We start from the raw sequence: 57,014 nt of genomic DNA, 5'->3' as shown, positions 1-57,014 counted from the left end.
CGGTCCGACCGTCGGACGCCGCCCTCCGCGGTGTCCACGTAGGGCCCGATCGGCCCGACACGCACGAGGGAGTTGCACCAGGTGACGGAACAGACTTACGACGTCGTGGTCCTCGGTGGCGGGAGCGGTGGCTACGCCGCTGCGCTCCGGGCCGCCGAACTCGGCATGAGCGTCGCGCTCATCGAGGGCGACAAGCTCGGAGGGACGTGCCTGCACCGTGGCTGCATCCCCACCAAGGCGCTGCTGCACGCGGCCGAGGTCGCCGACGCGACGCGCGACGCCGAGAAGTACGGCGTGATCGCGGAGTTCGCCGGCGTCGAGGTCCCGAAGGTCATCGAGTACCAGCAGGGCATCATCACCTCGAAGTACAAGGGCCTGCAGGGGCTCATCAAGGCCCGCGGCATCACCGTCGTCGAGGGCTGGGGCCGTCTCACCTCGCAGAACACCGTGCAGGTCGGCGACCAGAACATCGTCGGCAAGAACGTCGTGCTCGCGACCGGTTCCTACTCGAAGTCCCTGCCGGGTCTCGAGATCGGCGGCCGTGTGATCACCTCCGAGACCGCACTGCGCATGGACTACGTCCCCAACAAGGTCGTCATCCTGGGCGGCGGCGTCATCGGCGTCGAGTTCGCCAGCGTCTGGAAGTCGTTCGGTGCCGAGGTCACGATCGTCGAGGGACTCCCCCACCTCGTCCCCGCCGAGGACGAATCGATGTCGAAGCAGCTCGAGCGCGCCTTCCGCAAGCGCGGCATCGAGTTCTCGCTGGGTGTCCGGTTCCAGGGCGTCGAGCAGCACGAGAACGGCGTCGTCGTCACGCTCGAGGACGGCAAGACCTTCGACGGCGACATCCTGCTCGTCGCCGTCGGCCGTGGCCCGGTCACGCAGAACGTCGGCTTCGACGAGGTCGGCGTCGCGATGGACCGCGGTTTCGTCACCACGAACGAGCGCCTCGCCACGAACCTGCCGAACGTCTACGCCGTCGGCGACATCGTCCCCGGCCTGCAGCTCGCGCACCGCGGGTTCCAGCAGGGCATCTTCGTCGCCGAGGAGATCGCCGGCCTGAACCCGGTGATCATCGAGGACAAGAACATCCCGAAGATCACGTACTCGGACCCCGAGGTCGCCTCCGTCGGCCTCTCGCAGGCCAAGGCCGAGGCCGAGTACGGCGCCGACAAGGTGGACTCGTACGAGTACAACCTGGCCGGCAACGGCAAGAGCCACATCATCGGCACCTCCGGGTCGGTCAAGGTCGTCCGCGTCATCGACGGACCCGTCGTCGGCGTGAGCATGATCGGCGCCCGCGTCGGCGAGCTCATCGGTGAAGCCCAGCTCGCCGTGAACTGGGAGGCGTACCCGGAGGACATCGCTCCGCTCGTGCACGCGCACCCGACGCAGAACGAAGCCCTCGGCGAGGCGTTCCTGCACCTCGCGGGCAAGCCGCTGCACGCGCTGTGACCCGGACGCGTCCGCGCACTGTGACAATGACATCAACAACAACTGCAACCCCCTGCGAAGAGGAGTCCACCCGATGAGCGAATCCGTCAGCCTCCCGGCGCTCGGCGAGAGCGTCACCGAGGGCACGGTGACCCGATGGCTGAAGAACGTCGGTGACCGGGTCGAGGTCGACGAGCCGCTGCTCGAGGTCTCGACCGACAAGGTCGACACCGAGATCCCGTCGCCCGTCGCCGGCGTCATCGAGGAGATCCTCGTGCAGGAGGACGAGACCGTCGAGGTCGGCACCGCGCTGGTGAAGATCGGCGACGGTTCGTCCGACGCTGGTTCGTCCGACGAGTCCTCGAACGAAGCCGCAGCCGAGGCAGAGGCCCCCGAGGCCGAGCCGAGCACCGAGCAGGAGTCCGAGACCCCCGCACCGGAGCCGACCGAGCCCGAGCCGGCCCCCGCCGGACAGACGCAGCCGGCCGCCCCGCAGGCACCGGCAGCACCGCCCGCGGCCGCTCCGGTCCCCCAGGCCGCTCCGGTCCCGCCGCCCGCCGCCGCACCGGCTCCCCCGGCAGCGGTCCCCGCCCCGGCAGCACCGGCCGCAGCGCCCAGCGCGACGACCGCCGCAGCGGTGCCGAACCCGACGCAGGACGGCGCGGCCTCCGGCTACGTCACGCCGCTCGTCCGCAAGCTCGCCAACGAGCAGGGCGTCGACCTGTCCACCGTCACCGGTTCCGGTGTCGGCGGTCGCATCCGCAAGGAAGACGTGCTCGCGGCCGTCGCGAAGGCCCCGGCCGCCGCTGGTGCCGCAGCACCCGTCGCCGCGTCTGGCCCGTTCGTCGCCGAGGTCTCGCCGCTGCGTGGCACCCGCGAGAAGATGACGCGCCTGCGCAAGGTCGTCGCCGAGCGTGCCGTGCAGTCGATGACCTCGACCGCGCAGCTCACGAGCGTCGTCGAGGTCGACGTCACGAAGGTGGCGCAGTTCCGCGACGCCCACAAGGCGGAGTTCCTCGAGAAGACCGGGTCGAAGCTCTCCTTCATGCCGTTCTTCGCCCTGGCGGCGTCCGAGGCGCTCAAGGCCCACCCGAAGATCAACTCGACGGTGGAGGGCGACGAGATCGTCTACCCCGAGTCCGAGAACGTCTCCATCGCGGTGGACACCGAGCGCGGCCTGCTGACCCCGGTCATCAAGGACGCGGCGTCGCTCGACCTGGCGCAGTTCTCGAAGTCCATCGCCGACCTGGCGGAGCGCACCCGGAACAACCAGCTCAAGCCCGACGAGCTGGCCGGCGGGACGTTCACGCTGACGAACACCGGTTCGCGTGGTGCGCTGTTCGACACCCCCGTGGTGTTCCTGCCGCAGTCCGCGATCCTCGGCACGGGCATCGTCACGAAGCGTCCGGCGGTCGTGAAGGTCGACGGGCAGGAAGCCATCGCGATCCGTTCGTTCGTCTACCTCGCCCTGTCGTACGACCACCGGATCATCGACGGTGCGGATGCCTCGCGGTACCTCGTCGCGGTGAAGAACCGTCTGGAAGCGGGCAACTTCGCCCCCAACCTCGGGTACTGATCCCAGCAGCACGGCCGACGGCCCCGGTTCCCCCGCGTGGGGGGACCGGGGCCGTCCCCGTTCCGGCGAGGGCTCGCATCAGCTGCCACCGTTCCCAGCGCCGAGGGTCGACACGGCAGCGATCGCCGTGCCGGTCGCGACGACGATCCCGACGACGACTCGGCGCAGCGGCAGCCGTCGGCCGGCGCCGAGCGGGACACCGTGCTCGACGGCGTCCCGCACGACGGCGAGCAGGCGGTCGGCCACGGTGCCGGTGCTGCGCGGGGGTTCCGGTTCGGCGAAGAGCAGGTCGGCCCTGGGTGGCGTCCACCGGAACGGCCGCGGCGGGGCGGCGGCCAGCACGACGTCGAGAGCCGCTCGCGCTGCGGTGCGGTCGCCGTCCAGAGCGAGGACGAGCGCGGTGTCCACGTCGTCACGGACGGGATCACGCGGGTCGACCCGCTCCCAGACGACCCGAGCAGCGAGCACGACGACCCGAGCGGCGTCGACATCGGTCGCGGTCGCCGCTGCCGCCGGTGCCTCGTCATCACGGGACGCCCCCACTGGTCGGTCACACAGCACGACGGCGCCGGCATCGTCCACCAGGACGTCGTCGATCCCCGCAGCGCCGAGCCGCACGGCACCGTCGACAGCGGCGACGAACAGTTCGAGCAGCGGCACGCTGAGCGTCACCGCGACCCCGGTCGTGGGTGCGCCGAGGCGGTCGAGCGCAGCGCTCAGCGGCGTTCCACGGGGGCGGTCGAGCACGGTCACGAGTCCGCCGCCGTCGTTCCGGCCGACCGCGGCGACGGGGACGAGGTGCCGGTGAGTGGTGGCGGTCCGGTCCGCTACCCAGGCCAGCGCAGCGGTGTCGGTGGACGACGCGACCCACCGGTCGCGGCGGGCGTCGTGGATGCCCTGGTCGGTCGTCGTGTCCATGGTGACGAGCGTGGCGGAGGCGAGCCGGGCCTCCCGTCCGTCCCGTCCGACCTGTGGACAACGCGTGTTCGCGCACAGCCGGACCACGTGCGGTCTCCCCCGGCGCACGGAGGCCGTATCCTGTTGGCATGGCACGCAGCTCTTCCACAGACACGAAGGCGAAGGAGCCGGGGCGTCTCAAGCAGATGTTCCAGGTCTTCCAGATGACGCGGCGGGCAGACCCGTCGTCGGTGTGGTGGTTCGCCCTCGCCTTCGTCGGCCCGGTTGTCCTCGGCGTCCTGCTGGCGCTCCTGCTGCCGGGGCGGAACTGGCTCGCGATGATCCTGTGGATCGTCGCCGGCGTCCTGATGGGCGTGCTGCTCTTCTTGATCGTCCTCGGTCGGTTGGCCGAACGCGCCGCCTACTCGCAGATCGAGGGCCAGCCCGGAGCCGTCGGTGCCGTGCTGTCCAACTCGCTGCGTCGGCAGTGGCGCTCCAGCGAGATGCCCGTCGCCGTGCACGGTCGCTCGCAGTCCGCGGTCTACCGTGCGGTGGGTCGGCCCGGTGTCGTCCTGATCACCGAGGGCCAGCGCGGCAACCTCAACCGTCAGGTCGAGGAAGAGCGTCGCAAGGTCCAGCGCATCGTCCCGAACGTCGCGGTGCACATCGTCCACGTCGGTGAGGGTGACGAAGCGGTGACGCTGCACAAGCTCCCGCGTGTGATGAACAAGTACAAGAAGTCGCTCAACCGCAACGAGGTCCTGGCCGTCGCGAACCGCCTCGACTCCCTGACACAGAGCCCCGCGGCCGCGATCCCGAAGGGCATGGACCCGATGCGTGCCCGTGCCGGGCGTCCGCGCTGATCCGTTCGCGCTGAATCGCCCCGGCCCCGCCCGCGCCGCAGAACGCCCCCGACCGTGCCAGGTCGGGGGCGTTCGGCGTGCGGTGGGGGCGGTCGGTGTGGTCGGCCGGTCGCGCCAGCCGGCTGCACCGTGCGGCTTCGGCCACCGGGTGCGAGGTTGCCCGCTCGGCGCGAGCCTGTCGCGCTGCACCGAGCCGGCGACCTCGCACCGGCCTACGAACCTCGCACCGTGCGCAGCCACACCCAGGCGCACCCCTGCCGACGAACCTCGCACCGTGCGCAGCCACACCCCGGCGCACCGAGGCGCGCCGGGCGACCAACCTCGCGCCGTGCGCAGGCGCACCCTGGCACGAAACCTCGCACCGGCCTACGAACCTCGCACCGTGCGCAGCCGCACGCCGGCGCGCCCCGGCGCACCCGGCGACGAACCTCGCACGGTGCGGCGCGGCCGCGGGCGCCAGGACGCGCGTCAGCGCCGGACCAGCACCGTCCCGGCGATCCGGTCGTGCGCGCCGCGGCTGTCGCGGTCGATGATGAGCGCCGGCACCACCAGGCAGAGCAGCACGGTGCGGAGTACCGGACGCCACACCCCGACGTAGCCGCCACGCATCGGCACGACGCGCAGCCCGACGCAGATGTGCCCGAACGACCCGGACAGCAGGCAGATGAAGAGCACCTGCAGGCCGGCGAAGATCGCGAGCTGGACCCAGCTGTGCGCGATGTCCCCGGAACCGTTCACGGGCGACCAGACCCCGGTGACGTAGGCCACGAGGTCGGCGAGGGCGCCGTCGATCAGCAGGGCGACGATCCGCCGTCCGATGCGCCCGACGCTGCGGGGACCGGTCTCCGGCAGGCCGAGGTCCTTGCCCGGCCAGCCGTCGGGATGCTCGGAGGGCACGGACGGACTGGAGGAGCTGCGGGCCATGCTCCCAGCGTAGGCGACTGGCCGCGCGTAACACGCCCGAAACAATTCAGTCACGTCCGGGAAACCCCGTGTCAATAGCCTCGTCGGAGGTGCCTTGATCGGTGCCTCCGACATCACCCAACCCATTGGAGATCGGCCCCATGTTCAGCGATTCCTCCGAGGTCCTGGCCTTCATCAAGGACACCGACGTCAAGTTCCTCGACATCCGATTCACGGACCTGCCGGGTGTGCAGCAGCACTTCAACATCCCCGCATCGACCGTCGACGAGGACTTCTTCTCGGTCGGCCAGCTCTTCGACGGCTCCTCGATCCGTGGGTTCGCGTCGATCCACGAGTCCGACATGCAGCTGATCCCCGATGTGACCACGGCGTACGTCGACCAGTTCCGCGCCGAGCGCACGCTCATCATGATCTTCGACATCTACAACCCGCGGAACGGCGAGATCTACGGCCGCGACCCGCGCCAGGTGGCGAAGAAGGCCGAGAAGTACCTCGCGTCGACGGGCATCGCGGACACCGCGTTCTTCGCCCCCGAGGCCGAGTTCTACATCTTCGACGACGTCCGTTACTCCGTCACCCAGAACGAGTCGTTCTACGCGGTCGACTCCGAAGAGGGCGCTTGGAACACCGGTCGTGACGAAGAAGGCGGCAACCTCGCCAACAAGACCCCGTACAAGGGCGGCTACTTCCCCGTGTCGCCGGTCGACAAGACCGCCGACCTGCGCGACGACATCACCCTCAAGCTGATCGACGCGGGCTTCGAGCTCGAGCGCTCGCACCACGAGGTGGGCACCGGCGGCCAGCAGGAGATCAACTACAAGTTCGACACGATGGTCCACGCCGCGGACGACATCCTGAAGTTCAAGTACATCGTCAAGAACACGGCCGACCAGTGGGGCAAGGTCGCCACGTTCATGCCGAAGCCGCTCTTCGGTGACAACGGTTCGGGCATGCACACCCACCAGTCGCTCTGGTCGGACGGCAAGCCGCTCTTCTACGACGAGAACGGCTACGGCGGCCTGTCCGACCTGGCCCGTTGGTACATCGGCGGCCTGCTCAAGCACGCCCCGGCGCTGCTCGCCTTCACCAACCCGTCGATCAACTCGTACCACCGCCTGGTCAAGGGCTTCGAGGCGCCGGTCAACCTGGTCTACTCGGCCGGCAACCGTTCCGCGGCGATCCGCATCCCGATCACGGGCACCAACCCGAAGGCCAAGCGCATCGAGTTCCGCGCGCCGGACGCCTCGGGCAACCCGTACCTCGCCTTCGCCGCGCAGCTGATGGCGGGCCTCGACGGCATCCAGAACCGCATCGAGCCGCACGAGCCCGTCGACAAGGACCTCTACGAGCTCCCCCCGGAAGAGGCCAAGGGCATCCCGCAGGTCCCCGGCTCCCTCGACGAGGCGCTCGACTTCCTCGAGGCGGACCACGAGTTCCTCACGAAGGGCAACGTCTTCACCGAGGACCTCATCCAGACCTGGATCGACTACAAGCGTGAGAACGAGATCCTCCCGCTGGCCCAGCGCCCGCACCCGTTCGAGTACGAGCTGTACTTCGGCGTCTGATCTTCGCTGACTCACGAAGGCCCCGCACCGTCAGGTGCGGGGCCTTCGTCTGTGCCGCGACAGCGACAGTGTGCCGCGAATCATCCGCAGCAATGTGTCGCTTCGGCGGGGTGGGCGGTCACCCTCAGCCCGCGCGCACGCGAACGGGGTCCGTGCCGCCCGGCACGGACCCCGCTTCGCAGACGGAGACTAACGGGCCGTGGCCAGCGTGTCGTTGGTCCCGGCTGCGACGCTCACGGGTGCACCCGCGACCGGCGTGGGCCGTCCCAGGGAACGGACGGTCCACCCCGCTTTGACCCAGTCCTGGACCGGGAGGCAGTTGCGCGCGTCGATCACGACGCGCCGGCCGACGAGCTCGGCGAGCCGGGCGGGATCGGCCGTGACGACCTCGTCCCACTCGGTCAGCACGAGGACGACGTCGGCGCCCTCGATGGACGCCTCCATCGAGTCGGCGTAGGTGAGGGTCGGGAACGACCGTCGAGCGGGCTCCATCGCCTCGGGGTCCCACAGCGTCACCTGGGCGCCGCGGAGGTGCAGGGCGGCGGCGACGTTGAGCGCCGGGGAGTCCCGGACGTCGTCGGTGAGCGGCTTGAACGCGGCGCCGATCACGGCCACACGGCGGTTCAGGACCGATCCGCCGGCCGAGTCGATCGCCATGTCGATGACCCGCTGCCGCTGGCCCATGTTGATCTCGTCGACCTGCTGCATGAGGCCGACGACCTGCCCGGCACCGATCTCGTTCGCGCGGTACATGAGCGCCCGGATGTCCTTCGGCAGGCAGCCGCCGCCGAAACCGAGGCCGGCGTTCAGGAACTTCCGGCCGATGCGGGAGTCGTGGCCCAGGGCATCGGCCAGCGTCGAGACGTCCGCGCCGGCGATGGTGCACATCTCCGAGATCGCGTTGATGAACGAGATCTTCGTGGCGAGGAACGCGTTGGCACTCACCTTGACGAGTTCGGCGGTGGCGAGATCCGTCGTGATGACCGGGGTGCCCTCGCTGATCGGGGCGGCGTAGACCTCGCGGATGACGGCGTCGGCGGCCTCCGACGCACCGCCCCAGACCAGGCGGTCCGGGTGCAGGGTGTCCTCGACGGCCTTGCCCTCGCGCAGGAACTCGGGATTCCAGATGAGCTCCGCGTCGATGCCGTCGGAGGTGAACTCGCGGACGATGCCGCGGAGCCGTGCGGCCGTGCCGACCGGCACAGTCGACTTGCCGACGATGAGGCCCGGGTGCGTGAGGTTCTCGGCGACGCCGCGGGTGGCGCTCTCGACGTAGGCGAGGTTCGCGGCGTGCGACCCGGCCTTCTGCGGTGTGCCGACGCAGACGAAGTGGACGTCCGCCGCCGCCACCGCCGAGGCGATGTCCGCGGTGAACCGGAGCTTGCCGCTGGCGACGTGCTTCGTGATGAGCTCCGGCAGACCGGGTTCGAAGAACGGGACCTCGCCGGCGGACAACGCGGCGAGCTTCGCCGGGTCGACGTCCACGCCGATCGTCTCGAAGCCCATCTCGGCCATGGCGGCCGCGTGGGTGGCACCGAGGTAGCCGGTGCCGATGACGCTGATGACGGGTGCGGGACGGGTGTCGGCCGCTGCGGGCGACTTCTTGGACGCGGTCATGGCGTGACCTCCTGCAGGTCGTAGTCGATGTCGTTGCGCTTGATGCCCGCGGCGAATGCCTGCAGGGAGTCGGCTCGCGAGTTGAGTCGCCAGTCGTTCGTGGTGCGTTTGCCGTCGATGATGGTCGTCGCGGTCTCGCTGAAGTACGCGAACCCGATGATGTCGTCGTTGGCCGGGTCGGCCAGGGCGTCGAAGAGCGAGTCGATCCACTGCGTCTTCTGGGGGTTCGAGACGCTGGTGCCGGTCTCGGTCGCGCCGATCTCGTTGAGCATGATGCCCTTGCCCGGTGCGATCTGGCGGATCTGCGACAGCGTCGCGCTGAACGTGTTCGCGAAGGTCGGCTGCTCGGTGGCGTCGCGGTAGTAGCCGCTCATGCCGACCCAGTCGACGTAGTCGGCACCCGGCCAGTACTGCTGCATGTACTCGACGGTCTGGTACTTCGGGTTGCCGAGCTTGTCGATGCGCGACGGCGACCAGTCCCACACCACGTAGTCGTTCGCGCCGTTCGCCTGGAAGACGTCGTGGACGTGCTGCCACATCTTCACGTACGAGCCGGCGGCGTTCTGCTGGGCGGACCCCTCGGACCAGTTGTACCAAGAGCCGTTCATCTCGTGGTCGAGACGGATGACCATCGGCTGCCCGTTGGCCTTGAGCGCCTTGGCGTACTTCGTCAGGTAGGCGTCGAAGTCGCCGTCGACGATGTCCTGGTTCGTGTAGCCGGCGACGTACTTCTGGTCGTTGCCGGTCTGCGCGGGGGCGGTCTCCCAGGTCATCAGCGGCACGCGGCCGTTGGCCCACGAACGCTGGATCGCACTCGCGTTGAACGCCTGGTCGAAGCCCTGGAAGAACCCGGTCATGTTCGACGCGGTGCCGACCTGGCGGGAGACCTCGTCGTACTCGGCCCAGTTGAACGGGGACTGCGCGGTGTACAGGCCGTACCAGCGGGACTGCTGCCCGAGGATCTCGGCCTTGGTCGGGACGGCGACGGGCGTGGTGCCCGGGTCGGTCGACGGGCCGGGGTTGGGCTTGGTGGCCCCACCACCGCTGCCACCCGAGCCGCCGGAGCCCGACCCCGCGCCACCGGCGGAACCGCTGCCCGAGCCGGAACCCGACCCGTTGTCGGACACGGCTGATCCCGATCCGGAACCGGAGCCCGAGGTGCCGGCCCCGTTCGCACCGGAACCCGACGCCGTGACGGAGGACGCGCCTCCCGAGTGCTTCGCGGCACCGAGCTGGGACTGGAGCGACGCGATCTGCGCCTTGAGCTCCGTGACCTGGTCGCCACGCGACCCGGCCTGGGCCGTGCTCGAGTCGAGCTTGCCCTCGAGCGCCCAGATGCGGTCCTGGGCAGCGTCGAGCTGCGTCTGCAGTTCGGCGGCCGAGACCTTCTTCGCCTTCGGGGCGGTGACACCGAGCGCCTGGTGGACGGCGGTGGAGACGGGGCCGGCCGGGGAGACCCAGACGGACCAGGTGATGAGGGCGAGTGCGAGGACGATGGCGGTCGTCCCGACGGCGGTCCAGCGGGCGTGCTTGCTCGACTGCGCCCACCAGGTACTGGAGGAACGGATGAGGTCAGACAATGAGGAAGGCCTCCAGGGCGAAGATCGCGAAGCCGATGCAGTACGGGATCGCGGCGTACGGGTTGTACCGGCGGGCCTTCACGGGGGCGGTCCGTGGGGCTGCGGGCTGCTGGCCGGCGAACGCGGCTGCTGCCTCCCGCCGGGTCGCGAGCACCGTCGCGGTGGAGTTGGCGGTGGCGTCCGCGCCGAAGAGCTCGTCGAACGCGCGGTCCACGGCGACCTGCTCGTGCGCGACGCCGGACGGTGTGCCCTGCAGCTGCACGAACCCGTCGAGGGCCTGGGCCCGGTCCGCCGCGTCGATCGGGCTGAACGGGATCTGCGTGCCGGGCGTGCTCGGCTGGACGCTGTCCGCCGGGTCCTCCTGCATCGGACCACCGGCGTAGGCACCGGCGCGGGTCCCCCAGCCGGACGCGTGCGCCAGACGGAAGAAGCCGATGAGCCGGATCGGCATGAGGAAGAACGTCGACACGATGATGAACATCGGCAGCCGGAAGAAGTCGCTCGGCTTCTCGGCCAGGTGACGCATCTGCCGGATCGCCATGCTCAGCACCGACGAGACGACCATGAGCGCGGCGACGTAGACGAAGCCGGTCGAGAAGCCGTACTGCGACAGGATGCCCTGGTACAGGTTCTCGCCCTGCCCGGTGAACGCACGGTAGATCCAGCCGGCGATCACGCCGAAGAGCATGAACGGCAGGATGATGTCGGTGATGAAGAACGCCGCCAGGACCGGGGCGTGGCCGAGCATCCACGGCAGCATGCGCAGCGTGTTGTACTGCGAGCCGCGGGCCCAGCGGAGCTGCTGCTTGAACAGCTTCTTCACCTGCAGCGGGGCGTCCGTGTAGACCAGCGACGTGTACTGGTAGACGGTCCGGTACCCCTCCTTGAGCGTGAGGTTCGTCAGCGTCCGGTCGTCGGAGACCTCGAGGAACACGCCCATGAACTTCTCGTGCATGAACTTGTCCATGACCCGCACGAGGATGTTCCGCCGGAACGCGATCGTGCGCCCGGGCAGGCAGCCGATCTGCCCGAGGACGCTCTGGGCGGGCATCGAGTACAGCGCACGGGAGTTCTCGAGCCAGTCGGCCCAGCGGGTGATCCAGCTGCGCTCGGGCTCGAGGATGCGCTGGCGGGTCGTGACGCCGCCCACGGACTCGTCGGCGAACGGCCGGAGGAGCTCCTCGAGTGCGCCGGGGGTCCAGACGGTGTCCGAGTCGACGAGCACCGTGATGTCGCCGTTGGACATCTCGGTGCCGACCTTGACGGCGTTGCGCTTGCCCGGGATGGGCGTGTGTGTCCAGCGGACGAGCGGGGCGAACTCGTCGCAGACGGCTTCGAGCGCCTCGTTGCGGGCGCCGTTGATGACGACGATGATCTCGCCGGGTCGCTGCTCGACCATGCGACCGATGACGTCGCGGAACAGGTCGAGCGGTTCGTCCACGACGGGGACGACGACGCTGGTGGTACCGACGAAGGTGCCGGTGAACGGGCGGTAGCGGGCGGAGATGACGACCTTGACCAACCAGAGCAACCAGATCACCGCGGAGTACACGGCGAACAGGTAGAACTCGGGGTGGCCTTCGACCATCTGCCTGATCTGCAGAATGAAGGTGAACACTGATCCCTGCTTCAACGTTCGAGGTGGAGATTCCGCGACGTTGGGGAATCAGGGTCGGTTCGGGTGATGTCAATTGAGACAGAACCTGGAGACCCGCGCAACGCGGCCCCCGTCCGGGGGCGTTTCCGGCGCGTTACGGGGTACACACTGGTCCCCCTCTCCGCGGGGACCAGTGGTCCCCCCTCGTGCTGACAGCACTCCTGCGGACCACTCGTCGGCCAGCGGCCGCCGGTACCGACCTCGAAGGCGGCCGGGAGGCGCGGGTCGGCTCCGAAGGAAAGCCCCGGTCAGCAGGCGGTCACCTGGCGTGTCGGGGGGCAACGGAAACAGGCCCCTGGAGGTCCGGTGGGAGTTCGGTCACGGTGCGGTAACAGTACCGAGGCGGTTCGAACAGGGGTACGGACTGCGTCGCAACGGGGGACGGTGCGCGACACGGAGAATTAACCTCCGACGACTGCGCGACGCCGGGCCCTGCGCGTGACCTCGGGCGTGTCGCGAGCCCTGCGGGACCGGTCAGGCGCCGTAGAACTCGCGCTCGAAGACCTGGCGCGCGCGCCGGGTGATGCCGAGGTAGTCCTCTTCCAGCTCGCTCGCCGACCCCGGCGGGTACTCCATCAGTCGCGCCACACCCTCGAGTTGGACGCGGTCGACGGGCAGGACGTCGGTGGTCTTCCCCGACCACAGCACGAGCGCGCTGCGCGTCCGCGAGGCGAACCGCCAGGCCGCTCCGAGCCGTTCGCCGTCGTCGGCACTGACGTACCCGGCGGCCACTGCCCCGTCGAGGGCCTCGAGCGTCGACGTCGTGCGGAGCGCAGGGACCTCGAGCGCGTGCTGGAGCTGCAGGAGCTGGACGAACCACTCGACGTCGCTGAGCGACCCGCGACCGAGCTTGAGGTGCCGGGCCGGGTCGGCCCCACGTGGCAGCCGCTCGGACTCGACACGCGCCTTGATGCGTCGGACCTCGCGCACCTCGTTGTCGTCGATGTGGGACGGGTACCGCGTACGGTCGGCCAGGTGCTCGAAGTCGCGGAGCAGCTGGTCGTCGCCCACGGCGCCGCGGGCCCGGAGCAGCGCCTGCGCCTCCCACGTCAGCGACCACCGGGCGTAGTAGGCGCCGTAGGACTCCAGGGTGCGCACCACCGGACCGTTCTTGCCCTCTGGGCGCAGGTCGATGTCGAGGTCGAGGGGGTGGACGGTGTCCTCGGTGAGCCGGTTCAGCTCACGCACGATGGTCTGCGCCGTCCGCGACGCGACCTCGGGTGCCAGGTCGGGGGCGCGGTACACGTAGAGGACGTCGGCGTCGGAACCGAACCCGAGTTCCCGCCCGCCGTAGCGGCCCATCGCGATGATGCCGAACTCGAGGTCGGCCGGGGCGTCGCGTCGGGCGAGCGCCAGGGCTCCGGCCAGGGTCGCCTCGGTCACGTCGCTCAGCGCCGGCCCCAGGGAGTCGACGTCGAGGTGCCCGAGCACGGCGGCCATGCCGAGACGCAGCGTCTCGCGGCGGCGCGCCGACCGGAGCAGTCCGGCGGCACCGTCGACGTCGTTGCCGTGCCGGGCCGTCGTCGCGGTCATCTCGGCGAGCAACGAGTCCATCGGGCGGGCGCGGAGCAGGGCCTCGGGTTCGTCGAGCCAGGCGACGGCCTCGGGGAAGCGTTCGAGGAGCCCGGACAGGAACGCCGACTCCGACAGCACCGTGGTGAGCGAGTGGGCCGCACCGGACGAGTCGCGGAGCATGCGGAGGAACCAGCTCGACTCCCCCAGGGTGTCGCTGAGCCGCCGGAACGCCAGGAGCGCCCGGTCCGGTGCCGGTCCCTCGGCCATCCACCGCAGGAGCACCGGCAGCAGGTTCCGCTGGATCGCCGCTCGACGGCTCGTGCCCTGGGTCAGCGCACGGATGTGCCGGAGGGCGCCGGGCGGGTCCACGAAGCCGATCGCACCGAGGCGGTCGACGACCTGGTCGTCGGTCAGCACGATCTCGCCCTCGGTCGTGGCGACGGCGGACAGCAGCGGGCGGTAGAACAGCCGCTCGTGCAGGCCGCGGACCTCGAGCTTGACAGCACGCCACCGGGTCTCGAGCGCCGATGCCGAGTTGGCCAGACCGCTCGACCGTGCGAGGACGCGCAGCTCTTCCTCGTCGGTCGGCATCAGGTGCGTGCGCTGGAGCCGACGGAGCTGGATGCGGTGCTCGAGGACCCGGAGCAGCGCGTAGTCCGGACCGAAGTGGGCGGCCTCGGCACGGCCGACGTACCCGGCGGCGGTGAGGGCGTCCATCGCCTCGAGCGTGGACCGGACGCGCACGGACTCGTCGTCACGGCCGTGCACGAGCTGCAGGAGCTGCACGGTGAACTCGACGTCGCGCAGGCCTCCGGGGCCGAGCTTCAGCTGCCGGTCGACCTCGCCGTCGGGGATGTGGTCGGTGACCCGTTCCCGCATCCGTTGGACCGACTCGACGAACCCCGGGCGTGCCGAGGAACTCCACACGAAGGGTGCCACCGCGTCGGCGTACCGCGCACCGAGGTCGGCTGAGCCCGCGATCGGCCGGGCCTTGAGGAGCGCCTGGAACTCCCACGACTTCGCCCAGCGCTCGTAGTACGCCACGTGCGAATCGAGCGTGCGGACGAGGGCGCCGTCCTTGCCCTCGGGCCGCAGGTTCGCGTCGACCTCCCAGAGCCCGGGTTCGGCGGCCAGGTCGGTGATCGCGTGCGTGGCCGCGATGGCGATCCGAGTCGAGATCAGGACGGCACGGTCGGTGCTGACCTCGTCGGTGGACTCGGTGACGAAGATGACGTCGACGTCGCTGACGTAGTTGAGCTCGCGGGCGCCCGCCTTGCCCATCGCGATCACCGCGAGTGGGGTCGCCGCGACGTCGGCAGCCGGGAACGGCACCTCGCGCCGGGCGACGTCGACCGCGGCGTCGAGCGCAGCGCCGGCGAGGTCGGCCAAGCCGGCGGCGACGGCGGGGAACGCCTCGGTCGGCGACGAGTGCAGGACGTCGTACAGGGCGATCTGCGCGAGGTGCCGGCGGTAGCGCACCCGCAACCGCATCCGGGCGTCCTCGCCGGTCGCGCCGTCGATCGCCTCGGCCAGCGACGCCGTGTACCGCTCCTGTGACCACGGGGCGACGACGGGTTCGAGCAGCAGCGCGAGCTCGGCCGGACGACGGTGCAGGAACTCGCCGAGGCCGACCGAGGCGCCGAGCAGTCGGATGAGCCGTTCGGTCGCGGCCTCGTCCGCCAGGACGGGCCGGAGCTCGTCCGGCGCACGCTCCAGCAGCCGTTCCAGCAGCCGCAGCGCGCCGTCGGGATCCGCGGTGATGCCCCAGAGCGCAGGGGTCCCGCTGACCGGCAGCGGCACGACGGAGCCGAACCGCGCCTCCAGGTCCGCGATCCGCTCGAGGCTCTCCGACAGCTCGGCGAAGCCCAGGCGGGCCAACTCGGAGCGCGACGACGTCGTCCGACCGGTCATGTGGTGCGCTCGCTCAGAGGGCGCCGAGGTTGGTGTCGAGCTCGAAGGGCGTGACCTGGTCGCGGTACCGCTTCCACTCCTGGCGCTTGTTGAGCAGCACGAAGTTGAACACGTGCTCCCCCAGCGTCTCGGCCACGAGTTCCGAGTCCTCCATCAGGCTCAGGGCGTGGTCGAGGCTCGACGGGAGCTGGCTGTACCCGAGGGCACGGCGCTCGGCGTCCGTCAGGCTCCAGACGTCGTGCTCGGCCTCGGCCGGCAGTTCGTACTCTTCCTCGATGCCCTTGAGACCGGCCGCGAGCAGCAGCGAGTACGCCAGGTACGGGTTCGCCGCCGAGTCGATGCCGCGGTACTCGATGCGCGAGGACTGGCCCTTGTTGGGCTTGTACAGCGGCACGCGCACGAGCGCTGAGCGGTTGTTGTGCCCCCACGTCACGAAGGACGGGGCCTCGTCGCCACCCCAGAGCCGCTTGTACGAGTTGACGAACTGGTTCGTCACCGCGGTGATCTCCGGTGCGTGCTTGAGCACACCGGCGATGAAGTGTTTGGCGGTCCGCGACAGCTGGTACTCGCCGCCGGCCTCGTAGAACGCGTTCTGGTCGCCCTCGAACAGCGAGACGTGCGTGTGCATGCCCGAGCCCGGCTGGCCGGAGATCGGCTTCGGCATGAACGTGGCGTACACGCCCTGCTCGATCGCGACCTCCTTGACCACCGTGCGGAAGGTCATGATGTTGTCCGCCATCGTCAGGGCGTCCGCGTAGCGGAGGTCGATCTCGTTCTGGCCCGGGCCGGCCTCGTGGTGGCTGAACTCCACCGAGATGCCGAGGTCCTCGAGCATCCGGACCGAGCGGCGACGGAAGTCGTGCGCGCTGCCACCGGGGACGTTGTCGAAGTAGCCGGCCTGGTCGACGGGCTGCGGGCCGCCGTCCTTCCACTCACGGCTCTTGAGCAGGTAGAACTCGATCTCGGGGTGCGTGTAGAACGTGAAGCCGCGCTCGCTCGCCCGCGCCAGCGTGCGCTTGAGCACGTTGCGCGGGTCGGCGACGGCGGGCTGGCCGTCCGGCGTCGTGATGTCGCAGAACATCCGCGCGGTCGGGTCGACCTCGCCCCGCCACGGCAGGATCTGGAACGTCGAGGGGTCCGGGTGCGCCAGCACGTCGGCCTCGTACGAACGGGACAGCCCCTCGATCGCGGAGCCGTCGAACCCGATGCCCTCGGCGAACGCGCCCTCGACCTCGGCCGGGGCGATCGCCACCGACTTCAGCGTCCCGATGACGTCCGTGAACCAGAGTCGGATGAACTTGATGCCGCGCTCCTCGATGGTGCGGAGCACGAAGTCCGTCTGCTTGTCCATGCACGACCTTTCCGTGTATCGGGTGGCCGTGGGCGGGCCTCGTCCCAGGCTAGTGGTCCGGTGCCGTGCGCGGGGGCGTGCGACGCGCCGCCGGGGCGCGTGTCCGCGTCACCGGTCCTCGGCGTCCCACTTCTCGTTGTTCGCCGCGATGCGGTCCAGCGCGTGCTGGGCGTCCTCGCGGGTGTCGAACGGGCCGATGCGGTCGCGCTGCGCGGACTGCGGACCCTGCTCGACCTGGCCGGTCTTGTCGTTGAACCACCACTGGGACTCGATGCGTTCGTCGCTCATGTCGCCCACCGTACCCAGGTGACGGCCTGGAGGCCCGGTGCCGGCCCGCCGGACCGGCACCGGGCCTCCAGGCGGTCACGCCCACCCCGTCGGGCCGCACCGTCGGGCGGTTGCGCTCGGCGCGTCGCGCCGCGGCTAGAGTGGTCGGCATGCCCCGGGACGAACACGGACACCTGACTGCCGGCCGCGTCTCCCCGCTCCGGACCGTCCCGAAGGACATCGAGCGTCCGGAGTACGTCGGCAAGGTCGAACCGCACGAGCACGGCCTCGGTGACACGTACACGCCCGAAGAGGTCGAGCGCATCCGTACCGCCGGCCGCATCGCCTCGCAGGCCATCGACGCCGTGGGTGCGGCGATCCGTCCGGGTGTGACCACCGACGAACTCGACCGCATCGGCCACGACTTCGTCGTCGCGCACGGCGCCTACCCGTCGACGCTCGGCTACCGCGGCTACCCGAAGTCGCTGTGCTCCAGCCTCAACGAGGTCATCTGCCACGGGATCCCCGACGACACCGTCCTGCAGGAGGGCGACCTCGTCAACATCGACATCACCGCCTACAAGGACGGGATGCACGGCGACACGAACCGCACCTTCGTCGTCGGTCAGGCGTCGCAAGAAGTGTCGGACCTGGTCACGCGCACGGAAGAGGCACTCCGACGCGGCATCAAGGCCGTCGCCCCCGGCCGCCAGGTGAACGTGATCGGCCGCGCGATCGAGGCGTACGCCAAGCGCTTCGGGTACGGCGTCGTCCGCGACTACACCGGCCACGGTGTCGGTCGTGCCTTCCACTCCGGCCTGATCATCCCGCACTACGACGCGCCGCAGTACGACGACGTCATCGAACAGGGCATGGTGTTCACCATCGAGCCCATGTTGACCCTCGGCGGGATCGAGGCCGACATCTGGTCCGACGACTGGACGGTCTCGACGCGCGACAAGTCGTGGACCGCGCAGTTCGAGCACACCCTCGTCGTCACCGAACGCGGCGCGGAGCTCCTCACCGTCTCCTGACCGGATCCGTCTTCCTGGCGGAACCCTCTTCCTGACCGGACACCTCCGGCAGGCAACCGAAAGGCACGACAACCTCATGACCTCCCTCGCAGTCGGCGTCGACATCGGTGGTACGGGCATCAAGGGCGCGATCGTCGACGTCGCGTCCGGTGAACTCACCACGGACCGCATCAAGAAGGCCACCCCGGAAGGCGGGAAGCCCCACGACATCACCGCCGTCGTCAAGGAGATCGTCGCCGAGCTCGCTCCGTCGGCGGACGTGCCCGTGGGCGTGTGCTTCCCGGCGATCGTGCGCGACGGCAAGACGATGTCGGCCGCGAACGTCTCGAAGAAGTGGATCGGCTTCGAAGCCGAGGCGCTGTTCGAGAAGGAGCTCGGCCGTTCCATCCACTTCGTGAACGACGCCGACGCCGCCGGGTTCGCCGAGCAGCAGTTCGGTGCGGCGAAGGGCAAGGACGGCCTGGTGATCGTCACGACGCTCGGCACCGGCATCGGCAGCGCGCTCATCAACGACGGTGTGCTCATCGTCAACTCGGAGCTGGGGCACCTCGAGATCGACGGCCACGACGCCGAGTCGCGGGCCTCGTTCGCTGCCAAGGAGCGCGACGACCTGTCGTGGAAGCACTGGGCGAAGCGTCTGCAGACCTACTACTCGACGCTCGAGGCGTTGCTCTCCCCCGAGCTGTTCGTCGTCGGCGGAGGCGTGTCCAAGCAGTACGAGGAGTTCCTGCCGCTGCTCGACCTGCAGGCGGAGATCATCCCCGCGACCCTGCGCAACAACGCCGGCATCATCGGCGCCGCGACCCTGGCTGCCCGCAGCGCCTGACGCACGGTCCGCTCGAGACCGAGCCGAGCCCGATCCGCGGCCCCGGCCCCGGCCCCGGCCCGCACGGTGCGGTGTTGGTCGCTTCGACGCGCCCGAGCGCGGGCGCCGAGGTTCCACGACTCGCCGTCGTTCGTACGCCGAGGTTCCACGGAAGGCCCCCGCACGCTCCGACATGCCGAGATTTCGGAACCTCGGGGTGGGCGGGGCGGGCGGGGGCCGGCAGCCGGTAGACTCCTCGCAGCGAATGGGTCGGTGAGACGGTCGCGTCACTCCCCCGGGAGTGCCGAGGAACGTCCGGGCTCCACAGAGCAGGGCGGTGGGTAACACCCACCCGGAGCAATCCGCGAGACAGTGCCACAGAAAGCAGACCGCCGGCGGCGACGTCGGTAAGGGTGAAACGGTGGTGTAAGAGACCACCAGGGGTCCGGGTGACCGGATCCGCTCGGTAAACCTCGCCCGGAGCAAGGTCAGACAGAGGACGCTGAGGCTGCTCGCCGAGTCCTCGGGTAGACCGCTGGAGGCCGACGGCAACGTCGGTCCGAGAGAGATGGCCGTCACCGCCGTGCAAGCGGCGGGACAGAACCCGGCGTACGGCCGGCCCATTCGCCCCACTGCTCGTCGTCCGCTCCCTCGCACCGTGCGAGGAGCGGACGATTCCGTGCGGGGTTCCGTACTCCTTGCGGCGTCGGGCGCCTCTCACCGAGTACGGAACCTCGCACCGGACGGGCTCCTCTCACCGTGCCGGGCTCGCACCGGACGGGCCCCTCGCACCGTGCGACCGCCGCGGCGCGCTACAGCCCTGACTCGGCCGTCCGCACCAGGATCGCGTCGCTGTCCGGGCAGAGCACGACGTCGTCCGGCGCAGCCCGCCGGATGTCCTGCAGGTCGGAGTTGTTCAGCGCGACACCCGAAGCCGTCGACACCCCGCCCTGCAGCAGCGACGCCCCGAAGCCGTAGCGGGCACGCTGCCGGTCGTAGAGCGCGAGCAGTTCGGCTGGGACCTTCGCAGCCACGTCGGCACGGGCCTGCTCGGCCGAGGCACGGTCGGACGACAGCCGTGCGATCTCGGCGTCGCGCTCGGCGACCAGGCCGGAGCGGGCGGCCTCGACGTCGGCGAGCTGCGCCTCGATGTCCCCGACCCGGGCACGGAGCCCGTCGAGGTTCTCCATGACCTCGAGCTCGGCGGTCTCGAGTCCCCCGATGCGGCGCTGCAACGACTCGAGCTCGTTCTGCAGCCCGGCTGCGTCCTTCGAGTTCGACACGTTCTGCAGCATCGTGGTGTCGCGCTCGACCCGGGCCTGTGCGGTGGCGGTGTCGGACTCGAGGCGGGCGAGCTCGCGTTCCGCGTCCTCGACCAGCCCCGTGGCGGTGACGAGCTCACTGCGGAGCCCGGCGGCCTTGGTGCCGAGGCCGGTGAGCTGGTCGCCCTTCTGCAGCGACGTGATGCGGTGCGCGATGCGGGTGACGTCGTTGTCGAGTCGTTGGACGTCGAGGAGGATGACCTGGTCTTCGGGTGCTGCCTTCATGGTCAGACTCCTTCAGTGGGGGTGGTGGGTTCGGCCGCCGGCAGGACCGCGAAGTCCCACGGGTCGGTGCGGAGGTCGCTCACGGTGACCCGGACGCCGGTGGCCTGACGCAGTTGCGCGGCGGCGACGTCGAGCCAGAGCCACTCGGTGGCCCAGTGCGAGGTGTCGATGAGGGCGGGTCCGCCGCCGAGCAGTGCCTGTTCGCGGAACTCGGACGCCGGGTGGTGCCGCAGGTCGCTCGTGATGTAGACGTCGGCCGCGAGCACGGCGGGGTGCCCGAGCAGCGAGTCCCCGGCGCCCGCACAGAGCGCCACCGTGCGGACGGGCTGGTCGAAGTCACCGGAGACCCGGACCCCGGTGGCGGTGGGCGGCAGCAGGTCGACGAGCTTCCGCGCGAGTGCACCGAGTGTCGTGCCCTCGGTGAGCACCCCGACGCGGCCGATGCCCGTCGCGGGGTCGGTTCCGGCGTCGAGCGGTCGTTGCTCGGTCAGCCCGATGCGGTCGGCGAGCACCGCCGAGGTGCCGGTGGTGACGACGTCGGCGTTGGTGTGGGCCGCGATCAGGGCACTGCCGCCGCGCACGAGGGTCGCGAGCACGCTCCCCTTGTAGGTCGACTCGGCGATCGTCGTCACGCCGCGCAACAGGAGCGGGTGGTGCGTGAGCAGCAGACCGGCGCCGAGCTCGACCGTCTCCTGTGCGGTGGCGGGGACGGCGTCGACGGCCAGGTGGACGTGCTCGACAGCGGCGTCGGGGTCACCCGCCACGAGTCCGACGGCGTCCCACGACTCGGCTCCTGCGGCGGGCCACAGGTCTTCGATCACGGCCTGGAGTTCGCGGAGCGTCGGCATCCGGTCAGTCTACCGAGGCGACCGCGTCGGGACCGGCAGCCGGTCCGCGCGGGGCGATCCGGGCCTCCCGGTCAGCGGCGACCGAGCGCACGGAGCAGGCCGGCGACGAGTCGCGACCACCAGCCCGGCTGGGCCGGCTGGTCGGTGTCGGCCTCGACGTGCGCGGAGGCGTCCGTCTCGACGACGGGCACCGAGACCGCGTCCGGCAGGACGACGGGCGTGCTGGCGGTCGTGCCCTGGTGCGCGGTGAGCGCCGCGGCGAACGCGGCACGGTCGATGACCGTTGGCCCGGTGGCGGGCTGGATGAGCGGGGTGGGTCGCGTGTTCGCGGACACCGGCGAGACGGCCGCGCGGCCCAGCACCGGTCGCACGGGCTCGTCACGTTCCGGGGTGACCAGCTGCACGGCCGGGGTCACCACGTCGACGTCGGCCGCCGGCGCGGAGACCGTCACCGGCGCGGAGACCGTCGCCGGTGCGACCGCGACCACGGCGGGAGCGGGCGCTGCTCCGGTCACGACGGCGACGGGCGAGGTCGCGGCGCGGCGGGCGGCGGCGCGGTCGCGACGGTCGGCCTCGTCGGCGGCGTCCTCGAGCAGGTCCGCGAAGACCGACCGGGCGAAGGCGCGGGCGGCGGTGACCTCGGGGTCGTCGGCACCGGAGACGGTGGCCTCCCAGGCGGCGAGGCGTGCGAGGTCCTCGTCGCGGCGGCGGACCTCGTCCTCGAGCAGGACGATGCGCTCGATGGTGCTGCGGCCGGTGGACGACGAGACCTCGACGGCGAGGTCCTCGATGCGCAGGGCGATGCGCTCCGGCGGTTCGGGGAACGACGGTGCGCAGACGGCGGCGTGCCGGGCGCGGTCGCGGCGGAAGGCGGGTCCGGCGGGCGTCGGTGCGACCTCGATCGTCTGGGCAACGCTGGTCGTGTCCGTGACGTCGGTGGCGTCCGCCGCGACGCCGGGGCGCTGCACGGGGCCGGTGACGGGCGGGACCACGAGGTCTGCCACGTACGGCGTGCGCGTCGCCGGGGCGTCACGGAGCCACTCCTCGACCTCGCGACCGAACGGGTCGACGAGGGGGGTGCGTGCACCGGACTGGGTTTCCATGTCCGAAGGATAAATATCGCGGACGCGAGAACTGGGGACATCCGCGGTGTGTCGCAGCAATCCCTGCCATATCGCCGCGAAGGTGAACGGCGTGTCGACCGCCCCGTCGGGGTACGGCTCAGAGGGTGTCCTCGAAGGCGCGCAGCAGCTCCCTGCCGGCCGGCCAGTCACCGACGCCGCTCGCGACGTTCACGTGCCCGAGGGCGCCGACGCGCAGGACCGTGGCACCCATCGCGTCCGCGAACCCCAGGGCCCGGTCGAGGGTGCAGTACGGGTCGTCGTCGCTCACGACCATCCGGATCGGCGTGCGGGCAGCCCCTTCGGCCGTCCGGACTCGTCGTGGTGCGCTGAACCCCGCAGCTGCGGCGGGGAAGCCCGGCGCGTCGGGGTCCGGTGGAGCGACGAGGAAGGCTCCCGCGACGGTGGACGTCGTGGTGCCGTCGGTGTTCGTCGCGTTCGTGGCGAGCCACTCGGCGACGGCGAGGACGCCCAGGCTGTGCGCGACGAGCACGGGCGGCTCGGCACACGACGCGACCGCCCGGGAGATCGCGTCCCGCCAGTCCCCGGGTTCCGGCTCACCCCAGGACGCCGGGTCGATGCGGACCGCGTCGTCGCCGCGTTCCCGCTCCCAGCCGGACTGCCAGTGCTCCGCGTCGGAGTTCCAGATCCCGGGCACGATCACCCACGGTCGAGGTCTGCTCACCCGGGCAGCGTACCGAATCAGTGCTGCAGCGTGTCGCGCGGGTACTCGCCGAAGCGGGCCGCGTAGGCAGCTGAGAACCGACCGAGGTGCGCGAACCCCCACCGCATCGCGACGCTGGCGACGGTGAGGTCCCCCGCCGACGCCCGCCGCAGCTCTTCGCGGACCCGGTCGAGGCGGATCCCGCGCAGCATCGCGTTCGGGGCGGTGCCGACCTGCCGCTGGAACGCCTGTTGCAGGCCGCGGACGCTCAGCCCGACGTGTTCGGCGACGTCGGTGGTCGAGATCGGGGTGTGTGCGAAGGCGTGCATGTACTCGACGGCCTCGCCGACCCGGCCGGTGGCTCCCTGCGGCAGGGGCACGTCGGGGGCCAGCAGCTCGTGCGGGAACGTCCGGAGCAGCGCCCGCGCGGTCTCGCGTGCGGTCTCGGCGAGGGCGAGCGTGCTGACGTCGGCACGGCCGAGCACGGTCGCGGCGGCGCGCTGCACCTGCGTGTTCCAGGCCCGCAGATCGGCCTTGCGGGGCGTCGCCGTGTGGTCGAACACGAGCGGGCCCGGTTGTTCTCCGTGGACCTCGGCGGCGACGCGCTCGAGGGCGGTCCGGTCGAACTGCACCAGGCTCTGCCGGACGTCGCGCAGGTCGAACGCGAAGGGTCGACCGGTCGGGAACATCATCGGGGTGCCGGGTGTGAACGCGACCTCTTGCCGGCCGACGTCGACCCGACCGCCGCCGTCGGTGATCCACATCACCACGTACTCGTCACGGACGTCGAGCTCGCCCCGCATCCGCGCGTCGAACCGGGTCGACCGGAAGGACATCACGTCGTCGCCGACGACGCGGAAACGGTACGCGAACGGGCGCTCCGTGCGGTTCGCGGTGAAGCCCACACTGGCGTAGGCGTCCTCGTACATGTGCACGGCAGCGTCGAGATCGCTCCCCGCCGTCTCGAAACTGATCCTGGGATCCGGTTCGACTGTCATCGCGCGAATCGTGACACGGCCGTCTCGGACTCCGGGAATCCCGCGTTCCAGTTTGCGGATAGTGGCCCGTGGAGTGCGCGAGACGGACGAACCGGGCATGCCGGTCCGGTCGGACGGCGGCTCAGTGTCGGGCGCGCCGGACCGTCCAGCGGTTCTCGTCGGCGACGCGCTCGTACCGCAGGTCGTCGACCACCATCCGGACCAGTGCCAGCCCGCGTCCGCTCTCCACGAGCCCGTCCGGCAGCCGAGCGGCGTCGGTGTCCACCACGGCTGCCACGCCGTCGTCGGACAGCAGCGCGGAGAACCGCTCGGCGTCGACCTCGAGTCGGAGGCGGCACGACACTCCGTGGGGACCGGCGCCGTGCTCGATGACGTTCGACGCCAGTTCGACGATCGCGAGTTCGAGGGCCATCCGGTCCTCGACGGAGATCGACGGATCGTGCTGCCACACGTTCGCCAGGAACTCGTGCACGGCGGACACGTCGTCCGGCGGGCAGGACAGCTCGAGCGTGTGCTCGGCGGCCGAGGCGGTCATCACCAGTCGGTGACCGCACTGTCCCCGTCGGGGTACGTGCGGAGGATCTTGTCGATGTTGGACAGCTGCAGGACCATCTGCACCTGCTCGGACGGCGCCGCGATGCGGAGGTCGCCACCTGCCTGGCGGGCCGTCTTCAGGCTGCCGACCAGGGCGCCGAGGCCGGACGAGTCCATGAACTCCACTCCGGAGAGCTCGACGACGACGCGGGCACGACCGTCGGCGACGACCTGCGCCACGGCCTCGCGGAACGCGGGCGCGGACACCATGTTGAGGCGTCCGCTGCACTCCAGGACCGCGGTGTCGGGCTGCGCTTCGTGTACGACGATGTCCATGCCGGGTGGTCTCCTCTGATCGGTGCGCCTTGCAACCAGCAACCTACCGGTTCGACCCGTCTCTCCGCGCACAAAGACGCCGGGTCCCGGATCGGGACCCGGCGTCTTCGACGCACTCCGCTGGTCGGGTATCAGCCGGTGTTCTGCAGGCCGGCGGCGATCCCGTTCACCGTGAGCAGCAGCAGGCGGTGGTCGGCATCGGTCGGGTCGGTGCTGCCCGTCGTCCGGATGGACCGGAGCGCGCGGAGCTGCAGGTGCGACAGGGCGTCGACGTACGGGCTGCGCAGGCGGACGGCGCGGGCCAGGACGGGGCGGTCCTCGAGCACGTCGCTGCCGCCGGAGATGCGGAGCACCCAGTCGCGGGTGCGCACCATCTCGTCGAGCACCTTCGCGGCGAGGTCGTCGCGGTCGGCGAGTTCGAGGTACCGGCGGGCGATGTGCTCGTCGGTCTTCGCGAGCGACATCTCGACGTTCTTGATCATCGCGCCGAACAGCGGCCACTCGGCGGACGCGGCGCGCAGGACGTCGACGTCGCCGACCGCCTCGAGCGCCGAGCCGAGGCCGTACCACCCGGCGAGGTTGATCCGCGCCTGGGTCCACGAGAACACCCACGGGATCGCCCGGAGGTCCTCGAGCGACTCCACCGACAGCCCGCGGCGGGCCGGGCGGGAGCCGAGCGGCAGCAGACCGATCTCCTCCATCGGGGTGACCCGGGCGAACCACGGCGCGAAGCCGTCGGCCTTGACCAGGTCGTAGAACGCGACACGCGAGACGTCGTCGAGCTGCTGCGCGAGGTCGGCGAACCGGGTCGCGGCTGCGGCCGTGCGTGCCTCGTTCGACGGGGACGACGCGAACAGGGTGGCCGAGGCCATCTGCTCGAGGTGCCGGGCCGCGATGTCCTGGTCGCCGTACTGGGCGAAGATGACCTCGCCCTGCTCGGTGAGCTTCAGACGGCCGTCGATCGACCCCGGCGGCTGCGCGAGCACGGCCTCGTTGGCCGGTCCGCCGCCGCGGCCGAGCGACCCACCACGACCGTGGAACAGGGTGAGTTCGACCTCGTTGTCGCGCGCCCAGTCGGCGATGCGTGCCTGGGCGTCGTACAGCGCCAGGTTCGCGGAGACCGGGCCGACGTCCTTCGACGAGTCGGAGTACCCGAGCATGACCTCGAGCCGACGACCGGTCTCGGTCAGGCGACGCTGGAACGTCTCCGTGCGGACGGCCTCGTCGAGGATGTCGACGCTGGCGTGCAGGTCGGCGAAGGTCTCGAACAGCGGGATGACGTCGAGCACCGGTGCGGCCTCGGGCGATCCGAGCGCGGCGACGGCGAGTTCGTGCACGTTCGCCAGGTCCGCAGCGGACTGCGTGAAGGACACGATGTAGCGGCTGGCGGCACGGACGCCGTACCGCTCCTGCAGCTCGGCGATCGTCCGGAAGACCGCGAGGACCTCTTCCGTGGTCTCGCTGCGCGCACCACCGGCGCGGATCTCGGCGAGGGCGGTGCGGTGCACCTGCGAGTGCTGGCGCACCTCGAGCTCGGCCAGGTGGAACCCGAAGGTCTCGACCTGCCAGATGAGGTTCTGCAACTCGCCGTTCGCGGGTCGGATCGCTCCCGCGGCGACGAGCGACGACTGGATCGTGCGGAGGTCGGACAGCAGGTCGTCCGGGCCGTCGTACGCGAGCGGCGTCGTCCCCTGACGGGTGGCGTCGATGCGTGCGGCGGTGAACAGGAGCGCCCGACGGTGGGTCTCGTTCGGGGCGCGGACGCCGATGCGCTCGGCGATGCCCGGGTCGAGCGCTTCCTGGGCAGCGACCAGCGCGGTGAGCCCGGCGTCGGCCGGGGTGTCGCTCGCGTCGAGCGTCAGGGCGCTGCCGATCCGGGTGGTGGCACGCGTCAGCCCGATCAGGATGTGCTCGGCCGCGATCTCCGCCGCCTGGCGCGTGATGTCGGCGGTCACGTGCGGGTTGCCGTCGCGGTCGCCGCCGATCCAGGTGCCGAACCGCACGAACGCGGGAGCGGTCACCGGTGCACGACCGGCGTCGTCGCCCTGCAGCCGGTCGTCGAGCAGGCGGTACACCTGCGGGACGATCTCGAACAGCGTCTGGTCGAACACGCTCATCGCGGTGCGGACCTCGTCGAGCGGCGTCGGACGGGTGGTCCGGAGCGGCGAGGTGCGCAGGAGCGTCGTGATCTCCTCGAGCAGCCGTCGTTCGTTCTCGGCGCGGGCCGTGGCGTTCTTCGCCCGGTCGCGCTCGTCGATGAGGTCGGTGATGCGGCGCACGCCCGTGGTGACCGCACGACGGCGGGCCTCGGTCGGGTGCGCGGTGAGCACCGGGTGGAACCGCAGCGTCCGGAGCCGTTCGGCGGCCTCGGCCTCGCCGACCTCGGCCACGAGTTCGGCGTAGGTCGCCGGGAACGAGTCGCCCGGCAGTCCGCCGTCGTCGCCGCGCTGCCGGAGCACCCGCACGCGGTGGTGTTCCTCGGCCAGGTTCGTGAGGTGGAAGTACGTCGTGAACGCCTGGGCCACCGCTTCGGCGCGCTCGGCCGACATCGCCGACACGAGGGTCTGCGCGCGGGCAGCACCCTCGGCGTGGTCGCCCTCGTAGGCGTCGATCACGGCCGCGCGCAGCGACTCCACGTCGCGCAGCAGGTCGTCGCCGCCGTTCTCGCGCAGCACCCGCCCGAGCAGGTTGCCGAGGTACCGCACGTCGGCGCGCAGGTCACTGTCGACCGCACCGCTGACGTCGTCCCGAGCGCGCTCATGGCGCGCCGATCCGTCGATCGCCGTCATGGAGTCCTTTCGGGGTCGTCCGGGAACAGCGTCCCGGCTCCGAGCAGCGTATCGGCCCGCGGCCACGCGTGACGTCGACCGTCTGGTCGGCGCAGCACGCGCTCAGCTCGGTCCGGCGAGCTGCGCCTGGGCGGCGGAGTGGACCTCGACGATCTGCGTCCGCGCCGAACGACGATCGGTCAGCGGCGCGGTCCACGGCACGATGACCTGCTCCTCGTCACCGTCGTCGAGCCGGGCGAGCCACACCCCGGCGATCGCGTCGATCTCGGTCATCGTCGCGGCCACGGCGGTCGCGGCGCCGTTCGCCCGGACGATCACGAGGTTGTCGACCGCGTGGTCGGCGTTCATGTGCCGGAGGATCGCGCGGCGTGCCTCGTCGTCGAACGGCTCGGTCACGCGGTCACCGCCACGTCACCACCGTCGGTCACCGGACGCCGGCGTGCGTCGAGCCCCGCGAGCAGACCGCTGTTGAGCGAGTAGGCCAGCTCGACCTCGGCGATGACCCGCTCCTGCTCGTCGGCCGTCCACGGCGCCGCGTCGAGCTGCGCGCGGTACGTGTCCTTGAAGGCGCTCGGGTCGGCGACCTGGTCGAAGATGTAGAACAGGACGCCGTTCGTGTCGAAGTCGAACTGGTCGGAGAGCATCCGCCCGATCATCTGCCCGCCGGACAGGTCGCCGAGGTACCGCGTGTAGTGGTGCGCGACGAAGCCGCCCGGCCACTCGGCCGCGACCTCGTTGAGCCGCCGCACGTATGCCGTCGTGGCGGGGAGCGGGCAGACCAGCTCGGACCAGTCCGGGCCGATCAGGTACTCGAGGTCGGCACGGATCGCCGGCATCCGGGTGAGCTGCGAGGTGACGAAGGGTGCCGCCACCGGGTGGTCCGCCATCCGTTCGGCCGCACGCTCCAGGGCGTCGTAGACGAACGAGTACTGTCCGAGCAACGCGGCGTAGTCGGCGACGTCGCACTTCCCGCCGAGCAGGTCGTGCATGAAGCCGTTCCCGGCCGAGGAGCCGTGCGAGCGACGTGTGCGCTTGCGCAGCAGCTCGGAGAACGGGATGACGGTCGTGTCCATGAGGTAAGGCTAACCTTAGTAACGCAAACGTCAAGCAGGAGAGAGGAAGCTCGTACCGATGAGCTCCAAGTCCAAACGCACCCAGCACGTCTTCGTCGTCGACCACACCGAGCGGCTCTCGCCGCACATGGTGCGCGTCCACCTCGGCGGCCCGGCCTTCGACGAGTTCGTGAGCACCGCCGACCCGGAGAAGCTCGCGGCCACCGACAAGTACGTCAAGCTCCTGCTCGCGAAGCCCGCGCTCGGCCTGGAGCCGCCGTACGACCTCGAAGCACTCCGCGAGACCCTGCCGAAGCAGGACCGTCCGGCACGCCGCACGTACACCGTGCGCGCGGTCGACCACGACGCGAAGACCATCGCCGTCGACTTCGTCGTGCACGGCGACGAGGGGCTCGCCGGCCCCTGGGCCGCCGCGGCGCAGCCCGGCGACAAGCTCGCCCTGTCTGGTCCCGGCGGCGGCTACGCGCCCGTCGACGACACGGACGTCACGCACGTCCTGCTCGGTGACGACAGCGCGCTGCCCGCGATCGGAGCGGCACTCGAGTCGATGCCCGCGACCGCCACGGGCGTCGCCCTGGTCGAGGTCGCCGGCCCCGCCGACGAGCAGGAGATCGCGCACCCGGCCGGGGTCGACCTGCGGTGGCTGCACCGCGACGCCACCGGCGCCCAGCCGGGCACGCTCCTGCTGGACACGGCCCGGGCACTGCCCCGTGCCTCCCGGCCGGTCCAGGTGTTCGCACACGGCGAGCGGACCGCGATGAAGGCGATCCGTCGGCTGCTGCAGGACGACTGGGGACTCGAGAAGCGCGACATGTCGCTGTCGGCCTACTGGGCGCTGGGCCGCGGTGAGGACCAGTTCCAGGAGGAGAAGCGCGAGCCGGTCGGCGTCATCTTCACCGACTGACGGGTCTCGGTCTGCCCGGTTCTTCCCAGAGCGGTTGCGATGGGAAGCGGAAACGGGCGTACCTGGTCGTTCCAACCGACCAGGTACGCCCGTTTCCGGCAGGTACGCACCGGCGCGGCGCGGGTGCGCAGGTGCGCGGGTGCGCAGGTGCGCGGGGCGGCCGGGAGGCACGGGGCACGTCGGTGGGTCCGGCTAGCGTTCCGCGCATGGTCACCTCGTCGTGCTGCGTGCCGGGTTGCGCGGGCCCCGCTGCGGACGCGCTCGCGGGCGTGCCCCTGTGTGCGACGCACGTCACGCTGGTGACGGAGTCCGCGGCCGAGCACCTCGGCGTCGAGGACGCGCTGCCGGGGCCGTGCCCGGTGTGCGGGTCGCGGATCGGGGTGCGGTTCCCGACGGCGTTCGTCTGCGCGAGGTGCGAGTGGCGGTGGGGCGACGTGCCCGACGGTGATCTCGCTCCCCCACGGGTCGACGTCGTCTACTACCTGCGGATGCGCGACGACTTCGGCGACCGGGTCAAGATCGGCACGACGACCAACCCGCGGCAGCGGCTGGCGGCGATCCCGCACCAGGACCTGCTCGCGTTCGAGCGGGGCGACCGGTCGCTCGAACGCCGCCGGCACGTGCAGTTCGCGGCGACGCGGTACCCCGGCACCGAGTGGTTCCGCGTGACCCCGGCACTGCTCGCGCACGTCGATGCGGTCGCTGCGGGCGGCGAGGACCCCTGGGACCTGCACGCCCGGTGGACGAGCGAGGCGATCGCACTGCGCGGCTGAGCGGAGCGGGGGGGGGGGGGGGTCGTGGCACATCCGTGCCACCACCCGCCCGCGCCGGTCAGGCCGCCTGCAGTACCCGCTCGGCGGTGCGGAGCGACAACGCCATGATTGTCAGGGCGGGGTTCGCGATGACGGCACTCGGGAACACCGAGTTGTCGGCGATCCACAGGTTCGGGACGTCCCACGAGCGGCCGTCGGGGTCAACGACCGAGGTCTCGCGGTCGGTGCCCATCCGCGCCGTGCCGATGGTGTGGGCGGTCCGCTCGAGCACGCGGACGTCCGTGCCGCCGGCTGCCTCGACGATGGTCGTCATGGTGCGGACAGCGTGGCGGCGGATCGCTTCCTCGTTGGACCCGGGCGTGAACGACACCCGCGCGCGCGGGACGCCGTGCTCGTCGACCTCGTCCGCGAGCACCAGACGGTTGTCGTCGTACGGCAGGCACTCGGCGTTGATTCCGACGCCCGCCGAGTACGGGTAGTCCTGGATCGCCCGGACCAGTTCGGCACCGCGCAGCCCGCCGCCCCGGACGAGCGTGTTGGCGAAGGTCTGCGGCTGCACCCCGAGGCTCTGGATCAAGTAGCCGCCGGCGAAGTCCGCGTCGGCGGGGCGGACGAAGTCCTCGGTGATGATCGAGGACGGGTACCCGCGGTAGGACCGCATCGACTGGTCGAACCGTGCCCAGACCTGGGTGGCGCCGTGCGCGGTGAAGTTCCGGCCGACCTGGCCGCTGCCGTTCGCGATGCCGGTGTGCAGCAGGAGCCTGGGCGTCTCGATGCCGCCGGCGGCCAGCACGAGCGCCCGGCAGCGCTGACGGTGCTCGCGACCGTCGCGGGTGTACAGGACGGCGCTGACGGCGCCCGACGCGTCGAGCTCGATGCCGTGCACGAACGCGTCCGGTCGGATCTCGGCGCCGAACGCCACCGCGGCCGGCAGGTACGTCGTGTCCATCGAGACCTTGGCGCCGTTGCGGCAGCCCTGGTGGCACGAGCCGCACGACACGCAGGCGTGCCGCAGACCGTGGTGGTCCTGGTGGCGGTCCTCGGTCGTCAGGCCGACAGGCGCGTCGGTCGCGGTGATCCCGGCGGCCGCCGCACCCCGCATCATCATGTCCGACGAGGCGTTGCGGGCCGGCGGGCGCATCCGGTACCGCCGAGACGGGTCCCAGGGGTAGTGCTCGGGGCCGGCGACACCGACGTCGTGCTCGACCTGTTCGATCCAGCCGGTGAGCTCGGCGTGGCTGATCGGCCAGTCCTGGCCTGCGCCGCTCTCGGAACGCAGGCGCAGGTCGTGTTCGCTCGGACGCGGGGTGAACGCGCCCCAGTGCAGCGTCGAGCCGCCGACCCCGGTACCGCTGTTGTTCGGGCCGAAGGCCGTCGGGGCGCCGCCGCCGCTCAGCCGTTCGTCCATCCAGTTGATGTCCTCGGGGGCGGCGACCTCGTCGGGCACGTGGTCACCCGGCTCGGTGTTGCTCCCCGCCTCGAGGGCGACGACCGCCAAGCCACGGCGGGCCAGGGAGGCGAGCAGGGGCGCACCACCGGCCCCGGTGCCGACCACGACCACGTCGACGACGTCGTCCGTGCCGTACGTGCGCTGTCCGTCGAGTCTCATCGTGCTGCTTCCGTCGTCGTGGGGATGTCGTGCTGTGTCCGCGGTGCCGATGGTTCCCATGCTTCGCGCTCGTCGGCGCCGAGCAGTTGGAAGCCCTGCTTGCGGACGCCGTCGCCGCCGTTCGCGAAGCCGTCGAAGTCGATCGCCGCCATCGTCGCCGGGTGGGCGAGCCAGTGCTTCACGAGGTCGACGCTGGCGTCCTCGAACCAGGCGCGCAGCTGCTGGGCGTCCATCGCGGCGCCGACCGCGCCGTCGATGCGGTACTCGCCGGCAGCGACGTCCTGCAGGGCACGGTCCAGCGTGTCGGCCCGCGCCGCCGCCTCGAGCACGTCGAGCGCGGCCCGGTAGGCCTCGACGTCCACGGGCATGCCGTCGACCCGCCAGCCGTCGCCGAGCCCGGCCGCGAGCTGGGTGTCGACGCGCAGGGCGAGGTCGACCTGGCCCTCGCCGGGCTGCGGCACGACGATCCGGGCGATCGCGCGGAGGGTCTGCAGCTGCACGGTCGTGATCGCCCGTGGTTCGGCAGCCGGGTCGTCGGGCAGCGCACGTGCCGCCAACAGGGAGCGCATGCGGGCGCTGACCCGCGGCGAGGCGATCACCCGTGCCTGCTCGACGGGCACGACGGGAGCGCCGGTGAACCGGCGGGTCCAGAAGTCACGGATCCGGTCCGCCACGGCCTCGGGTTGTTCCCATGGCAGCAGGTGTGCCGCACCGTCGACGACGTGAAGCTCGGAGTCCGGCCAGTGCGGCAGCGTCAGCCGGCGCTGGGCGTCGGCATCGAGGTCGCCGTCCTCGGCGCCGGCGAGCACGAGCGTCGGCACCGGGTTCGGGGCGGCGTCGGACCAGTCCTCGCGGCTGCCACGGGTGAGCCACGCCGTCCACGCGCCGGGATCGGTGCGCTCGACGTCCTGCACCGCGGTCGTGTGCCGTTCCGGCGACAGGGTCGAGGCGGTGTTCGCCTCGACGAACTCGGCCGCGTGGGCCGCGCTGATCGGGCCGTCCGCCGCCCACGACAGCATCGAGGCACGTCGGTCGTCGTCCATGGGTTCCGGGGCGAGTGGTGAGGCCGCGAGCAGCACCACGGCGCGCAGGCCGAACAGGCCGTTGGCGCCGGACATGGTGCGGTCGGCGACGACGGTGGCGACCTTGCCGCCCATCGAGTGTCCGAGGAGCACCCACTCACTGGCGCCGCTCGCACCGATCGCCCGCTCGACGAGCACGGCCATCTCCTCGACGGTGGTGCCGGACGAGGCCGGGCTGCGGCCGAACCCGGGCAGGTCGATGCCGATGAGTTCGAGGTCGTCACGGATCAGGGCACGGCGGAGCAGGGCGAACTCCTCGGAGCTCGCCCCCAGCGCGTGGAGGCAGAACGCAGGGGTCACCACTCATGCCTACCGGTCGCTCGGCGGCGGACCCAGACGACGTGTACCCCGTTCGGCGATCGCGTACCCCGATCGCTCGCCGTGCCGAGGCGTCGGCTCACCGCGCGTACGCGTCCACGAACAGGTCGCCACGGATCGCGCGCAGGGTGTCGACCAGCAGCCCGATGGTCCGGCCGGAGATGCCGGACACCTGCAGGTCGTGCGGGCCGAGCGCCGGCAGCCGCCCGGTGCGGATGCGCACGACCTCCCAGCCGACGGCACGGACGGCGCGGTCCTTCTTGCGGTCGGTCTCCTGCCGGGGCCCGACGTGCTCGAGGCCGTGCCGACCGGTCGAGTCGTACTCGATCGCGACGCGGAGCTCGGGCAGGACGATGTCCGGCCAGACCTCGACGTGGTCGAAGAACGGGCGGTCGAGCCGGATCGCGGAGTGGTCGAACGTGAACGCGAACCGGTCGGACAGCGCGGCGCGGAGCTCGGCCTCGACCGCGGAGGCCGTCGCCGGTGCGCACACGCTCGTGAACGACTCACCCGAGGGCACCCGCGGGGTCTTCGGGCAGATGGTCCGGGGAACCGGTTGGCTGGGCCGACGTGGTGCTCCGGGCGCCGGTCGACGGGCACCGCTCCGGCTCGAGGCCACGGCACCCGCAGGGGTCCCGCGTGTCGGCGCGGCAGGCAGGGTCTGGCGGCCGGTCGCACGGACCACCCGCTGCGGGACCGGCACCTGCGCCGGCCAGTCCGACGGCAGGACCGGCCAGCGCTGCGGTTGGGCCTGCACCGAACACTCCGGGCACCAGACGGAGCGCCGACGCTCACGACCGGGGCGCGACCGCTGCTCGGCCGGGGTGGCGACGAAGACGTGGCCGACGTCGCACTCCCACGTCAGCAGGACCTCGGCCGCCGGGGGCACCTGGGTCAGGACCACGCCGTGGTTCCAGTCCGGGTGGTACTGCCGGATGAGCACCGGGTACGGCGCCCAGTCGGCGCGGAACTGGCCGACGGCGTACGGCACCGCCTCGCCGCGCGACCACTGCCGGCGACGCCACCACGCATCCACGGGTTCGGCCACGTCCACACGCTAGGGAGCACCACCGACAGTGCGGCCGGGTCGGACGAGCACCACGACGCGTCACCGGGCGTCACAGATCCCGCGTCTGTGACGCCGGGTTCCGCCGCGTAGCGGTGTGTTTCGCCGCGCGTTGTCCGCGCCGCGCGACCCTTCTACGGTCGCGACATGACCGACACCAGAACGGGCCCGCCCCGGGACGCGACCGGCGCAGTCGACGCGGCCGGCGTCGACGACGCGACCCGCGAGGCGGACGCTCCCCGGGCCTCCCGGACGACCGCCGCGACCATCGACGCGGCGGGACGCGCCGCACTCGACCGGCCCGTCCTGCCGTTGCGGCACCCGCTGCGCTGGATCGCCGCGGCCGTCGTGCTGGTGGTGCTCCTGAACTTCGTCGAGACGCTGTTCACGAACGAGGCGTGGGGGTGGCCGGCCGTCGGGAAGTGGCTGTTCAGCCCGGCGATCCTGACCGGCCTGCAGCTGACGCTCGTGGCGACGGGACTCAGCGCGGTGATCAGCTTCGCCGGCGGCGTCGTCGTCGCGATCGCCCGGCTGTCGCGCAACCCGGTGCTGTCCGGGCTGGCGTGGAGCTACGTCTGGCTGTTCCGCTCCGTGCCCCTCATCCTGGTGCTCGTCTTCCTGTACAACCTCGGGTCGCTGTACCCGACGATCGGGGTCGGGATCCCGTTCGGGCCGCAGGTCGAGGTGCCCACCGCCAACGTCCTCGGCGACCTGGCGATCGGCGTCATCGGGCTGAGCCTGAGTGAGATCGCGTACGCGTCCGAGATCGTCCGCGCCGGCGTGCTCGCCGTCGACCACGGACAGCACGAAGCCGCGCAGGCCCTCGGGCTCCCCCGACGCCGGCAGTTCGTGCGGGTGATCCTGCCGCAGGCGCTGCGGTCGATCGTGCCGGCGTTCGTGAACCAGGTCGTCGGGCTGCTCAAGGCATCGTCGCTGCTGTTCTACGTGTCGCTGCTCGACCTGTTCGGCGTCGTCCAGAACCTGTCGAGCACCTACCCGACCGACATCATCCCGCTGCTCGTCGTCGCCACGATCTGGTACCTCGCGCTCACCAGTGCGGTGTCGGTCGTGCAGTACTACGTCGAGCGGTGGACCTCGAGGGGGTCGGCGCGGACCTTGCCGCCCACGCCGTTCCAGCGGGTGCGGTCCGCCGTGCGTCGCGGTGCGCGGTCCGGAGCGGTCCGATGAGCGCGGCGATCAGCATCCACGGAGCCGTCAAGGCCTTCGGTGACACGGTCGTCGTCGACGGCATCGACCTGACGCTGCCGTCCGGGAGCGTGACCGTCGTGCTCGGTCCCTCCGGGTCCGGCAAGTCCACGCTGCTGCGCGCGATCAACCACCTCGAACCGCTCGACCGCGGGGTGGTCACGGTCGGCGGCGAGACCATCGGCGTCCAGCTCCGGCCCGGGCGCGACGGGGTCCCCCGGTACAAGGAGCTGCCAGAGCGGCTGATCCTGCGGCAGCGCTCGCGGATCGGGTTCGTGTTCCAGCACTTCAACCTGTTCCCGCACCTGACCGCGCTCGAGAACGTGGCAGAGGGGCCGATCGCCGCCGGGGTCCCCCGTGCCGTGGCCCGCGACCGTGCTGCGGCCCTGCTCGAGCGCGTCGGACTCGGCGACCGCGGCGACACCCGGCCGCGGCAGCTCTCCGGCGGACAGCAGCAGCGCGTGGCCATCGCGCGGGCGCTGGCGCTCGAACCGTCGGTCGTCCTGCTCGACGAGCCGACCTCGGCGCTCGACCCGGAGCTCGTCGGCGAGGTGCTCGGGGTCATCCGGGGGTTGGCGGACACGGGCACCACGCTCGTCATCGTCACCCACGAGATCGCCTTCGCCCGCGAGGTCGCCGACCACGTCGTGTTCCTCGACCACGGCCGCGTCGTCGAGCAGGGCGCGCCCGCCCAGGTGCTCGACGATCCGCAGCACCCTCGCACGCGGGACTTCCTGTCCCGCGTCCGCTGACGCCGCCCCCTCGACGTTCCTTCTTCCCTTCCACCCGATCTCGATCCCGATCCCAGGAGAACCATGTCCATCACCACCCCTTCCCGCTGGCGGACCCGCGCCGGCGCCCTCGTCCTCGCCACCGGAGTCGTCGTGGCGCTCGCCGGATGCGCCACGTCGGCGACGGCCGGCGCCGGCGCCGGCTCCGGCTCGGTCACGATCGGCGCGGCGTCGAACGGCGCCGCGACCGAGACGAAGGTCACCGTCAAGGAGGACACCGCACTCCACGACGCCCTGCCCGCCGACGTCAAGCAGGCGGGGACGCTCACCATCGGCATCGGCGCCCTGCCGGCCGGCTTCCCGCCGCTCGCGTTCACCGGCGACGACCAGAAGACGCTGACCGGGTCCGAACCGGACCTCGGGCGGCTCGTCGCCGCGAAGCTCGGTCTGGAGGCCGACGTCCAGAACGCCACGTGGGACAACCTGTTCGTCGGCATCGACAGCGGCAAGTACGACGCGGGCTTCTCGAACATCACCGTGACCGAGCAGCGCCGCGAGAAGTACGACTTCGCGTCCTACCGTCAGGACAACCTCGCGCTGCAGGTGCCGGAGGACTCCTCGTTGACGTTCGACGGCGACCCGTCCGTGCTCGCCGGCAAGACCGTCGCCGTCAGTTCCGGCACCAACCAGGAGCTCATCCTGCTCGGCTGGAAGGCCGACCTGGCGAAGCAGGGCAAGACGATCACGATCAAGTACTACCCGGACGGCAACGCCGTGAAGCTGGCGCTCGACTCCGGCAAGATCGACGCGTACTTCGGGCCGAACCCGACGGTCGCTTACCAGAACACGTTGAGCGCGGACGGCGCGAACCCGACGAAGACGGCCGGCACGTTCTCCGGCGCGGGCGGGGACCTGCAGGGGCTCATCGCGGCGACGACGAAGAAGGACAGCGGGCTCGCCGAGCCCATCGCGGACGCCATCGACGAGCTGATCGACGACGGCACGTACGCGAAGTGGCTCAAGTCGTACAACCTGTCGAACGAGGCCGTGGAGCACTCCGAGGTCAACCCCGAGGGGCTGCCGCTCGACGCGAGCTGAGCCGGGCCCGCCCGACTCGGAACGACTCCCTCGATGTCGCACGACGTCGAGGGAGTCGCTCTGTGCGCGCGCATCGTCCGACATTCCACGAGGTGATCGACGCGTGCATCGTCGGAACATGCACACGCACTCGATGCATGCGCAAGGGACGACGATCCACCTGACGATCAACGGGTGGATCGTCGGAACATGCACGCGCACCGACGTGGAACGACGAGCTCGACGTCGTGCGACATCGAGCTCGTCGTTCCAGATCGGTGCGGTCAGCGCACGCCGGCACCCACCCCGGCACCCACCCCGGCATCCACCCCGGCATCCACAGCACCGGCACCAGCACCAGCACCCCGCGCCGCCCACTCCGCCGCGAGCAGCTCGTACGAACGCACCCGGGCGTCGTGGTCGTGCGTGATCGTCGTCACCAGGAGCTCGTCCGCGCCGGTCGCCCGCTGCAGGACCTCGAGGCGGTCCGCGACGGCCGCAGCATCCCCGACGAAGCGGGTGGCGAGCCGATCGGCGACCGACGCCGCTTCCGCCGCAGCGAGCGGCGCAACACGTGCTGCGGACGGGGTCGGGTACGCGATCGCCCCGACGCCGGAGCGGATCGAGTGCACCCACTCCGCGTACCCGAGCGACAGCTCCGCGGCCTCGGCCTCGGTGCGCCCGACGACGACGTCCGCCGACACGATGACGTGCGGCGCCTGGAACACCCCGGGGCGGAACGCGTCGCGGTAGGCCTGCACCGACGCCAGGACCGTGCCGGGCGACGTGTGGTAGTTCGCGCCGTACGGCAGTCCGAGTGCTCCGGCGACCCGGGCGCTCTCACCGCCGGTCGACCCGTGGATCCACAGTTCGACCTCGGCTCCGGCCGCGGGCGGCGCCTCGACGACGGCGCCGTCCCGCGACCACGTGCCGGCGAACAGCGCCCGGATGAGCGACAGCTCGCCCTCGAACCGGTCGACGTCACCGGGGACGCGTCCGAGCATCTCCCCCTGCAGGGCGAACCGGCTGCCCGGTGCGATGCGGAAGTCGAACGGTGCGGGCACGAGCAGTCCGTCGACGACCTGGTCCGACCGCGGCGCGAGCGACGGCGGCTTGGGGGTACCGGGTGCCGGCGCCCCGGAGCGGCCGAGCCCGAGGTCGATCCGCGGCCCGTACAGCGCCGCGAGGGTGCCGAAGGTCTCGGCGATCTGCAGCCCCCGGGCGTTGCCGACGAGCGTCGCCGCGCTGCCGACCCGAATGGTGGACGTGGCCGCGGCGACCGCTCCGATCACGATGGTCGGCGCACTGCCCGCCACCCCGGGGTTGAGGTGGTGCTCGGCGAGCCAGTAGCGGGCGTACCCGGCACGTTCCGCGGCGACGGCCAGGTCGACGGTGCGGTGGAGCGCCGTGGCTGCGGAGGACCCGGCGGTGACCGGCACCAGGTCGAGTACCGAGAGCGGGACGGAGCGAGCGGGGCTCACGAGGCGTCCTTCCACGCGCCGGTCAGCTGGTCGAGCCGGGTGTCGGCCCCGAAGGCGATGCCGTGCACGTCCGTCGCCGGCGCGATGATGCTGGTGAGTTCGTGGACCGGGACGAAGTCGACCTGGGACGCGATGCGCTGCTGGATCTCCCCGAAGGTGGCCGACCGGTCGGACGCCGACGACTGCGACAGTTCCTTCGTGAAGAGCGCGTCGAGCGTCGTGTCCGACGCGCCGATCGACTGGGCACCCGAGCTGGAGAACTTCGACCGCAGGACGTCGCCGTCGGCGCGCGAGCTGTTGTCCCACGACAGGTCCCAGTCGCCGCTCGTCAGGTTGGCGAGGTACTGCGGCACGGTGCCACTCTCGAGGGTGACACCGACACCGACCTTCCCGAGCTCCTGCTGGATCAGCTCGAGGGACGTCTGGTTCGGTCCGAAGTTCGTGATCCAGACGAGCTTGAGCTGCAGCTTCGTGCCGTCCTTCGAGCGGATGCCGTCGGAGCCCTTCTTCCACCCGGCGTCGTCCAGGGCGGCCGCCGCAGCCTTCGGGTCGTAGGCGGCCGAACCCGACGACGTGTCCGAACCCGACGACATGTCCGCGTACCCGGGCGTCGTCGACCCGAGGACCGAGTTCGCGACCTTGAACAGGTCGTTCAGTGCGGTGTCGCGGACCGCCTTCGGGTCGACGGCCTGTGCGATCGCCTTCCGGACGACCAGGTCGGACACGATCGGCCGCTTCTGGTTGAACGTCAAACCGAACACCTGGCCCGGGTTGGCGCGGGTGACGAGATCGTACTGCGCCTGCAGGGTGTCGACGTCGCTCGGCTGCACGCTGCTGATCGCGTCGAGCTGCCCGGACTGCAGGCTGCCGGTGCGGACGCTCGCCTCGGGTACGACCTGGAACGTGACCTTCGACAGGTGCGCCGCTCCGGAGCCGCGGGCTGCGGGACCCCAGTCGTAGTCCTTTCGCTTCGTCAGGATCGTGGACGTGTTCTTCGTGTACGACTGCAGCGTGAACGGTCCGGTGCCGATCACGGCCTTCCCGTCGGCGCGGTCGTCGAACGGGGTCTCGGTCGTCTTCGGGGCGACGATGCCGAGGGCGACCGACGACGTGGCGTTCGGGAACGCGGCGTTCGGCGCCCCGAAGTCGACCTCGACCGTGTCGTCGTCGACGACCTTCGTCCCCTCGTAGCCGGAGAAGTACGCGGCGGCCGTGCTCGATGCGCCGGCCGAGGCGATGTCGTCGAAGGTGTCCTTGACGGCCGTCGCGTCGAACGCGGTACCGTCCGAGAACGTGACACCGGAGCGCAGGTCGAACGTGAACGCCGTGGCGTCGTCGTTCGCCGAGTACTTCGTCGCGAGCCACGGCTTGAGCGAGCCGTCGGACGGGTCCTGCCAGAGCAGCGAGTCGACGAGCTGCCGGGTGATCGCGAACGTGTCGTTGCCGGCACCCGTGCCCGCCGGGTTGAGCGTGATCGGGTCGTTCGCGATGGCGTAGGTGAGCGAGCCGCCGTCGACGGGCTTCGACGACGAGGACGTCGACGCGGTACCGCCCGACGAGCAGCCCGCCATGACCAGGGCAGCCGCGGTGCCGGCCGCGATCGCGGCTACCAGACGGAACGGGGTGCGGTGGGTGGTCATGAGACTCCTTCAGTGGTGGGGACGCGCCGGGATCGTCCCGGGATCGCGTCGAGCAGTGCGCGCGTGTACTCGTGCTGCGGGTCGTGCAGCACCTGCGCCACGTCGCCGTGCTCCACGACGCGGCCGCCCCGCAGGACGGACACCTCGTGCGCGATGCGACGGACGACGGCGAGGTCGTGCGAGATGAACAGGTAGGAGACGCCGAGCGTCGACTGCAGCTCCGCGAGCAGGTCGAGGATCTGCGCCTGGACGGACACGTCGAGTGCGGAGACGGGTTCGTCGAGGACGATGAACGACGGGTCGAGTGCGAGCGCGCGGGCGATCGCCACACGCTGCCGCTGTCCGCCGGACAGCTCCGCCGGTCGACGACCGAGCACGGACGACGGCAGCGCGACGAGGTCGAGCAACTCCGCCGCCCGAGCCGTACGGGACCGCCGGGTGCCGATGCCGAAGGCCGCGAGCGGGTCCGCGATCACCGCCCCCACCGACAGCCGCGGGTGCAGCGCCGCGTACGGGTTCTGCTGCACGATCTGCGCCTGCCGCCGGTACGCCCGCAGCGCCGCGCCGCGGGCTCCGCCCACGTCGGCACCGTCGAAGCGCACGCTGCCGGCGTCCGGGCGTTCGAGCCCGAGCACGAGCCGCGCGGTGGTCGACTTGCCCGACCCCGACTCCCCCACCAGCGCGAGCGTGCGGCCCCGCGGGACGGTCACGTCGACGCCGTCGACGGCGGTCACGCGGTCGAAGGACTTCCGCAGTCCGGTCGCGACGACGAGTGGGTCGGGGCGGACGGACGGGAGGTGGGCCCCCTCGGGCCGGTTCCGGCCGGCCGCGGAGCCTGCGGAGCGGCCGGCCGGCCGAGCCCGCGGGGACGGCTCGCGTCCCACGGACGCGGTCACGTCGTCGAGACTGGGCGCCGCTGCGATCAGGGCGCGCGTGTACGGCTCGCGGGGTGCGCCGAGCACCTCGGCCGGGGTGCCCTGCTCGACGATCCGCCCCTCGGACATCACGACGATGCGGTCGGCCCGGTCGGCGGCGACCCCGAGGTCGTGCGTGATGAACAGCACGCTCGTGCCCCGTTCGGCGACGAGCCCGTCCAGGTGGTCGAGGATCGTCCGCTGCACCGTGACGTCGAGCGCACTCGTCGGTTCGTCCGCGACGAGCAGCTCCGGGTCGCCGATCAGGGCGATCGCGATGAGCACACGCTGCCGCATGCCGCCGGACAGCTCGTGCGGGTACTGCCGCGCACGGAGCTCAGGACGGTCGATGCCGGCCCGGCGGAGCTCCTCGACGGCACGCTCCCGGGCCTCGGCACCGGTGGCGAGCCCGTGGATCCGGAGCACCTCGGCGACCTGGGTGCCGATCCGCGTCACGGGGTTGAGCGACACCGTCGGGTCCTGCGGCACGAAGCCGATCCGGACGCCGCGCACGGACCGTACCTGGCGGTCGGTCGCGGTGACCAGGTCGAGGTCCCCGGAACCGTCGGCCGCCCCGGAGAGCCGCACCGTGCCTCCCGTCAGGTCCGCCGCTGCGGGCAGGAGCCGGAGGACCGCGTGCGCCGTCGTCGACTTGCCCGAACCGGACTCGCCGACGATGGCGACGCGCTCGCCGCGGCCGACCTCGAGCGAGACGCCGTGCAGCGCGGTGCGCGCGCTGCTGCCGCGACCGTAGGTGACGGTCAGGTCTCGGATGCTGAGCAGGCTCATCGGACGGCCCTCCGTTCGGTGTCGAGCGCGCGGGCGACGCGGTTGCCGGCGAGCACCGTGACGGCGATCACCAGGCCGGGGATGGTCGTGAGCCACCACGAGGACGCGATGAAGTCGCGGCCGGTGGCGACGAGGGAACCCCACTCGGGCTGCGGCGGCTGCGCGCCGTAACCGAGGAAGCTCAGGCTGGAGACGGCGAGGATCGCGGTGCCGAACTCGAGCGCGGCGAGCACCACGACGGGCCCGGACGCGTTCGGCAGCACGTGCACGAGCAGGACGCGCCACCAGCGGTTGCCGTTCGCGCTCGCGGCCTCGACGTACGGCGCGGTGCGGACACGGACGACCTCGGAGCGCATGATGCGGGCGATCGTGGCGATGCTCGCGACGCCGACCGCCACCGCGACGTTCACGGTGCCGAAGCCGAGCACGGTGACGATCGTCAACGAGAGCAGCAGGCTCGGGATCGCCAGCAAGACGTCGGCCACGCGCATCAGCACGGCGTCGACGACCCCGCCGATGAAGCCGGCGACGAGCCCGACGAGCGAGCCCCCGACCAGCCCGATGACGATCGCGAAGACCGCGGCCTGCAGCGTGAGCGCAGTGCCGTGCACGACGCGCGCGTAGAGGTCGCGGCCGAGCTGGTCGGTGCCGAACCAGTGCGCCATGTCCGGAGCGGAGAGCTTGGCTGCGGGGTCCGCGGCGAGCGGGTCGTGGTGGGTGAGGGCTCCGGGCAGGAGCGCGGCGAGGACGACGAGGGTGAGCCAGACGAGGGCGACGGTGAGCGTCGGGCGGGCGACGAGTGCACGGAGCGCTGTCGTGGTGCCGCCGGGGACGCGGTCGGTGGCGGGCGACGCGGGGCGGCCGATCGCCAGCTGGGTGGTCTCGGTCATGCGGGGACCGCCTTCGGTTCGGTGGCGCTGGACGGGGTGGTGCCGGGCGGGGTCGCGCCGGACGGGCTGGCGCCGGGCGTCCCGCCGGGCGTCGCGCCCGGTGTCCCGCCGTCCTGGTCGCGGAGCTTCCGACGGCTGCCGGCGACGACGACGCGCGGGTCGAGCAGCGGGTACACGAGGTCGACGACCAGGTTCACCACGACGAAGATCGCGGCGGCGAGCAGCACGGTGCCCTGCACGACGGGGATGTCCTGCTGCTGCACGGCGGTGGCGGTGACCCGGCCGAGGCCCGGACGGGAGAACACCGTCTCGGTGACGACGGTGCCGGAGAACAGCTGCCCGACGATGAGTCCCGTCACGGTGAGCGCGGGCAGCGCAGCGTTCTTGAGCGCGTGCCGGAGCTGCACCCGCCACCGCCCGGCACCCTTGGCGTACGCGGTGTCCACGTGCGGCTCGCGGAGGGTCTGGAAGAGGGACTTCGACAGCAGCTGGGCGATCGTGGCACCGGTCGGCAGCGCCAGGGTGATCGCCGGCAGGACGACCGACGCTGGGCCCTCGCCACCGAACGCCGGGAACACGTGCAGCCCGAACGAGAACCACTGCACCAGCAGCAGCGCGAACCAGAACCCGGGGACCGCGACGCCGATCGGGGGCAGCTGGAGCAGGAACTGGCCGAGGGCTCGGTTCCGGGTCCACGTCGCCAGGACCGCGATCCCGCCGCCGAACACGATCGCGAGCACGAGGCCGGCGACCGCGATCTGGGCGGTCGGCGCGATCGCTTCGCCGATGACGTCGGCGACCGGTCGACCGACCCCGATCGAGCGGCCGAGGTCGCCGGTGAGCAGGGCGCCGAGGTGCTGGACGTACTGCACGAGCACCGGCTGGTCGAGGCCGTACTGGTGCCGGAGCGCGTCGAGCTGCGCCGCCGTGACGTCGGTGGCGTCCGGACCGACCATGATGCGGGCCGGGTCGCTCGGCAGCACGTAGAGGACGAAGAACGAGATGGTCCACGCCGCCCAGAGCACGAGCACGGCCTGGCCGATGCGGGAGAGCACGTAGCGGGTCATGCAGCCACCGTCGTCCGGGCGCGCGTCCACCCGAGCGCCGGTGCGACCTTCGCCACGACGTCCGAGACGATCTGCTCGTACTCGTCACCGGCGAACTCGTAGGGCAACTCGATCCGGAACTCGTCGACCTCGGCCAGCGTGGCGTCGTGCACGAGCTGCTCGACGATCTGCTCGGCGGGCCCCACCAGGTCGGCGGAGAACAGGGTCCGCCGCGGTCCCTGGGGCGCGGTCTGCCGTGCGAGACGGGACTCGTACCAGGTGCGGTACCGCTCGCGCGAGACCCGGTCGGCCGAGTCGGTCGGTACGACGCACCGGCCCCAGGCCACGCGGGGCGTTCGCCCGGTCGGCAGCGCGGCGCGGTACGCCGCGAGCTGGCTCCGCTGGGCGGTGCCGTAGTCGTCGGTGCCTTCGCCCGAGGTCAGGTTGCCGAGCAGCAGGTTGAGCCCGGAACTGCCGGCGAAGGAGGCCGACCGCAGCGACCCGCCGCCGTACCAGACCCGGTCGACCAGACCCGGTGCGTAGGGCTGCAGCCGGGGGCGCTGGACGTTCCCGGGGCTCTGGATGACGGTGTCGTCCGCGCCGAGGAACGCGCCGCGCAGGTTCTCCACGAACCGGGAGACCCGCCCGTACCCACGGTCGAACGCGCGCCAGTCGCCGTCGAACACCAGGTCGCCGAGGATCTCGGCGTGCGGCGAGCCGGTGGACAGGCCGACCTGCAGTCGACCGTGCGCCAGGACGTCGGCGAGGGAGAAGTCCTCGGCCAGGCGGAAGGGACTCTCCCACCCGATCGGCACGACGGCGACGCCGAGCTCGATGGCGGTGGTGCGCTGCGACGCCGCGGCCAGGAAGACCGCGGCCGAGCCGATGCCGTGCTCGAGGTGCCGGTGCCGGACCCAGGCGCCGTCGACGCCGAGCCGCTCGGCCGTGGCGAAGAGGTCGAGGGTGGCCTCGAGACCGTCGACGGGGGCGTCGTCCTCGAAGTTGCCGGGGACGAGTATCGCCAGGCTGGAGACCGTCACGCGAGCACCCCGGCGGACGCTGCCGCACGCGCCGGACCCGCCGCAGCGGCCGTGCGTGCGGCGGCCGAACGGTCCCGGATCGTGCCGGGCAGGTCCAGCGTCTGCCGGAGGGTCGCACCCTCGTCGTACGACTCCCGGTACACCCCGCGTTCCTGCAGCAGCGGCACGACCGTGTCGACGAACTCGTCGAGGCCGTACGGGTTGGTGTGCGGCACGACGACGAACCCGTCGGTGGCGCGCTCCTGCACGTACCGGTCGATCTCGGCGGCGATGTGCGACGCCGTCCCGACGAACCCGCCGCGGGTCGAGACCCGGATGACGAGGTCGCGGATGGACAGGTGCTCGGCCTCGGCGAGGTCCCGCCAGGACCGCACAAGCGCGGGGACGTCGCGGGTGTGCCGTGCGCGCCCGCGGGTGATCGCGGTGCCTTCGTAGTCTGGCTCGATCGTCGGCAGCGGGCCGTCGACGTCGTACGACGACAGGTCACGGTTCCAGACCTGCTCGAGGAACGCGATCGCCGTGGCCGGGCTGACCTGGGCGCGACGGACGGCGTTCGACCGTTCTTCGGCGTCCTCCGCCGACGACCCGATCACGAACGTCGCGCCGGGCAGGATCTGCAGCTCGTCCTTCGACCGTCCGACCCGTTCGAGCCGCTCGGTCACGTCGCGGTAGAACGCCTGCGCGTCGTCGAACTCGGTGTGCAGCGAGAAGATGACCTCGGCGTTCGTGGCGGCGAGGTCGCGCCCCTCGTCGGAGTCACCGGCCTGCACGATCACCGGGTGCCGCTGCGGACTGCGGGGCACCGGGAACGTGCCGGTGACGTCGAACTGCGGACCGTGGTGGTCGACGTCGCGGATGCGCGACCGGTCGGCGAACACGCCGTCCGCCAGCGCGCCGACCGCGGCGATGCCGGCGACGACGGCGTCGGGCTGCCACGAGTCCCAGAGTTCGCGGGACAGCGCGATGAACTCGGCGGCGCGCGTGTACCGGTCGGCGTGGTCGAGGAACCCGCCGCGGCGGAAGTTCGCGCCGTGGAACGCGTCCGAGCTCGTCACGACGTTCCAGCCGGCGCGGCCGTCGGTCAGGTGGTCGAGCGTGGCGAGCTGCTTCGCGAGCTCCACGGGCTCGTTGAACGTCGTCTGCAGGGTGCCGACCAGCCCGATGTGGTCGGTGACCCCGGCCAGGGCAGCCAGGACCGCGAGGGTGTTCGGACGCCCGACCACGTCGAGGTCGTGGACGCGGCCCTTCTGCTCGCGGAGCCGCAGGCCCTCGGCGAGGAACAGGAAGTCGAAGAACCCACGCTCCGCGTTGCGGGCGAAGTGCTCGAACGACGAGAACGCGATCTGGCTCTCGGCGCGGTCGTCGCTCCAGATGGTGGTGTTGTTGACGCCTGGGAAGTGGGCGGCGAGGTGGACCTGACGCTTGGTGCTCATGCTGAGACCCCCGAGGGAACTGGACCGGTGACGGACGGACGGGCGTACCGGCTGACCGCCGGGGCGATGCCGAGCCGCGTGCGCAGGTCGGCGGTGGGACGGGACGCCACGTCGGCGCGGAGCCCGGCCGTGACGAGGGCGGGGACGAGCTGCCTGGCGATGGCGGTGCTGTCGATCGGGATGCGCAGCGGGCGGAGCCGGACGCCGGCGAAGCCGAGGCCCCGCAGGTCCCCGATCAGCGACACGAGTTCGGGCACCGTCGTCGCGAGCACGGACGTGTCCGAGCCGGAGCCGACGGCGTACGGGGTGCCGGCAGCGGCGTCGAGCGCGGCGAGCTCGTCGGCCGCGGCAGCGGTCGACGACCCGATCAACACCGCGAGGTCGGCGAGGACCGGGCGACGGACGTCCGACCCGGCCACCTGCTCGAGGTGACGGACCTCGTCCAACAGGTCCAGCGCCTCCCGGCCCTGGTACCCGGGCGTGACGAGCACGACGTCCGCAGCGTCGACGGCGAACGCCGCTGCGTCGGCGCGGTGGGCCAGGGCGAAGACCGGCGGGCGCCCCTGCGGCGACCGCGGCACGATCGACGCGCCGTGGACGGACAGGTGACGGCCCGCGTACTCGGCGTTGTGGATCCGGTCGCGGTCGATGAAGCGGCCGGTCGTGACGTCGCGGATGATCGCGTCGTCGTCCCAGCTGTCCCAGAGGCGGGAGACGACCTCCGCCGCCTCGCGGGCCTCGTCGAACAGCGTGGCCACGTCGTCGCCGCCGGGTCGACGGCCGAACAGGGCCGATTCGCGGGGCGTCGGGCTCACCTGGATCCGCCACCCGGCTCGCCCCAGCGAGACGTGGTCGAGGGTCTGGAGGCCCGTGGCGACGTGGAACGGTTCAGTGTGCGTCACCGAGACGGTCGGCACCAGACCGACGGCGCGGGTCGCGGGGGCGACCGCGTTCGCGACGAGGAGGGCGTCGAGGCGTCCGACGACGGTCGTGGTGTCGAGGTCGTCCGCCGCGTCCACCGGGCCGGCGGTGAACGAGTCCTCGATGGTGACGGCGTCGATGCCGAGTCGGTCCTGCTCGACGACGACGTCGCGCCAGTGCCGGAGGCTCGACAGGCGCTGCGCGGCCGGGCCGGCGACGCGCCAGGCGGCGGGGTGCCAGCCGGCGCCCTGCAGCGCGGTGACGAGGGTGGTGCGATCGGGCACGGCAGTCCTCCTAGTGGGTGTGCGCAGCGTCGGCGGCGGGGGTCGCGTCGGCGCCGAACTTGAAGCCGAGGCGGCCGTGCGCGAACCCGCCGCCGGCGCGGATGGCCGTCGCGACCCAGGCGGCCTCGGCGAGTTCGGCCTCGGTCGCTCCGGCCGTCACAGCGCGCTGGCTGTGGCCGTCGATGCAGTAGACGCACTGCGTGGTGATGCCCACGGCGAGGGCGATGAGCTCCCGGTACTTCAGCGGGATCGCGCGGCCCTCGGCCTGGAACACCGACTCGTCGAACTGGACGAAGGCCTTGAGGATGTCCGGGGTCTGCTGCTTGTAGACCTTCGTGAAGGTCTTGTCCTGCTCCCGGTCGAGGTAGTCGGTCATGACGGCGACGCTAGGGCGGTCCGGGCCCCGAGGCGACGGGTGTTGCGGACCGTGAACGACGGAGTCGTCATGTGACACGAGTGGTGGTGCCGCGTGTCACACGACGTCATGTGGTGCCGAGTGTCGGTGCCGGGTTTCGGTGTGGTGCGAGGTTCCGTACGCGGTGCGAGGCCGCGCGGGTCGCACGGACTCCGGAACCTCGCACCGTTCGGCGCCGACCTCGCACGGTGCGAGGTCAGGCCCGCGCGCGGCAGGTCGCCGCAACGCGGGGCAAAGGAGCGCGACCGAACGTCACACGGCGCACAGACGACCTCACCACACGATGCGGGCGAACTCCTCGCGCAGCCGTCGGGCCCGGCCCGGGTTGACCTGCTCGACCCACCCGATGCGCCCGAGCAGGTGCGCCCGGAACTCCGGATGTCCCGCGCGGTTCTGGGAGGCCGGCCCGTGCACCACGGCGTTGTGCAGGATGGCGTGCAGCCGGTCGACCTCGCGGCGCCCGGGCGAGGTGCGGTCGTTGACGACGACGCCCGTGACCGACTGCCGGACCCCGCGGCGCCGCACCCGGGTCTTCGACGGGTTGAGCCGGTGTCCCTGCTCGGTCACGATCCGGTCGACGCCCCGCAGGAACGCGTCCGGCCGTGCGGCGAGCCGCTCACCACCACTGAAGGTCAGGTCGTCGGCGTACCGGGTGTAGACCGCGTCGACGGCACCGGCCCACCCGGTCAGTCGGGCGTCGAGGTGCCGCAACGAGGTGTTCGCGAGTGCCGGCGAGGTCGGTGCGCCCTGCGGCAGGTGTGCCGTCGCCAACGCCTGGCGCAGCGCGTGGCGTTCCTCCGGCGAACCGCCCGCGGGCATCGCCGAGAGCACGTGCACGGGGACCCGGTGCGTGCAGAGCCCGGTCAGCACGTGCGCGAGCGGCTCGGCGAACCCGGCGGCGCGGAAGACGCCGTACACCGTCGGGGCGCTGATGCTCGCGAAGAACGCGGTGAGGTCGGCCGTGACCACGACCTGCTGCGAGGTGTGCTCGGCAGCTCCCGTGACGACGCTCCGCCCCGCGACGAAGCCGTGCGCCGCGTCGTGCACCGGCAGGAGCGTCAGCAGTTCGTCGAGGACCGTGCGCTGTGTGCGCCGGAGCATGTTCATCGGCTTCTCCAGCAGGCGCGGCGCACGACCGGGTCGGGTGATCCACTCGTGCCGGTAGTGGTGGAGCGGACTCGCGGGTCCCTGGCGCCGGTTCCACGCGCGGGTGTCGGCGAGCCAGAGCAGCCGGCCGACGGTGAGGTCGAGCGCCCGGGCGAGTTCGGGCAGGGTGTCGACGAGCAACGGGCTGGCGGTCTCCGGACGGGCGCGCACCGCGGTGGCCCGGCGTACCAGGACACGCACCGGCCGGCTGGCCTCGCGTGACCGGTGCAGTGCGACGAGCCGCGGGGCGGCGGCGAGCACGGCGGCGAGCTGTCGCGGGGCGTCGACGGGCGGCCGCGGGTAGGCCTCGAGCGCGGCGGCGACCGCGAGCCCGACGTACGCGCGCTCGACGCCGACGACGACGTACCCGACCGCGGTCAGGTCGTCTGCGGCCCAGTGTTCGGCGGTCAGGAAGGCGTCCGCCAGCGCCGCGGTGACGACGGCGAGGGGCGTGGGGTTCCCGGAGGACCTGTCGGTGCCTCCGTGCAGCGTCGCGCGCGGAGCGCGCTCGCCTGCTCGGGGCGTGTCGTCCTGCTGGTCCTGCGTGCCCCGGGGTGACCCCGGAGAGGTCGACGCGTCACGCGCGCCGGCCGCCTCCCCCGGGAACTCCACGCGCTCACCCTACGGCGACGCGGTGACACCCGACACCGTCCCCGCGGAACACCAGCGGTCCGTGCCAGGATCGCCGGATGGTCTCGTACTTCCTGACCCACGCCGAGGTCGTCGTGGAACCCGCCGAGCCGATCGAGTCGTGGGGGCTCTCCGCCGAGGGACGCGCACGCGCAGCGCGGTCGGGTCCGCTGGCCTGGGAGCCGGGCGTCCGGACACTCGTGTCGAGCACGGAGCGCAAGGCCGTCGAGACCGCCGAGCTGCTCGGGGCCGCGGTCGGGCTCGTGCCCGCGCAGGATCCCCTGCTCGGCGAGATCGACCGCAGTGCGACCGGCTACCTACCGCCGGCCGAGTTCGACGGGGTCGTCGACCGGTTCTTCGCGGAGCCGACCCGATCGGTCCGCGGATGGGAGCGGGCCGTCGACGCCCAGGCCCGCATCGTCGCAGCAGTCCGGCGGCTCACGACCGAGAGCGACGTGACGATCGTGTCGCACGGTGCCGTCGGGGCGCTCCTGCTCGCCGACCTGACCGGCGTACTGGTGTCACGGGCGCTCGACCAGCCCGGCATGGGCAGCGTGTTCGCCTTCGATCCGCAGGCCTGGCGGGCGACGAGCACCTGGCAGCGCGTCCCCTCAGGCTGAGGCGGGCGCCGACCGCCGACGCCGATCGACACCGTGGACGTCGCACGACATCGGCCCTGTCGCTCCCGCGCGGCTGCAACGACCCGCGAGCGCAACGAACGACGTCCTCGACGTCGTACGACATCGAGGACGTCGTTCGTTGCGCGGCGGCGGGGTCAGGCGGGCAGGCGCTCCCCCGCCTCGACCGCGACGTCGAGCCGGTTCTCGGCCGGGGGCAGCGGGCAGGTCGCGTGCGCGGTGTAGGCGCACGGCAGGTTCGTCGCCCGGTTGAAGTCGATCGTCGTCGCCCCGGCGGCGTCCGGCGCGGCGATGTCCAGGCTCCGGTTCGCGGCGTAGGTCGTGACGCCGCTGGTGCGGTCGGTGAACAGGACGTGCAGGCCGTCGCCGTGCCCGTTGAACGCGAGCAGCGACCGCGGCCCGTCGAGGTCGAAGGTGAGGACGCCGGGGGCTGCGTACACGTGCTGCAGCCCGTCGACGACCGAGCCCACGGTGACCTCGCGGGGTTCGTCGAACGGTTCGAAGTGCGCGTCGACGACGAACCGGTCCGACGGCTCGTACGTCGGGGTGCCGGGGTACTCGGTCCGGGTCGCGTTGCCCGGGTGGCGTGGGCGGATGACGTCGCTGCCGCCACGGCGGGCGACCTCGACCACGACGGTCTCGTCGCCGTCCTGCCACACGACGTTCGTGCTCGACCGTTCGGCCAGGGGTCCGAAGCGGTGTGTCCCGGTGACCTGCTGTCCGTCGACCGTGATCGTCTCGCCGTCGGCGAGCTCGACGACGGGGCCGTCCTCGCCGGTCGACCAGGTGCCGGGGGCGTCGTCGAACCGTTCGGGCGTCGCGGTGAGCCACCGGATGCTCGTGATGGCGAGGAAGCCGTGCTCGCTCGCCCGTGCCCGCTCGTGGTCCTCGTGCCAGGCGGTCCACCCGGCGACGAAGTCGGATGCGGTCGGCGTCGTCGTGCTCATGCCCCCGACGCTACGGCGTCCCCGCGGTCGACGCGCCGCAGCCGTCGCACGGCGTCACGCGTGCGTCGCAGGCGCACCGATCCGACGTCCTGATCGGCACAGACGCCCTGGACGCTCCCGCTCACCAGGGGTGGGCGATGCTGCGGAGGTGCACCGGGCCTCCCGGTCGACGCCCCGCACCGACGCCGACACCGCGGTCGACGGCAGTCGGCACGGCGAGGTCGGCCTGCAGCACGGCGCAGGCCGCTCCGCGGGCCACCGACGCCTCGCCGAAGGCGGTGGCCTCGACGGTCGGGAACGGCCCGTGCGGCAGGCGGACGGCGAGCCGCTCCCGGACGGCCGCGATGAAGACGTCGCCGCCGGCGAGGGCGGCGCTGCCCCCGATCGCGACGCGCGGCACGTCGAGCAACTCGACGACGTGGGCGAGGGCGGATCCGAGGGCGGCTCCGGCCTCGGCGACCAGCGGTGCCGCGGACGGCGTCGCGCAGAGCCGCTCGAATGCCTGCCGGACGTCAGTGGCACGGTCGAGCGGGATGCCCGTGGGGAGCAGACCGGCGGCGATCCCGCGGCGGACCTGCTGCAGGGGCTGGCACGCTTCCCACACCTCGGTCCAGCGGCCGTGCGCCTCGACCGGCATGCCACCGAACTCCCCGGCGTTGCCGGTCGCGCCACGGACCACCTCGCCCGAGGCGACCGTCGCGGCGCTGATGCCGTGGCCGAGGAAGACCGACACCAGGTCGTCGGCGCCGGCAGCGGCCCAGACCTCGCCGAGGGCGCTCGCGACACCGTCCTTCTCCAGGTGCACGGACAGACCGGTCCGAGCGGCGAGTTCGCCGGTGACGGGCAGTTCCCACCAGGCCGGCAGCTGCGCGGGAGTGCCCATCCGTATGCCGGCGGGGTCGATCGGGCCGGGGACGGCGAGCCCGATGCCGGCGGGTACGGGAACGCTCGGACGCGCGCCGCCGCGGACGCGCTGCACGGCCGCCGCCATCGTGTCGAGCGTCCGCGCCGGGTCGTCCGTCGCGTCCAGGTCGACGTGCTCGACGGCCAGCACCGCGCCGGTCAGGTCGGTGCGGACGACGACGAGGTGCGCCGGGTCGAGGTGGACCCCGATCGCCGACCGTGACCGTGCGACGACCCCGAGCCGTCGCCCACCGCCGGGGACCTCGCGCACCAGCCCCGCTGCGACGAGCCCGACCGCGATGTTGGACACCGTCTGGGCGCTCAGCCCGGTGGCGCGCATCAGTTCGGCGCGTGCGGAGGGGCCCCGTCGGCGGATGAGATCGAGGACGAGCGCACGGTTCTGGACGCCGACGCGCGCGAGGTTCGTGCCACCCGTTCTGCTCTGCACCACGGTGTCACGAAGGGGTTGACGAGGCTCGGACATGGTCCCTAGCATTTCTGGTCATACGAATTTGTCAATCAATTGGATTGAATCCGCGACGGAGCGATCGGTTCGCCCGTCCGGCGACGAGTTCACCCGTGCCACACCGGCGTGGCACGGGGTCGGAAGGGACGCTCGTGACGACGACCGCACGATCCGGGACAGCAGCTCCACCGCGGACGCTCCAGGGCGGAGACGCCACCGTCCGACGACGGCCACGCGAGAAGCACCCGTGGACCCCGGCCGAGAAACGCCGGCTGCGCGTCGGCATCGCGTTCATCTCGCCGTGGATCCTCGGCGTGCTCGTGTTCATCGCCTACCCCCTGATCTACTCGTTCGCGATCAGCCTGACCCGGTACTCGGGCATGGCCGACATCACCTGGGTCGGGTTCGCCAACTACGTCGCCGCGTTCATCGACCCGCTCGTGCACACCGCGGTCGGCAACACCCTGTTCTACGCCGTGATCGCGGTGCCCGTCGGGATCGTCATCGCCATCGTGATCGCGATCGCGATGAACCAGGACGTCCGCGAGATCGGCTGGTACCGGACGGCCCTCTACATCCCCTCGCTCATCCCGACCTTCGCGCTGGCGTTCATCTTCGTGGTGCTCGTCAACCCGCAGACGGGCATCGTCAACCAGGTCATGAAGCTCGTCGGGATCCCGGCGACGAACCTGCTCGGCGACCCGACGACGGCGAAGCTCGTCATCGTCGCGCTCGCCCAGATGGGCGCCGGCAACGCGGCGTTGATCTTCCTCGCGGGGCTGCGCGGGATCCCGAAGACCCTGTACGAGGCGGCCCGCGTCGACGGGGCCGGCCCGGTCCGGCAGTTCTTCGCGCTGACCCTGCCGCTGCTCTCGCCCGTGATCCTGTTCAACCTGATCACCGGCATCAGCAACGGCCTGCAGGTCTTCACCGAGGCGTACGTGATCTCGTCCGGCACCGGAGGACTCGGCAGCCCGGACAACGGGACGTTGTTCTACATGCTCTACCTCTACAAGAACGCGTTCAGCTACGCGCAGCTCGGGTTCGCCAGCGCCATGGCGGTGCTGCTGTTCCTGGCCGGCATGATCCTGTCCGGGCTCGTGTACTGGCTGTCCAAGCGCTTCGTCAACTACGACGTGACCGGGGAGTGACCGATGACACTGCGCACTGAACGCCACCCGGACCGCGACACGGTCACCTCGTCGATCGAGTCCGTCCGGCCCCGTGGCCGCAAGGGTGCCGATGACCGCTCCCGCAACGCCGACGGCTCGATCCGCTCGCCGTGGTCGTCCGTCCTCGCCCGCGTGCTCCTCATCGCGATGAGCCTGCTGTTCCTCATCCCGATCTACTGGATGGTCATCTCGGCGCTGAAGGGCAACTCCGAACTCGGCGCCTTCCCGCCCACGTGGTTCCCGCAGTGGCTCGACTGGTCGAACTTCGGCAAGGCGATCGACGCGATGCCGTTCTTCACGTTCTTCCGGAACACGCTCGTCATCACGGTCTGCGTCACCCTGTTCTCGATGGTGTCGAACCTCGTGATCGCCTACGGGTTCGCGTGCCTCGAGTGGCGCGGCCGCGACAAGGTGTTCTACGTCGTGCTGGCGACGCTGTTCATCCCGTTCCCGGTCACGCTCATCCCGATGTTCGACCTGTACGCCCGACTCGGCTGGATCAACACCTTCCTGCCGCTCATCGTGCCGAGCCTGTTCGGGTCCGCGTTCTACGTGTTCCTGCTCCGGCAGTTCCTGCTGCAGATCCCGAAGGACCTGCTCAACGCGGCGCGGATGGACGGTGCGTCCGAGTGGGGCATCCTCTGGCGGATCGTGTTCCCGCAGGCGCGGGCGGCACTCGTCACGGTGGGGATCTTCGCGGCGGTGGGTGCCTGGAACGACTTCCTGGGACCGCTCATCTACCTGCAGGACGAGAACGTGCAGACGCTGTCCATCGGGCTGCAGATCTTCCGCCTCAACAACTCGCAGGACTTCCAGTTCAACCAGCTGATGGCGGCATCGGTGCTCATCATCCTGCCGCTCGTGGTCCTGTTCTTCGTGTTCCAGCGGACGTTCATCAAGGGCGTCCAGATCGGGAGCTTCAAGTGAGCAGCGCATTCGACCGACGGACGTTCCTGCGCGGTGCGGCCGCGACCGGTGGGGCGGGCGCCCTCGCGCTCCTCGCCGCATCGTGCGCCTCCGGTTCGAGTGGCCGGAGCAACCCGAACCAGGTCACGATCTGGGGTGTCACGGGCACGTTCGTGCCGTTCCAGACGAAGGTCATCAAGGACTTCAACAAGGTCCACCCCGAGGTCGACGTCAAGGTCAACGTCGTGCCGTCGCAGGGCACCGGCGACGCAACGAGCATCATCACCGCCGTCCGCGGCGGCACCGCCCCCGACCTGTGGCTCCTCGACCGGTTCAGCGCGGCGCAGTACGCGGCGATCGGGCTGATCGAACCGATCGACGACATGATCGACCAGTTCGAGGACCAGCCGAAGGACGAGTTCCTGGCGCAGTGGCTCGGGTTCACGATCGGTGAGGTCAGCTACCAGGGCAAGACCTACGGACTCCCCCACGACACCGACGCCCGCGGCATGTTCGTGAACCGGAAGATGCTCACCGGTGCCGGGATCGACCCGGACGAGTTCGACTGGGAGCACAACGGCCCGGTGGGCATGGACCGGATGTGGGACGTCAGCGAACGCATCACGAAGAAGTCCGGCGGCAACTACACCCACATGGGACTGCTCCCCTGGTACGGCGAAGGCTGGCCGTTCACGTGGGGGCTCGGCCTCGGTGCGTCGTACTTCGACCAGCAGGACTCGAAGATGACGATGGACTCGGCAAGCGTCCGGAGCATCTTCGAGTTCTACGAGGACTGGGCGAAGCGGTACGGCTACAAGGACGCCGACACCTTCATCGCGACCTACGAGCCGACCGGGCACCCGCCGGGACAGACCGCGTTCATGGCGGACCGGATGGCGTTCATGGTCAGCGTCCCCTCGACCATCCAGACCTTCGACAACTACGGCCCGAAGGACCTCGACTGGGGCACCGCGTACCTGCCGACCCAGCAGGACGGCGGCGACAAGTACACGTGGTCCGGTGGCTTCGCGCTGTGCGTCCCGAAGGGCTCGAAGAAGAACAGGGCCGTGTGGGAGCTCATGAAGTACTTCACGAGCAAGCAGGGCCAGGAGACCTACATGGTGCCCGCGACGAGCGTGCCGTCGAACATCGCCGCGCTCAAGGACCCGAAGGGCTCCGCGAAGTCGATCCGCTTCTTCACCGAGTCGATCGGCGCGTCCACCTGCCGTCCGCCGCTGCCCGTCGGCGGCGCGTGGTGGGACTCCCTCGCCGACGCGCGGTCGAGCGTCCTGCTCGGCACCGCGAGTCCACAGGAAGCCGTCGAGCGGGCACAGGCCCGCGTCGACCCGATGATGCAGACCTACTCGCCGTTCAAGTTGCCGAAGGACTACGACAAGGTCCGGATCTGACCAGGAACGCTCTGTCCGTCCACACGAAAGGAACACACATGCCCTCCACCCCCTTGCGCGTCGCCGTCCTCGGCTTCTGGCACGTCCACGCCGGCGACTACGCCCAGCAGACCCTCGACCACCCCGGCACCGAGCTCGTGGCCGTCTGGGACGACGACGCCGAGCGCGGCCGCGCGGGCGCCGAACGGTTCGGCGTCGAGTACACCGACGACCTCGACGCACTGCTCGCCCGGGACGACGTCGACGCCGTCACCGTCACGACCTCGACCGAC

Annotated in this window: 49 protein-coding genes and 1 other RNA gene (1 of these 50 only partly in view); 17 read left to right on the top strand and 33 right to left on the bottom strand. The window is 71.4% G+C overall.

What is annotated here, in order from left to right:
- The first annotated feature begins 81 nt into the window (after positions 1-81).
- Both lpdA and sucB read left to right on the top strand, forming a co-directional pair.
- Positions 82-1,455, top strand: a complete 1,374-nt coding sequence (lpdA, locus tag ITJ59_RS04630) for a dihydrolipoyl dehydrogenase (protein WP_194649964.1) — start codon at positions 82-84, stop codon at positions 1,453-1,455.
- Positions 1,456-1,528: 73 nt separating this feature from the next.
- Positions 1,529-3,010 (top strand): 2-oxoglutarate dehydrogenase, E2 component, dihydrolipoamide succinyltransferase, encoded by a 1,482-nt coding sequence (gene sucB, locus ITJ59_RS04625; RefSeq protein ID WP_194649963.1) that lies wholly within the window; start codon positions 1,529-1,531, stop codon positions 3,008-3,010.
- A 78-nt stretch (positions 3,011-3,088) separates the two neighbouring features.
- Here the strand turns inward: sucB and ITJ59_RS04620 are convergent, their stop codons facing one another.
- A complete protein-coding gene (locus ITJ59_RS04620; protein WP_194649962.1) occupies positions 3,089-3,928 on the bottom strand; it encodes a hypothetical protein in 840 nt (279 codons plus the stop codon).
- Positions 3,929-4,056: 128 nt separating this feature from the next.
- On the opposite strand from ITJ59_RS04620, the gene ITJ59_RS04615 reads away from it, so the two are divergent.
- Positions 4,057-4,770, top strand: a complete 714-nt coding sequence (locus ITJ59_RS04615; RefSeq protein ID WP_194649961.1) for a DUF4191 domain-containing protein — start codon at positions 4,057-4,059, stop codon at positions 4,768-4,770.
- Between the two features lie 468 nt (positions 4,771-5,238).
- Here the strand turns inward: ITJ59_RS04615 and ITJ59_RS04610 are convergent, their stop codons facing one another.
- Positions 5,239-5,694, bottom strand: a complete 456-nt coding sequence (locus ITJ59_RS04610) for an RDD family protein (protein WP_194649960.1) — start codon at positions 5,692-5,694, stop codon at positions 5,239-5,241.
- Positions 5,695-5,834: 140 nt separating this feature from the next.
- On the opposite strand from ITJ59_RS04610, the gene glnA (ITJ59_RS04605) reads away from it, so the two are divergent.
- Positions 5,835-7,259, top strand: a complete 1,425-nt coding sequence (gene glnA, locus ITJ59_RS04605) for a type I glutamate--ammonia ligase (RefSeq protein WP_111087015.1) — start codon at positions 5,835-5,837, stop codon at positions 7,257-7,259.
- Positions 7,260-7,448: 189 nt separating this feature from the next.
- Here the strand turns inward: glnA (ITJ59_RS04605) and ITJ59_RS04600 are convergent, their stop codons facing one another.
- The 6 genes from ITJ59_RS04600 to ITJ59_RS04575 all read right to left on the bottom strand — a co-directional run bounded on the left by ITJ59_RS04600 (position 7,449) and on the right by ITJ59_RS04575 (position 17,178).
- Complete coding sequence (locus ITJ59_RS04600; RefSeq protein ID WP_194649959.1) at positions 7,449-8,876, bottom strand: UDP-glucose dehydrogenase family protein; 1,428 nt, start codon at positions 8,874-8,876, stop codon at positions 7,449-7,451.
- Positions 8,873-10,456 (bottom strand): glycoside hydrolase family 26 protein, encoded by a 1,584-nt coding sequence (locus ITJ59_RS04595; protein ID WP_194649958.1) that lies wholly within the window; start codon positions 10,454-10,456, stop codon positions 8,873-8,875. Before ITJ59_RS04595 ends, ITJ59_RS04600 begins: the two co-directional genes overlap by 4 nt.
- Positions 10,449-12,074 (bottom strand): glycosyltransferase family 2 protein, encoded by a 1,626-nt coding sequence (locus ITJ59_RS04590; RefSeq protein WP_194649957.1) that lies wholly within the window; start codon positions 12,072-12,074, stop codon positions 10,449-10,451. The genes ITJ59_RS04595 and ITJ59_RS04590 overlap by 8 nt, the downstream gene beginning before the upstream one ends.
- 513 nt (positions 12,075-12,587) lie before the next feature.
- Positions 12,588-15,539, bottom strand: a complete 2,952-nt coding sequence (locus ITJ59_RS04585; protein WP_194649956.1) for a bifunctional [glutamine synthetase] adenylyltransferase/[glutamine synthetase]-adenylyl-L-tyrosine phosphorylase — start codon at positions 15,537-15,539, stop codon at positions 12,588-12,590.
- Between the two features lie 13 nt (positions 15,540-15,552).
- Positions 15,553-16,890 carry a type I glutamate--ammonia ligase gene (gene glnA, locus ITJ59_RS04580; RefSeq protein ID WP_111087010.1) on the bottom strand — a complete coding sequence of 446 codons (1,338 nt, stop codon included), beginning with the start codon at positions 16,888-16,890 and terminating at the stop codon, positions 15,553-15,555.
- 108 nt (positions 16,891-16,998) lie between these two features.
- Complete coding sequence (locus ITJ59_RS04575) at positions 16,999-17,178, bottom strand: SPOR domain-containing protein (protein WP_194649955.1); 180 nt, start codon at positions 17,176-17,178, stop codon at positions 16,999-17,001.
- Between the two features lie 149 nt (positions 17,179-17,327).
- Here ITJ59_RS04575 and map point away from each other — a divergent pair, with 149 nt between their 5' ends.
- The 3 genes from map (at position 17,328) to rnpB (ending at position 19,624) form a co-directional block, all read left to right on the top strand.
- Entirely contained in the window at positions 17,328-18,191 is an 864-nt protein-coding gene (map, locus tag ITJ59_RS04570) for a type I methionyl aminopeptidase (RefSeq protein ID WP_194649954.1), read from the top strand.
- A 76-nt stretch (positions 18,192-18,267) separates the two neighbouring features.
- The gene (ppgK, locus tag ITJ59_RS04565; RefSeq protein ID WP_194649953.1) at positions 18,268-19,017 is read left to right on the top strand and encodes a polyphosphate--glucose phosphotransferase; all 750 of its coding nucleotides are present in this window, start codon (positions 18,268-18,270) and stop codon (positions 19,015-19,017) included.
- A 244-nt stretch (positions 19,018-19,261) separates the two neighbouring features.
- An RNA gene (gene rnpB / locus ITJ59_RS04560) (RNase P RNA component class A) lies at positions 19,262-19,624 on the top strand.
- 184 nt (positions 19,625-19,808) lie between these two features.
- Here rnpB and ITJ59_RS04555 read toward each other — a convergent pair.
- From ITJ59_RS04555 to ITJ59_RS04510, 10 genes are all read right to left on the bottom strand, one after another.
- A complete protein-coding gene (locus ITJ59_RS04555) occupies positions 19,809-20,543 on the bottom strand; it encodes a zinc ribbon domain-containing protein (protein ID WP_194649952.1) in 735 nt (244 codons plus the stop codon).
- A gap of 2 nt (positions 20,544-20,545) precedes the next feature.
- Positions 20,546-21,391, bottom strand: coding sequence for a Nif3-like dinuclear metal center hexameric protein (locus tag ITJ59_RS04550; RefSeq protein ID WP_194649951.1), 846 nt, complete (start codon positions 21,389-21,391; stop codon positions 20,546-20,548).
- A gap of 71 nt (positions 21,392-21,462) precedes the next feature.
- Complete coding sequence (locus ITJ59_RS04545; RefSeq protein ID WP_194649950.1) at positions 21,463-22,494, bottom strand: hypothetical protein; 1,032 nt, start codon at positions 22,492-22,494, stop codon at positions 21,463-21,465.
- A 118-nt stretch (positions 22,495-22,612) separates the two neighbouring features.
- Positions 22,613-23,197 (bottom strand): RBBP9/YdeN family alpha/beta hydrolase, encoded by a 585-nt coding sequence (locus ITJ59_RS04540; RefSeq protein WP_194649949.1) that lies wholly within the window; start codon positions 23,195-23,197, stop codon positions 22,613-22,615.
- A 17-nt stretch (positions 23,198-23,214) separates the two neighbouring features.
- Positions 23,215-24,174, bottom strand: coding sequence for a helix-turn-helix transcriptional regulator (locus tag ITJ59_RS04535; RefSeq protein WP_194649948.1), 960 nt, complete (start codon positions 24,172-24,174; stop codon positions 23,215-23,217).
- A 121-nt stretch (positions 24,175-24,295) separates the two neighbouring features.
- Positions 24,296-24,709: an ATP-binding protein gene (locus ITJ59_RS04530; RefSeq protein ID WP_194649947.1), complete on the bottom strand. Its 414-nt coding sequence runs from the start codon at positions 24,707-24,709 to the stop codon at positions 24,296-24,298.
- Complete coding sequence (locus ITJ59_RS04525) at positions 24,709-25,044, bottom strand: STAS domain-containing protein (RefSeq protein WP_194649946.1); 336 nt, start codon at positions 25,042-25,044, stop codon at positions 24,709-24,711. The genes ITJ59_RS04530 and ITJ59_RS04525 overlap by 1 nt, the downstream gene beginning before the upstream one ends.
- Before the next feature lie 131 nt (positions 25,045-25,175).
- Positions 25,176-27,833, bottom strand: a complete 2,658-nt coding sequence (locus tag ITJ59_RS04520) for a phosphoenolpyruvate carboxylase (RefSeq protein ID WP_194649945.1) — start codon at positions 27,831-27,833, stop codon at positions 25,176-25,178.
- Positions 27,834-27,935: 102 nt separating this feature from the next.
- Positions 27,936-28,229 carry a DUF2470 domain-containing protein gene (locus tag ITJ59_RS04515; RefSeq protein ID WP_323749398.1) on the bottom strand — a complete coding sequence of 98 codons (294 nt, stop codon included), beginning with the start codon at positions 28,227-28,229 and terminating at the stop codon, positions 27,936-27,938.
- On the bottom strand, positions 28,226-28,906 hold the full coding sequence (locus ITJ59_RS04510) for a heme oxygenase (biliverdin-producing) (RefSeq protein ID WP_194649944.1): 681 nt from the start codon (positions 28,904-28,906) through the stop codon (positions 28,226-28,228). Before ITJ59_RS04510 ends, ITJ59_RS04515 begins: the two co-directional genes overlap by 4 nt.
- Before the next feature lie 58 nt (positions 28,907-28,964).
- On the opposite strand from ITJ59_RS04510, the gene ITJ59_RS04505 reads away from it, so the two are divergent.
- Both ITJ59_RS04505 and ITJ59_RS04500 read left to right on the top strand, forming a co-directional pair.
- Positions 28,965-29,810 carry a siderophore-interacting protein gene (locus tag ITJ59_RS04505; RefSeq protein WP_194649943.1) on the top strand — a complete coding sequence of 282 codons (846 nt, stop codon included), beginning with the start codon at positions 28,965-28,967 and terminating at the stop codon, positions 29,808-29,810.
- Between the two features lie 206 nt (positions 29,811-30,016).
- Positions 30,017-30,583, top strand: coding sequence for a GIY-YIG nuclease family protein (locus ITJ59_RS04500; RefSeq protein WP_194649942.1), 567 nt, complete (start codon positions 30,017-30,019; stop codon positions 30,581-30,583).
- A 58-nt stretch (positions 30,584-30,641) separates the two neighbouring features.
- Here ITJ59_RS04500 and ITJ59_RS04495 read toward each other — a convergent pair whose 3' ends face one another.
- From ITJ59_RS04495 to ITJ59_RS04485, 3 genes are all read right to left on the bottom strand, one after another.
- Entirely contained in the window at positions 30,642-32,192 is a 1,551-nt protein-coding gene (locus ITJ59_RS04495; protein ID WP_194649941.1) for a GMC family oxidoreductase, read from the bottom strand.
- Positions 32,189-33,574: an alpha/beta fold hydrolase gene (locus ITJ59_RS04490; RefSeq protein WP_194649940.1), complete on the bottom strand. Its 1,386-nt coding sequence runs from the start codon at positions 33,572-33,574 to the stop codon at positions 32,189-32,191. The genes ITJ59_RS04495 and ITJ59_RS04490 overlap by 4 nt, the downstream gene beginning before the upstream one ends.
- A gap of 97 nt (positions 33,575-33,671) precedes the next feature.
- Entirely contained in the window at positions 33,672-34,640 is a 969-nt protein-coding gene (locus ITJ59_RS04485; protein ID WP_194649939.1) for a hypothetical protein, read from the bottom strand.
- 165 nt (positions 34,641-34,805) lie between these two features.
- Between ITJ59_RS04485 and ITJ59_RS04480 the strand changes: the two genes are divergently transcribed.
- The 3 genes from ITJ59_RS04480 to ITJ59_RS04470 all read left to right on the top strand — a co-directional run bounded on the left by ITJ59_RS04480 (position 34,806) and on the right by ITJ59_RS04470 (position 37,693).
- Positions 34,806-35,846, top strand: a complete 1,041-nt coding sequence (locus ITJ59_RS04480; protein WP_194649938.1) for an amino acid ABC transporter permease — start codon at positions 34,806-34,808, stop codon at positions 35,844-35,846.
- The gene (locus tag ITJ59_RS04475; RefSeq protein ID WP_194649937.1) at positions 35,843-36,616 is read left to right on the top strand and encodes an amino acid ABC transporter ATP-binding protein; all 774 of its coding nucleotides are present in this window, start codon (positions 35,843-35,845) and stop codon (positions 36,614-36,616) included. The genes ITJ59_RS04480 and ITJ59_RS04475 overlap by 4 nt, the downstream gene beginning before the upstream one ends.
- 63 nt (positions 36,617-36,679) lie before the next feature.
- Positions 36,680-37,693, top strand: a complete 1,014-nt coding sequence (locus tag ITJ59_RS04470; RefSeq protein ID WP_194649936.1) for an ABC transporter substrate-binding protein — start codon at positions 36,680-36,682, stop codon at positions 37,691-37,693.
- A gap of 263 nt (positions 37,694-37,956) precedes the next feature.
- Here ITJ59_RS04470 and ITJ59_RS04465 read toward each other — a convergent pair whose 3' ends face one another.
- The 10 genes from ITJ59_RS04465 to ITJ59_RS04420 all read right to left on the bottom strand — a co-directional run bounded on the left by ITJ59_RS04465 (position 37,957) and on the right by ITJ59_RS04420 (position 50,283).
- A complete protein-coding gene (locus ITJ59_RS04465; RefSeq protein WP_194649935.1) occupies positions 37,957-39,153 on the bottom strand; it encodes an LLM class flavin-dependent oxidoreductase in 1,197 nt (398 codons plus the stop codon).
- Positions 39,150-40,793: an ABC transporter substrate-binding protein gene (locus ITJ59_RS04460; protein WP_194649934.1), complete on the bottom strand. Its 1,644-nt coding sequence runs from the start codon at positions 40,791-40,793 to the stop codon at positions 39,150-39,152. The genes ITJ59_RS04465 and ITJ59_RS04460 overlap by 4 nt, the downstream gene beginning before the upstream one ends.
- Positions 40,790-42,496 (bottom strand): dipeptide ABC transporter ATP-binding protein, encoded by a 1,707-nt coding sequence (locus tag ITJ59_RS04455; protein WP_194649933.1) that lies wholly within the window; start codon positions 42,494-42,496, stop codon positions 40,790-40,792. The genes ITJ59_RS04460 and ITJ59_RS04455 overlap by 4 nt, the downstream gene beginning before the upstream one ends.
- The gene (locus ITJ59_RS04450) at positions 42,493-43,386 is read right to left on the bottom strand and encodes an ABC transporter permease (RefSeq protein ID WP_194649932.1); all 894 of its coding nucleotides are present in this window, start codon (positions 43,384-43,386) and stop codon (positions 42,493-42,495) included. The genes ITJ59_RS04455 and ITJ59_RS04450 overlap by 4 nt, the downstream gene beginning before the upstream one ends.
- Complete coding sequence (locus ITJ59_RS04445; RefSeq protein WP_194649931.1) at positions 43,383-44,453, bottom strand: ABC transporter permease; 1,071 nt, start codon at positions 44,451-44,453, stop codon at positions 43,383-43,385. Before ITJ59_RS04445 ends, ITJ59_RS04450 begins: the two co-directional genes overlap by 4 nt.
- The gene (locus ITJ59_RS04440) at positions 44,450-45,472 is read right to left on the bottom strand and encodes an LLM class flavin-dependent oxidoreductase (RefSeq protein WP_194649930.1); all 1,023 of its coding nucleotides are present in this window, start codon (positions 45,470-45,472) and stop codon (positions 44,450-44,452) included. Before ITJ59_RS04440 ends, ITJ59_RS04445 begins: the two co-directional genes overlap by 4 nt.
- Positions 45,469-46,905, bottom strand: a complete 1,437-nt coding sequence (locus ITJ59_RS04435) for an NtaA/DmoA family FMN-dependent monooxygenase (protein WP_194649929.1) — start codon at positions 46,903-46,905, stop codon at positions 45,469-45,471. The genes ITJ59_RS04440 and ITJ59_RS04435 overlap by 4 nt, the downstream gene beginning before the upstream one ends.
- A complete protein-coding gene (locus ITJ59_RS04430; RefSeq protein WP_194649928.1) occupies positions 46,902-48,110 on the bottom strand; it encodes an LLM class flavin-dependent oxidoreductase in 1,209 nt (402 codons plus the stop codon). Before ITJ59_RS04430 ends, ITJ59_RS04435 begins: the two co-directional genes overlap by 4 nt.
- Positions 48,111-48,120: 10 nt before the next feature.
- Entirely contained in the window at positions 48,121-48,486 is a 366-nt protein-coding gene (locus ITJ59_RS04425) for a carboxymuconolactone decarboxylase family protein (protein ID WP_194649927.1), read from the bottom strand.
- Between the two features lie 312 nt (positions 48,487-48,798).
- On the bottom strand, positions 48,799-50,283 hold the full coding sequence (locus ITJ59_RS04420) for a reverse transcriptase family protein (RefSeq protein ID WP_194649926.1): 1,485 nt from the start codon (positions 50,281-50,283) through the stop codon (positions 48,799-48,801).
- Between the two features lie 77 nt (positions 50,284-50,360).
- Between ITJ59_RS04420 and ITJ59_RS04415 the strand changes: the two genes are divergently transcribed.
- The gene (locus ITJ59_RS04415; RefSeq protein WP_194649925.1) at positions 50,361-50,921 is read left to right on the top strand and encodes a histidine phosphatase family protein; all 561 of its coding nucleotides are present in this window, start codon (positions 50,361-50,363) and stop codon (positions 50,919-50,921) included.
- A gap of 155 nt (positions 50,922-51,076) precedes the next feature.
- Here the strand turns inward: ITJ59_RS04415 and ITJ59_RS04410 are convergent, their stop codons facing one another.
- Together ITJ59_RS04410 and ITJ59_RS04405 are read right to left on the bottom strand one after the other, a co-directional pair.
- Positions 51,077-51,886, bottom strand: a complete 810-nt coding sequence (locus tag ITJ59_RS04410) for a DUF1684 domain-containing protein (RefSeq protein ID WP_194649924.1) — start codon at positions 51,884-51,886, stop codon at positions 51,077-51,079.
- A gap of 121 nt (positions 51,887-52,007) precedes the next feature.
- Positions 52,008-53,240: an ROK family transcriptional regulator gene (locus tag ITJ59_RS04405; protein ID WP_194649923.1), complete on the bottom strand. Its 1,233-nt coding sequence runs from the start codon at positions 53,238-53,240 to the stop codon at positions 52,008-52,010.
- A gap of 167 nt (positions 53,241-53,407) precedes the next feature.
- Here ITJ59_RS04405 and ITJ59_RS04400 point away from each other — a divergent pair, with 167 nt between their 5' ends.
- The 4 genes in view from ITJ59_RS04400 to ITJ59_RS04385 are tightly spaced (at most 38 nt apart) and all read left to right on the top strand, a layout consistent with a single transcriptional unit that may run on beyond the window.
- Positions 53,408-54,406, top strand: a complete 999-nt coding sequence (locus ITJ59_RS04400) for a carbohydrate ABC transporter permease (RefSeq protein WP_194649922.1) — start codon at positions 53,408-53,410, stop codon at positions 54,404-54,406.
- A gap of 3 nt (positions 54,407-54,409) precedes the next feature.
- Positions 54,410-55,354: a carbohydrate ABC transporter permease gene (locus ITJ59_RS04395; protein WP_194649921.1), complete on the top strand. Its 945-nt coding sequence runs from the start codon at positions 54,410-54,412 to the stop codon at positions 55,352-55,354.
- Entirely contained in the window at positions 55,351-56,742 is a 1,392-nt protein-coding gene (locus tag ITJ59_RS04390) for an ABC transporter substrate-binding protein (RefSeq protein ID WP_194649920.1), read from the top strand. The genes ITJ59_RS04395 and ITJ59_RS04390 overlap by 4 nt, the downstream gene beginning before the upstream one ends.
- A gap of 38 nt (positions 56,743-56,780) precedes the next feature.
- On the top strand, positions 56,781-57,014 hold the beginning of the coding sequence (locus ITJ59_RS04385) for a Gfo/Idh/MocA family protein (RefSeq protein ID WP_194649919.1). It continues 774 nt past the right edge of the window; 234 of the gene's 1,008 nt are visible here — the first part of the coding sequence; its start codon is at positions 56,781-56,783; its stop codon lies off the right edge, out of view.

The sequence above is a fragment of the Curtobacterium sp. VKM Ac-1393 genome, from assembly GCF_015350995.1.
Taxonomy (GTDB): Bacteria; Actinomycetota; Actinomycetes; order Actinomycetales; family Microbacteriaceae; genus Curtobacterium.
The sequence above is the reverse complement of the archived record's forward strand: the minus strand, read 5'-3'. Positions and strand labels throughout refer to the sequence as shown.

Bases quoted from the DNA above. Each gene is read 5' to 3' on its own strand.
- sucB (WP_194649963.1), top strand. From the start codon at position 1,529: ATGAGCGAATCCGTCAGCCTCCCGGCGCTCGGCGAGAGCGTCACCGAG.
- ITJ59_RS04620 (WP_194649962.1), bottom strand. From the start codon at position 3,928: ATGGACACGACGACCGACCAGGGCATCCACGACGCCCGCCGCGACCGG.
- ITJ59_RS04615 (WP_194649961.1), top strand. From the start codon at position 4,057: ATGGCACGCAGCTCTTCCACAGACACGAAGGCGAAGGAGCCGGGGCGT.
- ITJ59_RS04610 (WP_194649960.1), bottom strand. From the start codon at position 5,694: ATGGCCCGCAGCTCCTCCAGTCCGTCCGTGCCCTCCGAGCATCCCGAC.
- glnA (WP_111087015.1), top strand. From the start codon at position 5,835: ATGTTCAGCGATTCCTCCGAGGTCCTGGCCTTCATCAAGGACACCGAC.
- ITJ59_RS04600 (WP_194649959.1), bottom strand. From the start codon at position 8,876: ATGACCGCGTCCAAGAAGTCGCCCGCAGCGGCCGACACCCGTCCCGCA.
- ITJ59_RS04585 (WP_194649956.1), bottom strand. From the start codon at position 15,539: ATGACCGGTCGGACGACGTCGTCGCGCTCCGAGTTGGCCCGCCTGGGC.
- glnA (WP_111087010.1), bottom strand. From the start codon at position 16,890: ATGGACAAGCAGACGGACTTCGTGCTCCGCACCATCGAGGAGCGCGGC.
- ITJ59_RS04575 (WP_194649955.1), bottom strand. From the start codon at position 17,178: ATGAGCGACGAACGCATCGAGTCCCAGTGGTGGTTCAACGACAAGACC.
- map (WP_194649954.1), top strand. From the start codon at position 17,328: ATGCCCCGGGACGAACACGGACACCTGACTGCCGGCCGCGTCTCCCCG.
- ppgK (WP_194649953.1), top strand. From the start codon at position 18,268: ATGACCTCCCTCGCAGTCGGCGTCGACATCGGTGGTACGGGCATCAAG.
- ITJ59_RS04555 (WP_194649952.1), bottom strand. From the start codon at position 20,543: ATGAAGGCAGCACCCGAAGACCAGGTCATCCTCCTCGACGTCCAACGA.
- ITJ59_RS04550 (WP_194649951.1), bottom strand. From the start codon at position 21,391: ATGCCGACGCTCCGCGAACTCCAGGCCGTGATCGAAGACCTGTGGCCC.
- ITJ59_RS04545 (WP_194649950.1), bottom strand. From the start codon at position 22,494: ATGGAAACCCAGTCCGGTGCACGCACCCCCCTCGTCGACCCGTTCGGT.
- ITJ59_RS04535 (WP_194649948.1), bottom strand. From the start codon at position 24,174: ATGACAGTCGAACCGGATCCCAGGATCAGTTTCGAGACGGCGGGGAGC.
- ITJ59_RS04530 (WP_194649947.1), bottom strand. From the start codon at position 24,709: ATGACCGCCTCGGCCGCCGAGCACACGCTCGAGCTGTCCTGCCCGCCG.
- ITJ59_RS04525 (WP_194649946.1), bottom strand. From the start codon at position 25,044: ATGGACATCGTCGTACACGAAGCGCAGCCCGACACCGCGGTCCTGGAG.
- ITJ59_RS04520 (WP_194649945.1), bottom strand. From the start codon at position 27,833: ATGACGGCGATCGACGGATCGGCGCGCCATGAGCGCGCTCGGGACGAC.
- ITJ59_RS04510 (WP_194649944.1), bottom strand. From the start codon at position 28,906: ATGGACACGACCGTCATCCCGTTCTCCGAGCTGCTGCGCAAGCGCACA.
- ITJ59_RS04505 (WP_194649943.1), top strand. From the start codon at position 28,965: ATGAGCTCCAAGTCCAAACGCACCCAGCACGTCTTCGTCGTCGACCAC.
- ITJ59_RS04500 (WP_194649942.1), top strand. From the start codon at position 30,017: ATGGTCACCTCGTCGTGCTGCGTGCCGGGTTGCGCGGGCCCCGCTGCG.
- ITJ59_RS04495 (WP_194649941.1), bottom strand. From the start codon at position 32,192: ATGAGACTCGACGGACAGCGCACGTACGGCACGGACGACGTCGTCGAC.
- ITJ59_RS04480 (WP_194649938.1), top strand. From the start codon at position 34,806: ATGACCGACACCAGAACGGGCCCGCCCCGGGACGCGACCGGCGCAGTC.
- ITJ59_RS04475 (WP_194649937.1), top strand. From the start codon at position 35,843: ATGAGCGCGGCGATCAGCATCCACGGAGCCGTCAAGGCCTTCGGTGAC.
- ITJ59_RS04470 (WP_194649936.1), top strand. From the start codon at position 36,680: ATGTCCATCACCACCCCTTCCCGCTGGCGGACCCGCGCCGGCGCCCTC.
- ITJ59_RS04460 (WP_194649934.1), bottom strand. From the start codon at position 40,793: ATGACCACCCACCGCACCCCGTTCCGTCTGGTAGCCGCGATCGCGGCC.
- ITJ59_RS04455 (WP_194649933.1), bottom strand. From the start codon at position 42,496: ATGAGCCTGCTCAGCATCCGAGACCTGACCGTCACCTACGGTCGCGGC.
- ITJ59_RS04450 (WP_194649932.1), bottom strand. From the start codon at position 43,386: ATGACCGAGACCACCCAGCTGGCGATCGGCCGCCCCGCGTCGCCCGCC.
- ITJ59_RS04445 (WP_194649931.1), bottom strand. From the start codon at position 44,453: ATGACCCGCTACGTGCTCTCCCGCATCGGCCAGGCCGTGCTCGTGCTC.
- ITJ59_RS04435 (WP_194649929.1), bottom strand. From the start codon at position 46,905: ATGAGCACCAAGCGTCAGGTCCACCTCGCCGCCCACTTCCCAGGCGTC.
- ITJ59_RS04425 (WP_194649927.1), bottom strand. From the start codon at position 48,486: ATGACCGACTACCTCGACCGGGAGCAGGACAAGACCTTCACGAAGGTC.
- ITJ59_RS04415 (WP_194649925.1), top strand. From the start codon at position 50,361: ATGGTCTCGTACTTCCTGACCCACGCCGAGGTCGTCGTGGAACCCGCC.
- ITJ59_RS04410 (WP_194649924.1), bottom strand. From the start codon at position 51,886: ATGAGCACGACGACGCCGACCGCATCCGACTTCGTCGCCGGGTGGACC.
- ITJ59_RS04395 (WP_194649921.1), top strand. From the start codon at position 54,410: ATGACACTGCGCACTGAACGCCACCCGGACCGCGACACGGTCACCTCG.